General features: G+C 65.7%; 48 protein-coding genes and 1 pseudogene (2 of these 49 running past the window's edge). 41 read left to right on the top strand and 8 right to left on the bottom strand.

Going from position 1 to position 57,671, the window contains the following annotated elements; translation table 11 throughout:
- On the top strand, nucleotides 1-1,431 hold the 3' portion of the coding sequence (locus ACJ5H2_RS22995; RefSeq protein WP_408899774.1) for a CoA transferase. 1,023 nt of this gene lie to the left of the window's left edge; only the last 1,431 of its 2,454 coding nucleotides appear in the window; its start codon lies off the left edge, out of view; the stop codon is at nucleotides 1,429-1,431.
- Between the two features lie 19 nt (nucleotides 1,432-1,450).
- Entirely contained in the window at nucleotides 1,451-2,215 is a 765-nt protein-coding gene (locus ACJ5H2_RS22990; RefSeq protein ID WP_408899944.1) for an SDR family NAD(P)-dependent oxidoreductase, read from the top strand.
- A gap of 238 nt (nucleotides 2,216-2,453) precedes the next feature.
- Here the strand turns inward: ACJ5H2_RS22990 and ACJ5H2_RS22985 are convergent, their stop codons facing one another.
- Nucleotides 2,454-3,104 carry a TetR/AcrR family transcriptional regulator gene (locus ACJ5H2_RS22985; protein ID WP_408899773.1) on the bottom strand — a complete coding sequence of 217 codons (651 nt, stop codon included), beginning with the start codon at nucleotides 3,102-3,104 and terminating at the stop codon, nucleotides 2,454-2,456.
- Between the two features lie 166 nt (nucleotides 3,105-3,270).
- Between ACJ5H2_RS22985 and ACJ5H2_RS22980 the strand changes: the two genes are divergently transcribed.
- From ACJ5H2_RS22980 to ACJ5H2_RS22960, 5 genes are all read left to right on the top strand, one after another.
- On the top strand, nucleotides 3,271-4,029 hold the full coding sequence (locus ACJ5H2_RS22980; protein WP_408899772.1) for an enoyl-CoA hydratase/isomerase family protein: 759 nt from the start codon (nucleotides 3,271-3,273) through the stop codon (nucleotides 4,027-4,029).
- Nucleotides 4,030-4,042: 13 nt separating this feature from the next.
- Nucleotides 4,043-4,822 (top strand): NADPH-dependent F420 reductase, encoded by a 780-nt coding sequence (locus ACJ5H2_RS22975; protein ID WP_408899771.1) that lies wholly within the window; start codon nucleotides 4,043-4,045, stop codon nucleotides 4,820-4,822.
- 126 nt (nucleotides 4,823-4,948) lie between these two features.
- On the top strand, nucleotides 4,949-5,539 hold the full coding sequence (locus ACJ5H2_RS22970; RefSeq protein ID WP_408899770.1) for a TetR/AcrR family transcriptional regulator: 591 nt from the start codon (nucleotides 4,949-4,951) through the stop codon (nucleotides 5,537-5,539).
- Nucleotides 5,540-5,765: 226 nt separating this feature from the next.
- Nucleotides 5,766-6,875, top strand: coding sequence for an acyl-CoA dehydrogenase family protein (locus ACJ5H2_RS22965; RefSeq protein WP_408899769.1), 1,110 nt, complete (start codon nucleotides 5,766-5,768; stop codon nucleotides 6,873-6,875).
- A 52-nt stretch (nucleotides 6,876-6,927) separates the two neighbouring features.
- Entirely contained in the window at nucleotides 6,928-8,178 is a 1,251-nt protein-coding gene (locus tag ACJ5H2_RS22960; protein ID WP_408899768.1) for a flavin reductase family protein, read from the top strand.
- Here ACJ5H2_RS22960 and ACJ5H2_RS22955 read toward each other — a convergent pair.
- Nucleotides 8,160-8,717: a nuclear transport factor 2 family protein gene (locus ACJ5H2_RS22955; protein WP_408899767.1), complete on the bottom strand. Its 558-nt coding sequence runs from the start codon at nucleotides 8,715-8,717 to the stop codon at nucleotides 8,160-8,162. The genes ACJ5H2_RS22960 and ACJ5H2_RS22955 overlap by 19 nt on opposite strands.
- 188 nt (nucleotides 8,718-8,905) lie before the next feature.
- Here ACJ5H2_RS22955 and ACJ5H2_RS22950 point away from each other — a divergent pair, with 188 nt between their 5' ends.
- From ACJ5H2_RS22950 to ACJ5H2_RS22855, 20 genes and pseudogenes are all read left to right on the top strand, one after another.
- On the top strand, nucleotides 8,906-9,712 hold the full coding sequence (locus ACJ5H2_RS22950) for an enoyl-CoA hydratase/isomerase family protein (protein WP_408899766.1): 807 nt from the start codon (nucleotides 8,906-8,908) through the stop codon (nucleotides 9,710-9,712).
- Between the two features lie 145 nt (nucleotides 9,713-9,857).
- A complete protein-coding gene (locus ACJ5H2_RS22945; RefSeq protein ID WP_408899765.1) occupies nucleotides 9,858-10,967 on the top strand; it encodes an acyl-CoA dehydrogenase family protein in 1,110 nt (369 codons plus the stop codon).
- 89 nt (nucleotides 10,968-11,056) lie between these two features.
- A complete protein-coding gene (locus ACJ5H2_RS22940) occupies nucleotides 11,057-11,956 on the top strand; it encodes a TIGR03620 family F420-dependent LLM class oxidoreductase (RefSeq protein WP_408899764.1) in 900 nt (299 codons plus the stop codon).
- Between the two features lie 183 nt (nucleotides 11,957-12,139).
- Complete coding sequence (locus ACJ5H2_RS22935) at nucleotides 12,140-13,219, top strand: sugar ABC transporter substrate-binding protein (protein WP_408899763.1); 1,080 nt, start codon at nucleotides 12,140-12,142, stop codon at nucleotides 13,217-13,219.
- A gap of 135 nt (nucleotides 13,220-13,354) precedes the next feature.
- Nucleotides 13,355-14,143 (top strand): SDR family NAD(P)-dependent oxidoreductase, encoded by a 789-nt coding sequence (locus tag ACJ5H2_RS22930; protein ID WP_408899762.1) that lies wholly within the window; start codon nucleotides 13,355-13,357, stop codon nucleotides 14,141-14,143.
- 73 nt (nucleotides 14,144-14,216) lie between these two features.
- Nucleotides 14,217-15,341: a phosphotransferase family protein gene (locus tag ACJ5H2_RS22925; RefSeq protein WP_408899761.1), complete on the top strand. Its 1,125-nt coding sequence runs from the start codon at nucleotides 14,217-14,219 to the stop codon at nucleotides 15,339-15,341.
- Nucleotides 15,342-15,400: 59 nt separating this feature from the next.
- On the top strand, nucleotides 15,401-16,306 hold the full coding sequence (locus ACJ5H2_RS22920; RefSeq protein WP_408899760.1) for a hypothetical protein: 906 nt from the start codon (nucleotides 15,401-15,403) through the stop codon (nucleotides 16,304-16,306).
- Between the two features lie 53 nt (nucleotides 16,307-16,359).
- Entirely contained in the window at nucleotides 16,360-17,478 is a 1,119-nt protein-coding gene (locus tag ACJ5H2_RS22915) for an acyl-CoA dehydrogenase family protein (RefSeq protein WP_408899759.1), read from the top strand.
- 53 nt (nucleotides 17,479-17,531) lie between these two features.
- Entirely contained in the window at nucleotides 17,532-18,794 is a 1,263-nt protein-coding gene (locus tag ACJ5H2_RS22910) for an acyl-CoA dehydrogenase family protein (protein WP_408899758.1), read from the top strand.
- A gap of 334 nt (nucleotides 18,795-19,128) precedes the next feature.
- A complete protein-coding gene (locus ACJ5H2_RS22905) occupies nucleotides 19,129-20,244 on the top strand; it encodes a hypothetical protein (protein WP_408899757.1) in 1,116 nt (371 codons plus the stop codon).
- Between the two features lie 37 nt (nucleotides 20,245-20,281).
- Nucleotides 20,282-21,835, top strand: a complete 1,554-nt coding sequence (locus tag ACJ5H2_RS22900; RefSeq protein WP_408899943.1) for a sugar ABC transporter ATP-binding protein — start codon at nucleotides 20,282-20,284, stop codon at nucleotides 21,833-21,835.
- 131 nt (nucleotides 21,836-21,966) lie between these two features.
- A complete protein-coding gene (locus ACJ5H2_RS22895) occupies nucleotides 21,967-22,890 on the top strand; it encodes an ABC transporter permease (RefSeq protein WP_408899756.1) in 924 nt (307 codons plus the stop codon).
- A 46-nt stretch (nucleotides 22,891-22,936) separates the two neighbouring features.
- Nucleotides 22,937-23,836: an alpha/beta hydrolase gene (locus tag ACJ5H2_RS22890; RefSeq protein ID WP_408899755.1), complete on the top strand. Its 900-nt coding sequence runs from the start codon at nucleotides 22,937-22,939 to the stop codon at nucleotides 23,834-23,836.
- Between the two features lie 95 nt (nucleotides 23,837-23,931).
- Nucleotides 23,932-24,399 (top strand): hypothetical protein, encoded by a 468-nt coding sequence (locus ACJ5H2_RS22885; protein WP_408899754.1) that lies wholly within the window; start codon nucleotides 23,932-23,934, stop codon nucleotides 24,397-24,399.
- A 111-nt stretch (nucleotides 24,400-24,510) separates the two neighbouring features.
- Nucleotides 24,511-25,752, top strand: a complete 1,242-nt coding sequence (locus tag ACJ5H2_RS22880) for a cytochrome P450 (RefSeq protein ID WP_408899753.1) — start codon at nucleotides 24,511-24,513, stop codon at nucleotides 25,750-25,752.
- A 28-nt stretch (nucleotides 25,753-25,780) separates the two neighbouring features.
- Nucleotides 25,781-26,107 carry a 2Fe-2S iron-sulfur cluster-binding protein gene (locus ACJ5H2_RS22875; RefSeq protein WP_408899752.1) on the top strand — a complete coding sequence of 109 codons (327 nt, stop codon included), beginning with the start codon at nucleotides 25,781-25,783 and terminating at the stop codon, nucleotides 26,105-26,107.
- Between the two features lie 59 nt (nucleotides 26,108-26,166).
- Complete coding sequence (locus ACJ5H2_RS22870) at nucleotides 26,167-27,387, top strand: NAD(P)/FAD-dependent oxidoreductase (RefSeq protein WP_408899751.1); 1,221 nt, start codon at nucleotides 26,167-26,169, stop codon at nucleotides 27,385-27,387.
- A gap of 135 nt (nucleotides 27,388-27,522) precedes the next feature.
- Entirely contained in the window at nucleotides 27,523-28,347 is an 825-nt protein-coding gene (locus ACJ5H2_RS22865) for a glucose 1-dehydrogenase (protein ID WP_408899942.1), read from the top strand.
- A 13-nt stretch (nucleotides 28,348-28,360) separates the two neighbouring features.
- Nucleotides 28,361-28,939 (top strand): carboxymuconolactone decarboxylase family protein, encoded by a 579-nt coding sequence (locus ACJ5H2_RS22860; RefSeq protein ID WP_408899750.1) that lies wholly within the window; start codon nucleotides 28,361-28,363, stop codon nucleotides 28,937-28,939.
- Nucleotides 28,940-29,026: 87 nt separating this feature from the next.
- Nucleotides 29,027-29,350: pseudogene (locus ACJ5H2_RS22855) on the top strand (aldo/keto reductase); the annotation flags it as partial.
- 167 nt (nucleotides 29,351-29,517) lie between these two features.
- Here ACJ5H2_RS22855 and ACJ5H2_RS22850 read toward each other — a convergent pair.
- From ACJ5H2_RS22850 to ACJ5H2_RS22835, 4 genes are all read right to left on the bottom strand, one after another.
- Nucleotides 29,518-31,686: a molybdopterin-dependent oxidoreductase gene (locus tag ACJ5H2_RS22850; protein ID WP_408899749.1), complete on the bottom strand. Its 2,169-nt coding sequence runs from the start codon at nucleotides 31,684-31,686 to the stop codon at nucleotides 29,518-29,520.
- A gap of 73 nt (nucleotides 31,687-31,759) precedes the next feature.
- Nucleotides 31,760-33,151, bottom strand: a complete 1,392-nt coding sequence (locus ACJ5H2_RS22845) for an aldehyde dehydrogenase family protein (protein WP_408899748.1) — start codon at nucleotides 33,149-33,151, stop codon at nucleotides 31,760-31,762.
- A 140-nt stretch (nucleotides 33,152-33,291) separates the two neighbouring features.
- Entirely contained in the window at nucleotides 33,292-34,140 is an 849-nt protein-coding gene (locus ACJ5H2_RS22840) for a CoA transferase (protein ID WP_408899747.1), read from the bottom strand.
- Between the two features lie 103 nt (nucleotides 34,141-34,243).
- Nucleotides 34,244-35,038, bottom strand: a complete 795-nt coding sequence (locus tag ACJ5H2_RS22835; RefSeq protein WP_408899746.1) for an SDR family NAD(P)-dependent oxidoreductase — start codon at nucleotides 35,036-35,038, stop codon at nucleotides 34,244-34,246.
- Between the two features lie 306 nt (nucleotides 35,039-35,344).
- Between ACJ5H2_RS22835 and ACJ5H2_RS22830 the strand changes: the two genes are divergently transcribed.
- Nucleotides 35,345-36,982 carry a CocE/NonD family hydrolase gene (locus tag ACJ5H2_RS22830; protein WP_408899745.1) on the top strand — a complete coding sequence of 546 codons (1,638 nt, stop codon included), beginning with the start codon at nucleotides 35,345-35,347 and terminating at the stop codon, nucleotides 36,980-36,982.
- A 680-nt stretch (nucleotides 36,983-37,662) separates the two neighbouring features.
- On the opposite strand, the gene ACJ5H2_RS22825 is transcribed toward ACJ5H2_RS22830, so the two are convergent.
- Nucleotides 37,663-39,150 (bottom strand): APC family permease, encoded by a 1,488-nt coding sequence (locus ACJ5H2_RS22825; protein ID WP_408899744.1) that lies wholly within the window; start codon nucleotides 39,148-39,150, stop codon nucleotides 37,663-37,665.
- Between the two features lie 682 nt (nucleotides 39,151-39,832).
- Between ACJ5H2_RS22825 and ACJ5H2_RS22820 the strand changes: the two genes are divergently transcribed.
- On the top strand, nucleotides 39,833-41,755 hold the full coding sequence (locus tag ACJ5H2_RS22820) for a CocE/NonD family hydrolase (RefSeq protein WP_408899743.1): 1,923 nt from the start codon (nucleotides 39,833-39,835) through the stop codon (nucleotides 41,753-41,755).
- A gap of 200 nt (nucleotides 41,756-41,955) precedes the next feature.
- Here ACJ5H2_RS22820 and ACJ5H2_RS22815 read toward each other — a convergent pair whose 3' ends face one another.
- Entirely contained in the window at nucleotides 41,956-42,843 is an 888-nt protein-coding gene (locus ACJ5H2_RS22815) for an alpha/beta fold hydrolase (protein WP_408899742.1), read from the bottom strand.
- Between the two features lie 497 nt (nucleotides 42,844-43,340).
- Between ACJ5H2_RS22815 and ACJ5H2_RS22810 the strand changes: the two genes are divergently transcribed.
- The 12 genes from ACJ5H2_RS22810 to ACJ5H2_RS22755 all read left to right on the top strand — a co-directional run.
- Entirely contained in the window at nucleotides 43,341-44,663 is a 1,323-nt protein-coding gene (locus tag ACJ5H2_RS22810; protein WP_408899741.1) for a flavin monoamine oxidase family protein, read from the top strand.
- Nucleotides 44,664-44,709: 46 nt separating this feature from the next.
- Nucleotides 44,710-45,732 carry an ABC transporter permease gene (locus ACJ5H2_RS22805; RefSeq protein ID WP_408899740.1) on the top strand — a complete coding sequence of 341 codons (1,023 nt, stop codon included), beginning with the start codon at nucleotides 44,710-44,712 and terminating at the stop codon, nucleotides 45,730-45,732.
- A complete protein-coding gene (locus tag ACJ5H2_RS22800; RefSeq protein WP_408899739.1) occupies nucleotides 45,729-46,703 on the top strand; it encodes an ABC transporter permease in 975 nt (324 codons plus the stop codon). Before ACJ5H2_RS22805 ends, ACJ5H2_RS22800 begins: the two co-directional genes overlap by 4 nt.
- Nucleotides 46,704-46,720: 17 nt before the next feature.
- Nucleotides 46,721-48,631 carry a dipeptide ABC transporter ATP-binding protein gene (locus ACJ5H2_RS22795; RefSeq protein WP_408899738.1) on the top strand — a complete coding sequence of 637 codons (1,911 nt, stop codon included), beginning with the start codon at nucleotides 46,721-46,723 and terminating at the stop codon, nucleotides 48,629-48,631.
- Complete coding sequence (locus ACJ5H2_RS22790) at nucleotides 48,624-49,685, top strand: threonine aldolase family protein (protein WP_408899941.1); 1,062 nt, start codon at nucleotides 48,624-48,626, stop codon at nucleotides 49,683-49,685. Before ACJ5H2_RS22795 ends, ACJ5H2_RS22790 begins: the two co-directional genes overlap by 8 nt.
- A 44-nt stretch (nucleotides 49,686-49,729) precedes the next feature.
- Complete coding sequence (locus tag ACJ5H2_RS22785) at nucleotides 49,730-50,647, top strand: dihydrodipicolinate synthase family protein (protein WP_408899737.1); 918 nt, start codon at nucleotides 49,730-49,732, stop codon at nucleotides 50,645-50,647.
- A 50-nt stretch (nucleotides 50,648-50,697) separates the two neighbouring features.
- Complete coding sequence (locus ACJ5H2_RS22780) at nucleotides 50,698-52,266, top strand: ABC transporter substrate-binding protein (protein ID WP_408899736.1); 1,569 nt, start codon at nucleotides 50,698-50,700, stop codon at nucleotides 52,264-52,266.
- On the top strand, nucleotides 52,263-53,441 hold the full coding sequence (locus ACJ5H2_RS22775; RefSeq protein ID WP_408899735.1) for a TetR family transcriptional regulator: 1,179 nt from the start codon (nucleotides 52,263-52,265) through the stop codon (nucleotides 53,439-53,441). The genes ACJ5H2_RS22780 and ACJ5H2_RS22775 overlap by 4 nt, the downstream gene beginning before the upstream one ends.
- On the top strand, nucleotides 53,438-55,090 hold the full coding sequence (locus ACJ5H2_RS22770) for a GMC family oxidoreductase (protein ID WP_408899734.1): 1,653 nt from the start codon (nucleotides 53,438-53,440) through the stop codon (nucleotides 55,088-55,090). Before ACJ5H2_RS22775 ends, ACJ5H2_RS22770 begins: the two co-directional genes overlap by 4 nt.
- Nucleotides 55,090-55,530, top strand: coding sequence for a hypothetical protein (locus tag ACJ5H2_RS22765; RefSeq protein WP_408899733.1), 441 nt, complete (start codon nucleotides 55,090-55,092; stop codon nucleotides 55,528-55,530). Before ACJ5H2_RS22770 ends, ACJ5H2_RS22765 begins: the two co-directional genes overlap by 1 nt.
- 102 nt (nucleotides 55,531-55,632) lie before the next feature.
- Nucleotides 55,633-57,144, top strand: coding sequence for an aldehyde dehydrogenase family protein (locus ACJ5H2_RS22760; protein ID WP_408899732.1), 1,512 nt, complete (start codon nucleotides 55,633-55,635; stop codon nucleotides 57,142-57,144).
- Between the two features lie 49 nt (nucleotides 57,145-57,193).
- Nucleotides 57,194-57,671 carry the start of an aminotransferase class I/II-fold pyridoxal phosphate-dependent enzyme gene (locus ACJ5H2_RS22755; protein ID WP_408899731.1) on the top strand. It continues 680 nt past the right edge of the window, so 478 of the gene's 1,158 nt are visible here — the first part of the coding sequence; its start codon is at nucleotides 57,194-57,196; the stop codon falls past the right edge of the window.

Here is a 57,671-nt window from a genome sequence, read left to right as displayed (position 1 = left end):
GGAGCCTTCGTCGACGCCGAACTCGCCCCGGGCGTCGCTGCCGTGATCCCGTCGGGATTCGTGGAGATCGACGGGGAGCGGATCGGTTTCCGTCACAGGGCTCCGCTCCTGGGTGAGCACAACGACGCGTTGGCTTCGGTGGCCGGGGGAGAGGATTTTCCACCGGAGGTGAAGCGTCCGGGGCACCAGTGCGCCGCCCCGCGCGTGCTGCCGCTCTCTGGGCTGCGCGTGATCGACTTCGGCAGCATCGTGTTCGGGGCGGAGGTCGGACGGCTCTTCGCTGACCTCGGTGCCGACGTGATCAAGGTCGAGAACAGCGCCTTCCCTGATAAGTATCGCGGCGGCGCCGAGGCGGGCTCGTTGATTGCGAAGAACTTCGCCCTCGGCAACCGCGGCCGGCGCAGCTTCGGCGTCGACACCCGCACGGTCGAGGGGCGTGGCCTGGTGGAGCGCTTGGTCAAGTCGGCTGACGTAGTGGTCTCCAACTTCAAACCCGGCACGCTCGAGCGTCTCGGGTTGGGATACGCAGAGCTGTCGACAGTGAATCCGAGGATCATTTGGATGTCGTCGAGCGGGTTCGGCGACTCCGGACAGTGGGCGTCGTGGCTGGCCTACGGCCCTGCAGTCCGGAGCGCCGCGGGGTTGACCTCGATCTGGCACTACCCGGACGACCCAGGCGAGTTCGGCGACACCACCACCGTCTACCCCGATCATGCAGCAGCTCGGGTAGCTGGTCTCGCCATCCTTTCGGCGCTGATCCGACGGCGAGTCGACGGGACAGGTGCCAAGATCCAGGTGTCGCAGGCCGAGGTCGTGCTCAACCATCTTTCCGAGCAATTCGGGCGCGAATCCCTCGGGATCTTCGAGACCGAGCGCGACGGTGTTCCCTGGGGTGTCTACCCCTGTTCAGGCGACGACGAGTGGTGCGTGATCTGCGTGCGCGACGACGGTGACTGGGCTCGTTTCTGCGAGGCGCTGGGCAACCCGTCCTGGGCCGAGGACCCTCGCTTCGCCGATCAGGACGCCCGTTCGGTGAATCGGAAGGTCGTCGACGCCGCTGTGCGGGCCTGGACCGAGCAACATACCCCCGCGTTCGTGACGGAGCTCCTGCAGGAGCACGGCGTGCCGGCAGGGTCGATGAACAGACCGATTCAGCTCCTTGCAGACCCGCACCTGGCAGCCAGAGACTATCTGGCAGCGCAGGCCCAGCCCGGCTTCGACGAGCCGCTCACCACGGTGCGGCGTCCTTTCCTCGCTCGCCACATCCAAAGCGCCGCGATCAGCCCGTCGCCCGAGATGGCGCAAGACACCGAGACGATCTGTTCGGAGGTGCTCGGCATCCAAACCTCGGAAGCACAACGTCTCGTCGATGATGGTGTTCTGCAGCTTTCGAAGTCGTCGGCGCCGGCGGCTGGCGTCTCTGCGTCGTGATCGGGAGGTCGCCGTGGAGATGAACGCCTACCTCGAGCGGTTTCGCGCCGACGGGAGGGTTGCCGTCGTGACGGGCGCCAGCTCCGGTTTGGGGGTCGGTTTCACCCACTGCCTGGGTGCAGTGGGGGCATCCGTTGTCGTGGCCGCTCGGCGAGGAGATCGACTGCAGGAGCTCTGTGAGCAGCTGGCCAGCGAGGGCGTCCCCGCTCATCACGTCGTCATGGATGTGACAGACCCTGCGGGGTGCAAGGAGCTCGTGGCCGCGGCGGTGAGCCGGTTCGGCGCACTCGACATCCTTATCAACAATGCCGGCGTCGGTGGCTCGGTCCCGAGTCACAAGGAGGCGCCGGACCACTTCCGGAAGGTCGTCGATGTGAACCTGATGGGCACCTACTGGATGGCCCAAGCGGCGGTCGAGGTGATGCAGCCGGGAGCGGTCATCGTGAACGTCGCCAGCCTCCACGCGGTGACCGCATCACGCTTCCCGCAGGCGGCCTACACGGCGAGCAAGGCCGGCGTCCTCGGGCTCACGCGTGACCTCGCCAGTCAATGGTCGCAACGCCGCGGCATCAGGGTGAATGCGCTCTGCCCCGGCTACGTCGAGACCGAGATGACGAGTGCGGGCATCGAGCCGCTCTCGGCGATGGTCGAGGCAGGCAGCATCATGGGCCGCCTCGGGCGCCAGGACGAGATGGATTCGGCCCTGCTGTTCCTCGCGACCGACGCCTCGTCGTACATGACCGGCGCGGCGCTCATGGTGGACGGGGGCTACAGCGTCGTCTGAGGGCTGCCGACTCTTCTTGCCTGCAGTGGATGACCGACGCGAAGGACATCATGAACAGCACTGATCGCTTCGACGCGGGCATGGCTGTCCGCCGAGCCGTCCTCGGGTCAGAGTATGTCGACCGTGCCACCACTGGTGGTGAAGCTTGACTCAACTGCCGCTCCAGAAGCTCGTCACCGAGTACTGCTGGGGGGAGGTCTCGACGCAAGACGGTGTCAAGAACTGACGGCACGCGACCTTATGCCGGGGTCACGAGGCGGACGGCGTAGTGGGTGTAGCGGCGGGCGATCTCCAACGCTGAGAGCGCGCCGCTTTCGCTGTACCAGTCGTCCGCGGTGGCCCGATTGAGGATCCCGCCGAGCATTCCTAGCAGCACCCGTGCCGAGAAGTGCGGGTCTTCGTTGCTGTCGAAGATGCCCTCGGCGATCCCGTCCTTGATCAGCTCCTCCAGTTTGGCCTCGAATGCCATCCTCCGTTGCACGTACTGCGCCCGGGCCTCGGTGCCGAGGAATCGGAACTCGGAGTGGAGCAGGGCCAAGTCTCTGCGATTCGTGTAGTGCAAGACGACGGCGGTGATGTAGTTCTCGAACCGCTGCAAGACGTCGTCGCCGGCCTCCTCGAGGCACCGGTCGATGTGCATCTGCAGGTCGTCCATGGCGATGTTCAGGAGGGCGACGAGGATGCCTTCCTTGCTGCCGTAGTGGTAGTACAACGTGGGCATCGTCTGTCCGACCCCGGTCGCGATGTTCCGCACTGTCGTGCCGTGATAACCGTGCTCTTGGAAGTGGTCGAGAGCTGCCGCGAGGATCGGGTGCAGGGGGAGATCGGGATAGATGCGCCAGTCGTCCTCTGCATGACTTCCATCTGTCTCGATCGTCGCCTCGGCCATCGAGTTTCCTCCTTCGGGCGGGGGGACTAGCGAGCGGTAATCAGAGTCTATACGTCTGGGCGCCGGTCCTGCGTCAGGTCACGTGTGAAGGCGCCGTGGGCAGACACCGAGTCGGCACTGTGGTACGCTATCGAGCGCTATATACGACGCGGAAGGGCCGCATCCGGTGGGAGACTTCGTACTGAGCAGGGTTGAAGGCCGAGTCGGCTGGCTCGTCCTCAACGATCCTGACCGACTCAACCCCGTCACTTTCGACCGTATCCGCGAGATCAACGCGGCGGCAGAAGCCATGTCATCGCGCGACGACGTCCATGTGGTCGTCATCACCGGAGCGGGTCGCGGGTTCTGCGCCGGAGCGGACCTGTCGAGCAGCGGCACGTTCCTGGAGGAGAAGTCACCGCCGGGGAGCGGATCCATCATCGACGGCCCTGGACTGTGGACCCTCACGGCGATGCGCCAGCCCGTCATTGCGATGCTCAACGGAGCAGCTGTCGGTTACGGTTTCGAGCTCGCACTGCAGGCGGACCTCAGGGTTTCAGCGGCGGGCGCGCGCTTGGGGCATCCAGCGGCGAAGCTCGGGACGATCACAGACACAGGTGCTGCGACGTGGCTGCTCCCGCGTCTCGTCGGCTGGGGGGTGGCCGCCGAAGTGCTCTACACCGGGTCGCTGTACGACGCGTCCGACGCGCTCGCCATGGGCCTGGTGAACTACGTCGTCCCCGACGACGAGCTCACGGAGTTCACGACACAACTGGCCGAGACCATCGCCGCGAATTCGCCCTGGGCGCTGCGTACGACGAAGGGCCTGCTCTTCCGGGGCCTCCAGGAGCCCGCACGTGCGACCGTACTGGACCAGTTTCTGAAGGTGAACCAGGGCGATCCCAGCTACGACCCGTCGAGCCACTATGCGCGCTTCAGAGGCTGAGCTCCGACTCCCGGTGACGACGAACTACAGAAAGGTCTACATGAAGATCGGGATACTCGGCGCCGGATCGATCGGCACCATCCTTGCCAGGCGGCTGAGCGCTCGCGGCCATGAGGTCAGAGTTGCGAACTCCCGGGGTCCCGAGACGATAGGTAGAGACGCACTCATGCATGGTGCTGTGCCCGTCATGGCCACCGAGGCGGCAGTGGACGCCGATGTGGTGATTTGCTCGATCCCCTTCGGTCGCATCCCGAGCCTGGCGCCGTTCCTGGAGCGGACCCCGTCCGACGCTGTCGTCATCGACACCTCGAACTACTTCCCGAAGCGCGACGGGAGGATCGACGCGGTGGAGGCTGGCCAGGTCGAGAGCGTCTGGGTGTCGGAGAAGCTGGGGCGACCCATCGTCAAGGCCTGGAACGCGATCGCCGCCGAGTCCTTCGCGGACAAGGCGGCCGATTCCGGGCAGCGTTCGCGGATCGTTGTCCCCATCGCCGCTGACCGAGAGGCTGATCGCGTCACCGCGGCTCAGCTCGTGGAGGAGACGGGATTCGACCCCTTCGATGCCGGGACGATCGCAGAGTCCTGGCGGCTACAGCCGGCTGCCCCGGCATACTGCACGGAGCTGACGGCCGCCCAGCTGCCGAGAGCTCTGGCGCTCGCCGAGAAGGAACGTCTGCCACGCCGTCGCGAGCTTGTCATGGCGGTCATCGCCGAGCGAACCGACAACCTCGCTCACAGACGCGTGGGGTTCGGCGACTGGATGGTTCAACTGCACCGCGCCATCTGCATGTGACCCATGACTCGGAGGGATGCTAGCCGCGAGCAGAGGCCGGTCGGGAAGCATCAAGCTGATCTACCGCTGGGTGACGACTGGCGCGTGTTCGCTCCGTTGGAGCTTCTGCCGTCTCTCCAAGGAGCGATGGCGGTGTTCCCCCGGATGGGCTATCACGGTGCCACCGTTCGCGATCTCGCCAGCGCAGGCGGCATCACTGTGCCGACGCTGTATTACTACCACGGCGACAAGCAGCGCATCCTGTTCGACCTCCTGAGACTGGGGCTCCGTGAGCTGCTCGATCGTGCTGCTCAGGCGCGAGCCTCGGTCGCGCCCGATGTCGATGCAGAGCTCGACCGCATGGTCGAGGTTGCGGTCCTGCATGTCGTGCACCGACGGCAGCTTGCGACGATCGAGTCGGAGACTCGGTTTCTCGAGCCGCACAACCGGGCGGAGTACCTGGCGATGAGGAGCCAGTTCGATGACCAGTTCCTCGAGATCATCGAGCGAGGGGTCGATGAGGGATTGTTCCGGCTGAGCTACCCGAGAGAGGCGTGCCGAGCGATACTCGGAATGATCCACTCCGTGGCAATGTGGTATCAGCCAGCGGGCAGTCTGTCGCCGCCGGAGGTGGCACATCGGCATGTAAGAGCTGCGCGACGCATCGTCGGAGCGTCGCTGGTCGACGACGGCCGGTCAGCTGGCGGCAGCGGGTCGAGCTGGGGCCCACCCGCGTAGTTGCACCTAGCGCGAATTTTTTCATCCTCACCAGGCGGGAGCCGATGCGGGAATGGAAGAGATATGGCATTCTATCGAGCGTTAGGAACACCGATGTGATGGAGGTCCCGCCAAGATGACGACTTCGATTGATGTGCGGCCGGGTGAAGTGCTCCAGGCAGAGTCCGGTCGGGCGCGGGGGTGGGTCGAGGTTGCTCGGTCTCTTGCTCCGCTGGTGGAGTCTGAGGTGGCGCAGGGCGCTGAGGACAGGATCATCACCGCGAAGGTGGTGCAGGCCTGGAAGGACGCGGGGCTGTACAAGCTGTTGCTGCCGGCTCGGCTGGGTGGTGAGGGGTTGGACAGCGTGAGCTTCCTGCAGGTCGGTGAGGAGGTTTCGCGTCAGGACGCCTCGTCGGGGTGGACGTTCGCGATCCACACGGTGGGCACGTTGTTCCCGGGGCTCATCTTGACCGAGGACGCCTATCTCGACCTCCTCGGGCCCGATCGGGCCGGCATCGCTTGTGGTTTCGCTTTCGGCAAGGTTCCTGGTACGGCGCGGCCGGTCGAGGGTGGCTACTTGGTGCAGTCGGAGCCGATGCCGTTCGGGTCGGGGACGCAGCACGCCGACCGGGTGGCGAGCATGCTGTTCCTGCTCGACGAGAAGGGCGACAACGTCATCGGTGACGACGGGAGCCCGGTCGTGGTGAACTCCTACATCGATCGCAGTCAGATCGAGTGGCTCCACAACTGGAACCCGGCGGGTCTGCACGGGACCGGCTCGGGCCACTACCGGGTCAGGGAGCATGTGCTGGAGAAGAAGTGGCTCTCCTTGGCTGAGGGGGACAGGGCCGGCGACCCGGTGTATGCGCAAGGGTTCTTCGCGATCGTGCACATGCATCACTGCAGCGTCGCGCTCGGTGTGGCCAAGCGCGCGGTGGAGGAGATGGCGAAGTCGGCCAAGGGCCGGCGCCGGGGCGAGATCCCGGCTCTGGACGAGCACCCGCTGTTCCAGGCCGAGTTCGTCCGGGTCGACGCGGAGTATCGGTCTGCTCGGGCTTTGGTGCTCGAGGCGTACGGGAGCATCTGGGAGGCCGCTACCGAGGGGCGGGTGACCGAGCTGCACACCGCGCGTGTGGAGCAGGCAGCGTTGCACCTGCACCGCGTCCTGCGCGATATCGTCTCGACGGCATCGTTGTGGGCTGGGTCCGACGCCATCCCCCATGACAGCGCCATCGCCCGGCTCAACGCCGACACGGCCGTCGCGGTCAACCACCTCCTTCTCAGCCCCCACCAGGCCACCAAAGCCGCCCCCCACCTCCTCGAAGCGACCCTCACCGACCCCCAGACCCCCGCCTGATCCCGCGGCCGTGACGCACGGCTGAGGGGGAGAGCCGATTGCGAGCCGCCTCGTGAGTGAAGAGTTCACTAGTCAGCAGTTCCGACAGGTACTAGGGCAGTACCCCACGGGGGTTGTAGTCGTCAGCGCCCTGATCCCGGGGGAGCCGCCGGCTGCGCTGACGATCGGATCGTTCAACTCTGTGTCGCTAGAGCCGCCGCTGGTGGCCTTCTACCCCAGTGCGACCTCCAGCACTTGGCCGAGGATCCAGGCGCAGGGGCGCTTCTGCATCAACGTGCTTAGTGCTGAGCAGGAGGTCCTCTGTCGCGCGTTCGCTCAGAAGGGTGCCAACAAGTTCGACGGTGTCTCATGGCGGCCCGCGCCCGGTGGAGCCCCGATCATCGACGGGGCTGTTGCCTGGATCGATTGCGAGATGGAGTCGGTCCAGGTGCTGGGCGACCATCATCTGGTCGTCGGACGAGTCACCGCCCTCGACACCCAGTCTCGCGACCTGCCGCTGTTGTTCTTCCGCGGCGGCTATGGGCGATTCTTGCCGTCGTCCTTGGCGGCGTCTGATGCCTCGGTCGCCGAATTCTTGCCCGTCATCAACGTGATACGGCCAGAGCTCGAGCGGGTGGCGGCCGCGTCTGCGTCAGAGTGCCTCCTCGCGACTCGGGTGCGCGACGAGTTCGTGGTGCTCGCTGGCGCGGGAAGCAGCACCTCCAGGTATCGGAACCCTCCTTGGATGGAGGAGTCGACGTTGCGCGGCGGCGGTCCTACGCGCGTCGGTCGTCGGTTGCCCTACTTGGCTCCCATGGGAGCGGTCATGGCTGCTTGGGGGAGCGCCGCCGATGTGCCGCGGTGGATCTCTCCAGACGCCGGCATCGATCCGGCCGTGATGGATCGCTGGGGCGACTTCCTTACCACCGTCCGCTCACGCGGCTACGCGCTAGGTCGGGGCGACATCCCCTATGCCGCCTTGGAGAACGCCATCGACAATCGCACCGGTGGGGTGTGGGACGCGAACCTCCTGAGGGCCCTCGACGATGTGCGTGAGGCCGTCCTCGAGCAACCGCCCCTCGACGGTTCGCGGTCCAGCTACGACGTGCGATCTCTGTCCGTCCCCATCTTCGCCCCGCGCGGGAGCGTCCTGCAGATGGGTCTGTACGGCCTTGGGGACGACATGTCCCTCTTCAAGATCCGTCGCTGCATCGATCGACTCCTGAAGGCCAGCTGGAGCTGCACGCAACTGCTCGGAGGCGCAATGCCCGAAGGCTTTCCCCGACCCGAGTCCCAAGATGACGGCTACCAGTCGGACTCGTAGGTGGCGTCGAGCGGCTCGATTGCGCCTCGGTTGACCCCCACGGGGATTTTGAAGAAGTTCCACGCTGGTTCGTACGGTCTGGCCTCGGCCCAGTCGTAGATCGTCACGCGTCTTAGCACCTTCCAGATACCGTCGCGCTTCTCGAAGAGATCGCGATACCGGCCTCCGCTGAATCCGATTGTCGGCTCATCGATCATGCCGAGGTTGACGTTCGGCCCGGCTCCGAAGGCGCCGACGAAGAAGAAGTACGTCTCGACCGAGGCGCGGTCGCCCGCCCATGCCAGCACCTGCGGGATGCCGAGCAGATGATGCCGAGCCCGGCCATCGTCGTCACGCGATCTCAGCGCCCGCTCGAAGAGACCGGCTACATCGCCGTCATACATGCCGTGGTTGTCCGTGCCTCCCGGCCAGAAGACCGATCCCATCAGCTGCTGATCGGCGCGATCCACGGCCCTGGCGTAGCGGAGCATCACCGCTTGAATGGCGTCCACGTCGAGCAGGCGTCGTACTTGGGCGAGCTCCGTCTCGCTGAGATCCACGGCAACACTTTAGGACATCGCTTGATGATGCCCTGGCTAGACCGAGTGTCGATGGTGGGATCGCTGAAGCGCGTCGCATACTCAGCACTGCTTGACGTTGCCGCGATCGGGAGGCACTATATCCGTATAGCGAGCGCTAGTACCGGTGGTGGGCGCTTCCATCCGCCGCTTTCGAGAGCAGGTCTGAAGTGAACCACAAGGATGCGTTGGACACGTTGCACGTCACGAGGGCGGGTCCGGTCGTCACCATCACGCTTTGCCGCCCGGATCTGCAGAACAGGTTCGACTTTGCGCAGCATGCGGAGTTCCTGGATGCGCTGAAGCATCTCCGGAAGAGCGGCAGCGACGGTGTGCGCGTCGTGATCCTGGCTGCCGAGGGCCGGATCTTCTCCGCTGGGGGGGACGTCGGCACGGTGCGCGGGATGGTCGGCGACTCCGCCGCACGCAGGCGTTCGGTGGAGGAAGGCCTGGAGCTCATGAACGAGCTGTTGACCTTCCCGCTGCCGATCGTCACGGCCATTCAGGGCGCGGCGATGGGTCTCGGTGCCAACATCGCGCTGGCCACGGACGCGGTGGTGGCTTGGCGTGAGGCCCGCTTGGCCGACCCGCATGTGCGCATCGGGCTCGTGGCCGGCGACGGAGGCGCCGTTCTGTGGCCGATGTCGGCAGGCATCCTGCGCGCGAAGAGACATCTGCTGACTGGCGACCCGATCACTGCAGAAGAGGGCTACGCATACGGGCTGGTGACCGACCTGGTGGACCAGCCCGAGGACGTCCTGCCTCGAGCGCGTGAGATCGCAGACAGGATCGCGTCACTGCCGCCCCTGGGCGTGCAAGGGACGAAGGCTGCGCTGAACCGGCTTCTCGGGCAACGGGCCGGAGAGGTCTTGGAGCTGAGCCTGCAGCTCGAAGCCATGACCATGGCGACTGGGGATGTGCTGGAAGCGGCCGACGCTTTCATCGAGAAGCGTCCCGGCGTCTACAAGGGTTCGTGACGCCCGAGCAACTCTGTTCCACCGATGTGATGGAGGTCCCGCCAAGATGACGACTTCGATTGATGTGCGGCCGGGTGAAGTGCTCCAGGCAGAGTCCGGTCGGGCGCGGGGGTGGGTCGAGGTTGCTCGGTCTCTTGCTCCGCTGGTGGAGTCTGAGGTGGCGCAGGGCGCTGAGGACAGGATCATCACCGCGAAGGTGGTGCAGGCCTGGAAGGACGCGGGGCTGTACAAGCTGTTGCTGCCGGCTCGGCTGGGTGGTGAGGGGTTGGACAGCGTGAGCTTCCTGCAGGTCGGTGAGGAGGTTTCGCGTCAGGACGCCTCGTCGGGGTGGACGTTCGCGATCCACACGGTGGGCACGTTGTTCCCGGGGCTCATCTTGACCGAGGACGCCTATCTCGACCTCCTCGGGCCCGATCGGGCCGGCATCGCTTGTGGTTTCGCTTTCGGCAAGGTTCCTGGTACGGCGCGGCCGGTCGAGGGTGGCTACTTGGTGCAGTCGGAGCCGATGCCGTTCGGGTCGGGGACGCAGCACGCCGACCGGGTGGCGAGCATGCTGTTCCTGCTCGACGAGAAGGGCGACAACGTCATCGGTGACGACGGGAGCCCGGTCGTGGTGAACTCCTACATCGATCGCAGTCAGATCGAGTGGCTCCACAACTGGAACCCGGCGGGTCTGCACGGGACCGGCTCGGGCCACTACCGGGTCAGGGAGCATGTGCTGGAGAAGAAGTGGCTCTCCTTGGCTGAGGGGGACAGGGCCGGCGACCCGGTGTATGCGCAAGGGTTCTTCGCGATCGTGCACATGCATCACTGCAGCGTCGCGCTCGGTGTGGCCAAGCGCGCGGTGGAGGAGATGGCGAAGTCGGCCAAGGGCCGGCGCCGGGGCGAGATCCCGGCTCTGGACGAGCACCCGCTGTTCCAGGCCGAGTTCGTCCGGGTCGACGCGGAGTATCGGTCTGCTCGGGCTTTGGTGCTCGAGGCGTACGGGAGCATCTGGGAGGCCGCTACCGAGGGGCGGGTGACCGAGCTGCACACCGCGCGAGTGGAGCAGGCAGCGTTGCACCTGCACCGCGTCCTGAGCGATATCGTCTCGACGGCATCGTTGTGGGCTGGGTCCGACGCCATCCCCCATGACAGCGCCATCGCCCGGCTCAACGCCGACACGGCCGTCGCGGTCAACCACCTCCTCCTCAGCCCCCACCAGGCCACCAAAGCCGCCCCCCACCTCCTCGAAGCGACCCTCACCGACCAATGACCCGGTGACCGATCGGTGCTCCAGCGCGCCGGCGGCCGGGTCTGCGCCGACATCAAAATCCCCAACCGACGACGAGGAACGAGCCTTCGATGAGGAACAACACGGCGCACATCGAGTTCCCGAGCCGGATCGGGGTGTGGCTGAACCTCGAACCTTGGCCGATCCGCGAGGCACAGGCCATCGCCCGCGACATCGAAGCGCTGGGGTTCGGCTCGCTCTTCATTCCCGAAGGCGGCGGCAAGGACGTGTTGGTCGAATCGGCTGCTTTCCTCGCGGCGACGGACCGGCTCGTGGTCGGCACCGGCATCGCCAACATCCACTTCCGGTTGCCGATGCCCGCGGAAGCCGGCGCCCGAACGCTGGCCGCGCTGCACCCTGGACGGTTTGTGCTGGGCCTTGGCGTCAGCCACGCACCCTTCGTCGAGGAGCTTCTCGGAGGTGCCTACGGCCGTCCGTTGCGGACTATGCGCACCTACTTGGAGCGGATGGACTCCGTGCCCGGCGAGATCGAACAAGGCGCCGGGTTCGCCCGTCTCCTGGCCGCCCTCGGACCCAAGATGATCGAACTCTCCGGTGAGCTCGCCGACGGAGCCGTGCCCTACCTCGTCACCCCCGAGAGGACCGCCGTCACCCGCGCGATCCTCGGTCCCACGAAGTGGATCGTCTCCGAGCAGGCGGTGGCGATTGCAAGGGACCCAGACGACCAGCTCCGGCGGGCGCATCGCCACGTGGGGGGCTACATGGCGATGCAGAATTATCGAGACTCGTGGTTGCGCCAGGGGTTCGACGAGTCTGACCTGGTGCCAGGCGGATCGGACCGGTTGGTACGCGCTCTGGTCGGGCTGGGAAGTGCCGGTGAAGCCGCGGCATCTGTGAGCGCGCACCTCGACGCCGGTGCCGATCATGTCCTCGTGCAGGTTCTCGGCGGCGACCCGAGCGCCGACCCGCGGCCAGCGCTGCGGGAGATCGCTGGAGCGCTGCAGATCTAACGGAGGTTGCCGCCGACATCGAGTGAGCGCCGACCGACCCCGGGACGAAGCGAGATCGTGGCGTCCATGTTCTAATCTAGCGTTGACTAACTTATCTAGCGAACGCTAACGTAGCGCAGTACAGCAGACCGGCTCGGGGCGATTGAAGGAGAAATGGTGGAGATTCGGCTCAGGCGTAAGCGCGTGACCCTCGCCGCAACGGCAGCCGCGTTGGCAGTCGTCAGTGCAGGCTGCGGCAGCGATCCCTCGGAGGCGGGCTCGACGGATGGGTCGTCGTCTCGCGGGATCACTCGGGCCCAAGCAGAGGTTGAGGAGTTTGCCGCGAACCCCCCGCTCGAGATCAGCGCGCTTCCGAAGCGGCCAGACGAAGCCTTCGCCATCAACATCAACTGCACCCTCCCGGTGTGCGCCCCAGGTGCACTCCAGCCGGCGATGGATGCTCTGGGTTGGAGGTTCGAGGAGATGACCTTCGACATCACCGAGGGTCCAGCCGCTGTCCAGCCAGTTCTGACGCAGGCAATCGCTGCCGAACCGGACGTCATCGTGCTGCCCGGGGCGCTGCCGCTTGAGGGGTTCCAGTCCGAGGTCGACGCCGCAGCGGAGCAGGGAATCAAGTTCATCAATCTCGGCGGAGACGAGCTGCCGCCGAACTACGTCGCGTGCATCCAGTGCAAACCAGCGTCTGTGGTTCTTGGCTCTTTGGCAGCGAACATCGTGCTCGCGGACGCGGGCGGCTCGACCGATATCGCCGTGGCACTCGACAAGACCGTCGCCTCGCAGCTCAATGAGGCGAACGGGGTCGAGCAGGAGGTGGAGAGAAACGGCGAGGGGTCCGAGGTTCTCGAGATCGAACAGTCCATCAACGCGACGCCGGCGGACAATGCCGCGAGGGTCGTGAGCTTCCTACAGCGCAACCCGAACGTCGAGTATCTGGTCCTTGCCAGTCCCCAGTTCAATCCGGCGACGGCGCTCAACAGTGCAGGTCTGGGATCGCGGGTGAAGATCGTCGGCATCTACCCCGTCAGCGAAGCCGATGTCGCCGCGGTCGAGGACGGCCAGGTCCTGGCGTGGGCTGCGATGGAGCTGACGTCGATGTACTGGCGGATCGCCGATGCCGCTGCGCGAGTGGTGTCGGGTGTCGAACTCGACTCGGCAGAACCGGTTGGAAACATGCGCGTAATCAACGAGTCCAACGCCGACGTCAGCCTTCTGGACCCTCCGAACTATCAAGAGATCTACAAGGCGGCTTGGCAGGTCGACTAATGGGTTCGCCATCGGTGATCACGCGATCAGACCCGTCGACCGTGCCAGTTCGGCGCTGGTCGGAGTCTGACGCGGGTTGGATCGACGCAGGCCAGACGCCCGTCATCGAACCCCTACAAGGAGAGTGGGACCCACGTGCCAGTGCGGTTGGACGACAAAGCGATCTTCGTCACCGGCGGAGCTAACGGGATCGGCGAGGCGGTAGCCGTTGCTTGCATCGAGTCCGGCGCATCTGTGGTGGCGGTCGACGTCGATGTGGACGGTCTCGAGCGCCTCGCCGCATCGCTCGACGCGGGCGAGCGGTTCAAGCCCTACGCGGCCGACGTCACCGACGAGGATGCCGTGCGAAAGGCGGTCGACTTCAGCCGCAGCACCTATGGCCGCATCGATGGCTGCTTCAACAATGCCGGAGTCGCCGGCGTGCCGTCACCCTTGCCGGACACCTCTCGCGAAGAGTTCAACCGGATCATGCAGATCAACGTGTACGGCTTCTTCTACGTGCTGAAGCACGCGATGGGCGCGATGCGCGAGCAGAGGAGCGGCTCCATCGTGAACACCGCCTCCACCGCCGGGCTCGGCGGAATCGGCAACGTGTCGCCTTACGTAGCTTCGAAGCACGCCGCGGTCGGGTTGACATTGTCAGCCGGACTTGAGGCCGGCTACTACGGCGTCCGCGTCAATGCGGTCTGCCCGGGTTGGATCTGGACGCCGATCCAGAAGTGGGTCGGTGAGGAGATCTACAACGATCCGATCCGCGCGGCAGAGATCCAGAAGCAGCTCGCCGCCAACGTGCCGCTGCAGAGGTTCGCACAACCAGAGGAGGTCGCGCGGGCTGTCACCTTTCTGTTGTCGGATGAGTCGAGCTATATCGCCGGCGAGACGCTGCGAATCGACGGCGCGATGCTGAGCGGCTACATGGCGTGAGGTCCAGGAACGGTCGGAGAGGCGAGTTGCGGCGCCTCCAGAACACAGAGTCCCCCACGCAGCAGGAGGCACCATGGCAATCATCAACGACCTGAACAGTCCCGAAGTCCGACGCAAGCTGGAGCATCGGCTGCGCGCTGCGTTTCCCGGCGGGGACATGCTGAGGATCACCGATCTGGAGGTTCCGCCTAGCGGTCTGTCGTTCCAGACGCTCAAGCTCACCGTCGAGCGGGAGATCGACGGTCGCACGAGCCGCCAGAAGCTCGTCGCCCGTGTTGAGCCGCTGCCAGGCGCTGGCATCTTCAGGGAGTACGACCTCGAGCGTGAGGTCCGTGTGCTCCAAGCGTTGCAGGGGTCGCGAGTCCCGGTACCGCGCATTCACTTCTACGAGGCGGAGCCCACCGTTCTCGGCGCGCCCTTCGCGGTGATGGAGCACCTGCCGGGCAGGGCGCCAGCCGACAGTCCGTCCTACATGAGACAGGGATGGGTCCTCGACCTCTCGCCGGATCAGCGAAGGTGCATCTGGACGAATGCTCTGAGGGTCGTGGCTGACCTTCACGCGGTCGACTGGGAAGGTCTCGGTCTCGACTGGCTTGCACGTCCGGAGCTGGGTCTCACACCTGTCGACCAACAGATCGCATACTACGAGTGGACCCAGGCGTGGGGTTCGGCCGGGCACGCGAATCCGACAGTGGACGCGACATTCGTTTGGCTCAAGGCGAACCGTCCGAGCGACCCGGAGCCCGTCGTTCTGGCATGGGGCGATGCGAAACCAGGGAACATGCTGTACGCCGATAACTTGACCGTGGCCGGCGCCCTCGACTTCGAGATGGCCGCGCTGGCGAGCCCGGAACTCGACCTCGGCTGGTGGTTGTTCGCTCATCGCTACCACGCCGCGACGCTTGAGGGCGGCACCGTGCCCAGCGGCATCCTCAGCCGCGAGGAAGTCATTGACGGATATCAGGAGATGAGCGGCCACGAGGTTCGTCACGCCTTCTTCTACGAGGTCCTCGGCGGTCTTCGAGTCGCCGTTCTGGCTGATCGTGGCTACCGGATGATGATGGCGGCCGGCTTGCTGCCGCCCGACCATGCCGCGCCTGCGAACAACGCGGCGACTCAGGCGCTCGCCGCAATGCTCGACCTCCCCGCTCCGGACGGGATCAACGACATCCACGAGTTCGAAGCGCCGTCGAGCTGAACAGCCCCGATCCAACCCCGGGTGACGCCCGTGCCGATGAATGCTCAGGAAGGTTCTCCATGCCCATAGCCACACCTGCTGACGACCTGTTCCACGAGGTCGAGAGCGACGACCCCTTCTGGACGGAGACAGCGTGGTTCGCGTTCTCGGTTCCGGAACGCCGGTTGACCGGCATGTCCCATCCGCTCTTTCGCCTCAACCAGGGGATCTGCTCCTCCGGTGTCTACGTCTGGGACGACACCGGGGAGTCGGATCACGAAGTCCTCTACTCGCAGAACTTCTGGCACCTTCCGCTGCCGACGGACGACAAGCACATCAAGCTGCTCAACGGCCTTGAGTACGACGTGCTCGAGCCTCTCCGGCGCTACCGTGTGCGGTATGACGGCGGCCTGGTGAAGTTCGACCTCGAGTACGAGGGCATCTGTGAGCCCGTGATGAACGAGGCCGGAAACCACCTCGATCAGCCATGTCGAGTGACGGGCACGCTCGAGCTGAGGGGTGAGAGCATCAAGGTCGACTGCTTCGACATTCGTGACAAGACGTGGCACGTCCGCTCTGACGTGAACATGAACGCGGCGCTGGCTCAAGGGTCCTACACCTACGCCATCACGGCCGACTCGGCGGTGATGACCTGGATGTCGGGCGACCCCACCGCGGAGCAGAAGCTCCTCAGCGGCTGGTTGCTCCGAGACGGTAAGGTCTCGGAGTTCTCAACTATCTCGCGACGGACCACCCGCGACTCCCGCCGTCTCCTCAGCGGCATCGAGCTGGAAGGCAGGGACGGCCTCGGGAGGGAGTTCCGCCTGTCAGGGAAGACGCTGAACCGGTATGCATTCCGTGCGGCGCCCTCGTTGCCATGCTGGATCAGTGCCGTCGACTACAGCCTCGACGGCGTCCCGGCGCAGGGACAGACCCAGGAGTGGTCGATGCAGCTGTTCAACAGCACGCGTTCCGAGAACGGGTAGCGAGTCACGCGCCGCGCCGCCCGACCGCGATCTCATCACCGCCAGGAGGAACCATGGTCTCGATCTTCAACGAAGAACACCGAAGCCTGCGCATGTCGCTTCGAGGGTTCTTCGCCGATCGGTCGTCCGAGGCCGAGGTGCGCCGCCTCATGGCGACCGACAAGGGATACGACACCCAGGTGTGGCGCCAACTCGCTTCGGAGATGGGCCTGCAGGGCCTGCTGATCCCGGAGGAGTACGGCGGCAGCGGATACACCTGGGTGGAGCTCGGCGTCGTCCTGGAGGAGATGGGGAGATCGCTCTTCTGCGGCCCCTTCTTCTCGACAGTAGTACTCGCCGGCAGCTGTCTGCTGGAGAGCGGCGACGAGTGGGCCAAGAAGGAGTACCTCGAGGGTATCGCGCTCGGGGACACGTTAGGCACGCTTGCCTTCGTGGAGACCGCTGGGCGATGGGACGAGTCCGGGATCGAGATGGTCGCCCGTGGTGAGGGAGACATTCACCATCTGACGGGTGAGAAGCTCTACGTGCTGGACGGCCACGTCGCCGACTTCATGGTGGTCGCTGCCCGGACCGGCGAGTCGATCTCGTTGTTCACCGTGGAGAGTGACGCTCCTGGTTTGACGTCCCGACTGGAGGAGACGCTCGACCAGACCCGGAAGTTCGCGACGGTCGCGTTCGAGGACACTCCGGCGCGGCTTCTGGGCCGCGAGGGCGACGGTTGGGAGACTTTGCGGCGGGTGCTCGACCTTGCGGCCGTCGCCTTGAGCGCCGAGCAGGTCGGTGGGGCTCAGGCGGCTCTGGAGATGGGCGTCGAGTACGCCAAGACGAGGGTCCAGTTCGGCCAGCCGATCGGCGCGTTCCAGGCGATCAAGCACATGCTCGCCGACGTCATGGTGGAGGTGGAATCAGCCAGGTCCGCCATGCACGTGGGACTCGCGGCAGCAAGTGGACACGATGGTCCTGAACTTCCGGTGGTCGCATCCCTGGCCAAGGCGTACTGCTCCGACGTCTTCGAGTTCGCTTCACACGAGAACATTCAGATCCATGGCGGGATGGGCTTCACATGGGAGGTGCCAGCGCATCTGTACTTCAAGCGGGCCAAGGCGATGGCGCTGTTCCTCGGGGACTCAGACGAACACCGCGAGCGGCTCGCTCACTGTCTCGGCGTCTGATCTGCAACCTGCAATCAGGGCTTCGGCCCACCAGGGTCTCGAGGAGGTCCAACATGGTCAACACGGTGAACGACATTGATCCGGGTCGGCTTCGTCTGGAAGTGCGCGAGTGGCTCGAGGAGCACTGGCAAGGAGTCGACGATCGAGAATGGCGCGAGACGGTGCTGCATGCTGGCTGGGCTATCCCAACGTTCCCGGCCGATGCCTACGGGCGGGGCCTCAGCAGGCCGCAGGCGACAGTCGTGGGTGCGGAGTTCGGAGCGGTCGGCGCACCGGGGTCATGTCGCGAGCTCGGGCACGATGTCGTCGCCGGCTGGATCCGAATGGCGGCGATGGCGGTGGCGCGATTCGGGGGTGCCCGGCTTCGGGACAGCTTCATCCGCGACCTGGTGCTCGGGGATGCTGAGCACGGAGTGGCGCTGTACAGCGAACCGAACGCAGGTTCGGACCTAGCAGGTCTGCAGACCCGCGCTGTCCTCGAGGGCGATCAGTGGGTCGTCAACGGCCAGAAGGTGTGGTCGTCGGGTGCCGAGACCGCAACGTGGGGTCTTCTCCTGGCGCGGACCAACGAGGACGTCCCCAAGCACCAAGGCATCAGCTTCTTCGTCCTGCCGATGCAGCAGCCTGGCATCGAGATCCGACCTATCAAGCAGATCACGGGCGACTCGGAGTTCAGCGAGGTCTTCCTGACGGACGCCAAGGTCCCCGCTGAGAACCTGGTGGGAGACCTCAACGACGGATGGCGCGTATTGCAGGTCGTCCTAGCAGCCGAGCGCGAGTGGCTCGGCGACTTCCTGGAGGCGGGAGGTCGTCCCGGTGGGGCTGTCTCAAGTCGGGAGGATGCGCTGACGACAGAGGGCGCAGCTGATCTGATTGACGCTGCGCGTGCCGCAGGCAAGGCCACCGACTCGGCGGTGCGTCAGGTGATCGCCCAACTGCACACGTGGCGACTTGTCCACCAGTGGACCAACGCTCGGCTGTCGTCCGCCAGCGCCGGCGAGGAGTCTGGTGGCCCGGTCGCCGCGGCCGCTATCGGCAAGCTCGCCAGCTCTCGGATTCTGCACTCCACGGGTCGGTTCAAGGCGCGAATGCTGGGGCCCGAAGCCATGCTCTACGGACCGGACAACGGTGCCGCAGACGACGTGAACCGCGAGATCATGAACGCCTTCGTCAACTCGGTCGGAGGCGGATCCGACCAGATCCAGCGCAACATCATCAGTGAGCGCCTCCTCGGCCTTCCCAGGGGCTATGCGCCCGACCGCGGTGTGCCGTTCCGGGAGATCAGGAAGGGCAGCGCACGGCCGTCTCGGACCTGACCGGGCGGCGCCGGTGCGTGTCGCCTGTTGCAGCAGCCGGTGGCGCCGGTCTACCTGCCTGACTCGTAGCCCGGGCTACCGGGTGCCGGCATGTCCGTCGCGTCCGTCGGTCGACGCTGCGATGCGGTCTTCCGGGGCGGTACGCCCTGGTCTCTGTGGTCGCCTGGCAACTCGTTGTCACGAGTTCGGGTAATCGCTTGCCCAGTTGTGTAACGAGCGCTAGTGTAACTGTCGTCTCGGTCACCCAGAAGGCTCGCGAGGACCTCGTCGCCTCGGGTGGGCGCATTCATCCATCGGAGCCAGCGCCCGGAGTGGCGTGGGAGGAGCAGGCACAATGAAAACTTGGCACAGGCGCAACCGCGCCATGTACTTCGCTGGGGCGGCAGTCGCCTTGGCGATGGTCGGCGCAGGTTGCAGTAACGACTCCGACGCTGCGAACTCATCCGGCGGGGCCGGCACCGGTGACTTCGCCCAGGCCCAGGCCGAGGTCGACAAGTTCGCAGCCAACCCGCCTCTGAAGGTCGAACCTCTTCCTGAGCGGCCCGCCACGTCGACAACCGCGATCCAGCTCAACTGCACCCTGCCGTCGTGTGCGCCCGGTGCGATGCAGCCGGCGATGGAAGTTCTCGGCTGGAGCTTCGAGGAACAGACCTTCGACATCACGGAGGGTCCAGCCGCCCTTCAGCAGGCGCTCACCCAGGCGATCGCCGAAGATCCGGACGTCATCTTCATCCCCGGCACGTTCCCGCCCGAGACCCTCCAGGCACAGGTCGACAGTGGCGTCGAGCAGGGGATCAAGTTCGTGACCATCGGAGGCACCGAGGAGGTGCCGCCCGGTTACAGCGCTTGCATCCAGTGCACGCCGTCGGCGGCGGCACTTGGCGCGCTCGCAGCGAATATCGCCCTTGCGGACGCGGGGGATGACATCAACATCGCCGTCGCGTTCGACAAGACCATCACGCCGCTCGTGGCTGAGGCCGACGGCGTCAAGCAGCAGATCGAGGCGATCGGCGGAGGGTCCGAGGTACTGGATCTCGAGCAGAGCGTCGTAGCGACGCCGGCAGACAACGCCGCGAAGGTCGTCAGCTTCCTGCAGCGCAACCCGGACGTGGAGTACCTCATTCTCACGAGCCCCCAGTTCAACCCGGCGACCGCGCTCGCCAGTGCCGGTCTCAGCTCGCGGGTCAAGATCGTGGGTATGTACCCGCTCAGCGACGCGGACGTGGCGGCAGTGACCGACGGGCAGGTCATCGCCTACGCGGCGGGCGAGGTCGCGTCGATGTACTGGCGAGCTGCGGACGCCGCTGCTCGGGCGGTCTCCGACCTCGAGGTCGACCCTATCTCGCCCCTCCAGAGCATGCGCGTCATGGACTCGAGCAACGCTGACATCAGCCTGATCGACCCTGCCGACTTCCAGGACGTCTACGAGGCTGCCTGGCAGGTGCAGTGAGCCGGGCTTCGGACTGCAGGAGTCTGAGGTGAGTGCCATGACGATGTCGTCGACGACCAGCGCCAAGCTGGTCCTGGAGGGTCTTACCAAGACCTTCCAGGGCCAGCGAGCCCTCAGCGAGGTGTCTCTGGAGCTGCGGGCTGGTGAGATCCACTGCCTGCTCGGCCAGAACGGATCGGGAAAGTCCACGCTGATCAAGATCCTTGCGGGCTACCACTCACCCGACCATGGATCCGCACTCATCGATGGGCGGCCGATGGATCTGGGCTCGCCCGCCGAGGCGCATTCTCATGGGCTGCGGTTCATCCATCAGGACTTGGCGCTGATCGATTCCCTGTCGGTCGTCGACAACTTGGCGCTCGGGGAGTCCTACGGTGGGAGGTACTGGCTCTCCGACCGACGCGAACGCCGAATCGCCCAGGATATCTTCGCCGAGTACGGCGTCGACATCCAGGTCGGAAGACCATTGGGCGCGCTCGGGTCGGCAAGCCAGGCGATGACGGCGATCGTGCGAGCTCTTCACCACGGTGACGCCGCACGGGGGATCCTGGTGCTTGACGAGCCGACAGCATCGCTGTCAGAGCCGGACAAGGAGCACCTCTTCGAGCTGTTGCGAGCCGTGAAGGCACGTGGCGGGACGATGCTGTACGTCACGCACCGCCTCCACGAGGTGTTCGAGCTGGCCGACCGGGTGACCGTGCTCCGTGACGGACGCAACGTCGCCACCAGGGAAGTCGGCGAGCTGAACCCGGACAGCTTGATCGAGCTGATCCTCGGGCGTCCCATGGATGCCGTCTACCCAGAGCCGCCGCACCCGGGTTCGGACCGCGTGCTGGAGATGACCGACTTGGGTGGTGGCGCGCTGACCAGCTTCTCCGGGACGGTGCGCGCGGGCGAGATTGTCGGCGTCGTCGGTCTGGCCGGGTCGGGCGCAGACGAGATTCCCCAGCTGATCTTTGGCGCGACGCCCCGCAGAGCCGGAGAAATCAGGCTCAACGGCAAGCCGATCGCCCCGGGGTCGCCGTGGGAGGCCATCCGGAGCGGAATCGCACTCGTTCCTGCCGACCGCAAGCGTCTGGGCGTGATCGCGGATTGGACGTTGCGAGAGAACGTCACCCTACCGAAGGTCCGCGGGCGAGGGCCGTTGCGGTGGCTGAGCCGGCGGCGGGAGGCAGGTGACGTCGCCTCGTACATGACCCAATGCGAGGTCAAGCCGAACGACCCTGAGGCGACGATCTCGTCCCTGAGTGGTGGTAACCAGCAGAAGATCATGATCGCCCGTTGGCTGCGGGCCGGTGCGAAGGTCCTCCTTCTGCAGGAGCCGACTGCCGGCGTGGACGTCGGCAGCAGGAGCGCGATCTACCGACATCTCAACCAAGCTGCGAGCGAGGGCGCGTCGGTCCTGATCACCACGACAGACCTGGAGGAGGCGTGCGCGGTCTGCGACCGCGTCTACGTCGTACGAGGTGGCCGGCTTGGTGCCGAGCTCGATGCTAGCCAACTGACACCAGACACGTTGCTAGGCGAGGTGCTCCGCCCCTCGCACGACTCGACCGCACTCGATGGTCAACCCAGAAAGAGTCCAGCATGAGCACACAAACCGAACGTCCGGCAACAGATGCCCCCCGAGCGCGGGCGGTAGAGCCGAGCTCGGTCTCCGGACTGCTGCAGCATCTGCAGCTGGGGCGGTTCTCCGCCGTCTTCTTCTTCGCCGCGATCTTCTTGATCTTCGCTGTCTGGGTCCCCGACACCTTCCTGACGACGGTCACGTGGAAGTCGATCCTCATCAGTCAGGCGATCACAGGGATCCTCGCTCTGGCCCTGCTGGCGCCTCTCGCCACTGGCATGTTCGACCTGTCCGTCGCCCAGACCATGGGGTTCTGCGCCGTCGTGTGCGGCTACCTGACGACCCAAGGTCCGCAGCTGGGATTGGGATCTGCGATCCTCGTGACCCTGGCCGTCGGCGCCTGCATCGGGATGTTCAACGGGTGCCTCTGCGGCATCCTCGGGCTCGACAGCTTCATCGCGACCCTCGGGACCACCTCCCTTCTGACGGGTCTGGCGGCGGTCCTCGCCGACGGCGCCTACTTCGGCCCCTTCCCGGCTGAGATGACCGAGCTGACCTCGGGGTCGCTTCTCGGCGTGCCCATCATCGCGGTGTACACGCTGATCCTCGGGGTGATCGTGTGGTACGCGCTGGAGCACACGCCCGTCGGTCGGCGCGCGTACGCAGTGGGAGCGAACCCGGACGCGGCTCGGCTCTCGGGGGTCCGCATTCGGCGATTCAGGTTCTGGAGCATGGTCAGCTGCAGCACAATCGCTGCCTTGGCCGGCGTTCTGCTCGCCTCCACACTCAACAGCGTGAACCAGTCGCTCGGCCCGCAGTACCTGCTTCCGGCGTTCGCGTCCGCCTTCCTTGGCACGACACAGATCAAGCCCGGACGCTTCAACGTTTGGGGCACATTGCTCGCGATCGTGCTGCTGGGCACCGGTATACAGGGCCTGCAGCTGGTCGGGGCAGACATCTGGATCACCGACATCTTCTTCGGCGCAGCATTGATCTTCGCCATCTCGACCTCGCTTATCGTGCAGCGAACGCGGGGCCGTCGAGAGGCCAAGGAGTCTGCGGCGAAGGCGGGTCGCTGACCGTCGCACCGTCAGTTCCGGTTACCACGGCAAGAGGAGATGTGAGATGGCGAGTGCTGCAGCGCAGAAGCTCGACGCCGAGCTGCGGGCGTGGTCGAGCACCATGGGGGAGCAGAGCCCCTCTCTCGAGGAGCTTCGCGCGGGTGGTGAGACCATGGCGACGTTCGGCACAGAGCGCGACGACGTCAAGGTCGATCAGGCCGACATGGGCGGACGACGCGCGTTGGTCCACACGCCGGATCCGGCTCGCAGCGGCGCCATCGTGCACTTGCACGGCGGCGGATTGACCCTGGGTTCGCCCGAGTCCCATAGCCGGCTGGCGGCCCACCTTGCCGCTCGAAGTGGACTTCCGGTTTACAATCTGGACTACCGGTTGGCACCGGAGAACCCGTTCCCAGCGGCGATCGACGACAGCGCAGCCGCGATTCGGTGGCTGATGAAGCAGGGCGTGCCAGCCGAGCGGATCATCCTCAGCGGTGACAGCGGCGGCGCAGCGCTGGCCCTGACGACGCTGATGGACCTGCGCCGGGATGGGGTAGGTCTCGGGGGCGGCATCGTCATGTCCCCGTGGGTGGACTTCCGGCTCACAGCCGGCTCCTTCGACACCAACGCCGAGACCGACGTGATGTGCTCGAAGCCAATGATGGTCCCGCTCCGGCAGAACTACTGTCCGGATGGCGACTTCGAGAACCCGCGCGTGTCGCCCGCTGCGGCGGGGGACTTCACGGGCCTCCCTCCGCTCATGATCCAGGTGAGCACGGCAGAGGTCCTGCTCGACGACGCGAGGCTGATTGACACGCGCGCCAGGGAGGCAGGGGTCGATGTGACGCTTCAGGAGTACGACGTCGTCCCGCATGTGTTCCAGCTGTTCGCCGGCAACCTGCCCGAGGCTGACGACGCCCTGCAGTCGATCGCCGACTGGACGGTTCGGGTGCTCACCGATTAGCGCTGCCGCTCGTGACGGCACCGCCGCAGTGCTGCCAGTTTCCGGAGTCTGCCGGGCCACATCTAGCGGAGGAGACCGGTGTGAGATTTGAACGGATGGAGTACCTCGGGATCGTCGTGGACGATCTCGAGGCTGGCGTGCAGCGGTTCTCCGACCTGTTCGACCTGGAGTTCGAGATCTTGAATATCGACGACCTCGAGGTTCGAACCACGGACGGGGCGATACCGGATGCGCAGGCGCCGCAATCACGGATGCGTGTCGCGGTCGACTCGTCCGGTTTCTTCGAGCTCGTCGAGGTCGCCGGAGCGGACGAGGGTTTCCGCAATATTCACTTCCGGGTCGACAGCGTCGAGGACGCGATTGCTGAGCTGTCCGGCAGAGGCCTGCACCTCGTTCGGCACTTCGTGGTTGGACAAATGAGAGAAGCGATCTTCGCTTCCGATGACCTCTTCGGCCTCCGGGTGTGCTTGTTGGAGTACGCCGGCCCAAGCCTGTCCGCCGCCATGCGCGCGAAGGGGCCCGAAGTGGCGAAGGGTGGCGGCGGGGTGGACGCCATAAGATAGCGAGCGACTCTATATCTAGCGCACGCTTGACACTGCGGAACGGCCAATGTCACAGTTTCTGATGCGCGGCGCGGGCGTCGCAGATCGGTGTGGAGGAGAGCAGCAATGACAATGACCACTGAGCTGACCGGAGTTCCGGACCTAGCCGATCCCGAGACCTTCCGCGCGGGTGTTCCCCACATGGCGTATGACCTGATTCGCGAGCTGCCTGGGCTCGCGTGGCAGCCCGCCGATGCCGGAACCCTCACTGGGGGCTTTTGGGTCGTCACTCGCTACGACGAAGCGGTACAGGTCCTCCAGGACGCGGATCGCTTCCAATCCGGGTACGGGGCTGTTTACCCCCTGCCGAACCCCACTCGGATGGAGCCCCTCAGCAAGTCGATCCAGTTCATGGATTCCCCTGACCATAGTCGGGTGCGCCGATCCGCGGCCAAGTCCTTCGGTCCCCGGGTCGTTGCCAACTTCGAGTCGTGGATTCGAGAGGTCATCGTGGAGACCCTCGACGACGCGCTGCCGAGACAACGATTCGACTGGATCGAGAAGGTCTGCCAGGTGATCCCGCCGCTGGTGATCGCACAGATCCTGGGCGTCCCGCGGGAGCGGTGGGGATTCGTCGTGGACTCCAGCCATCGGATCTTCGTGGCTCAGAGCGCGAAGGACGGCGGCATCAGTTTGGCCGACGAGTTCACGAAGATCGGGGGGTATCTGACCGAGTTGGGTGAGGAGAAGCTCAAGAACCCGGCTGATGACATGACCACCCTCCTCGCGCAGTCACATGCTGCTGGAGAGGTTGACTTCGTCGAGTACCAGATGTACCTGGTGTCGCTGCTCATCGCAGGCGCCGAGACCACCAACACGACCATGGCGCACATCGGTCACCTTCTCGCCACGGACCCGCAGATCAGGGATGTGGCCGCCCGTGCACTCGATGAGGGGAAGTCCGGCGAGCTGGTGGAGGAGTTCCTCAGGTACATCACACCTGCCATGAACTTCGCGCGGGTCGCCTCGCGCGAGACCGAGTTGAACGGGCAGCTCATCAACAAGGACGACCTGGTCGTGGTGAGCCTCATCGCCGCCAATCGTGATCCGGCCGCGTTCCCCCATCCGAACACCTTCGACCCGTTTCGTGAGGGCACGAAGCCGCTGGGAGGCACAGGCGGTGCCGGGATGTCCTTCGGAGCGGGGCCGCATCGGTGCATCGGACACATGCTCGCGAAGCTCGAGCTCCGGATCTTTCTCGAAGAGCTTCACGCGCGCGGGGTCGCCGTCTCCATGGACGGCGATCCCGAACGAGGCGCCAGCGGAGTAGTGAACCAGCTGCTGACGCTGCCGGTGGCCGTGTCGGTGGGATGACGCTCGGTACGGGCAGCGGGAGATCGATATGACTGATAAGGCGAAAGTGGTTTTCGTCAAGGACGGGCGACGGACCGAGGTTGAGGTCCTGGTCGGGTCGACGATGATGCGCGCGGCCACGGACAACCTCGTAAGCGGGGTGGTGGGTGAGTGCGGTGGTGATCTCTCCTGTGCGACGTGCCACGTGTACGTCGAACCGCGGTGGTCAGTTCGGCTTCCGCCGCCGAGCGCTGAGGAGCTGGACATGCTCGAGGCCACCGCGGAGGAGCCCACCGAGCACAGCCGATTGAGCTGCCAGCTGGTGTGCACGGCAGAGACGGATGGAATCGTCCTCGAGTTGCCCGACAGCCAATGACTATCCCTTCCCCTGGGGACGAAGGCTTGAGTGAGCCGGATGCCTCATCTCTTGGGCACGTGGTGATCGTTGGGGCCGGGCAGGCGGGCGGGGATCTTGCTGCGGATCTGCGCGAGCTCGGCTACGGCGGCGCCATCACGCTGATCGGCAAGGAGACGGCCTATCCCTACTCCCGCCATCCACTGTCGAAGGCGTTCCTGCTCGGCCAGAGGGCGGAGGACGATCTCGTCACCCGTGCCGAGGAGACGTACCGGCGTTTCGACGTCGACGTGCGACTCGGCGTCGAGGTGGAGAGCATCGACCGTCGGAGCAAGATGGTCGCGCTCGCCGACGGCGACCATCTCACCTACGACACCTTGGTCCTCGCCACCGGCGGATCGCCACGACAGCTGCCCCAGGGCACTTTGGAGACGAGCCCGAACGTCCTGTCTTTGCGTTCTGTCGCGCACGCCAAGCAGCTGCGTGTGATGCTCCGCCCGGGCCAGCGCCTGACCGTGATCGGTGGGGGATACATCGGACTCGAGGTTGCATCGGCCGCACGAGCCCTTGGCCTCGAGGTGGCGATCGTGGAGCAGGAGGAGCGTCTCCTGTCACGAGTCACCTCCCAGGTGACGTCGTCGTACTTCGCCCGGCTTCACTGCGAGAAGGGGGTCGCGCTCCATCTCGGTCGTTCGGTCACCTCGTCGAAGCACAACGGCAGCGGCGAGCTGGCTGCGCTGGTGCTGGATGACGGGACCGTGGTGGAGACCGACGTCTGCCTCATTGGTATCGGGATCGAACCGAACGTCGCGCTCGCCGAGGACGCAGGACTGGAGGTCGCCGACGGTGTCATCGTGGACTCCTGGTTCCGGACCAACGACCAGGCGATCTTCGCGATCGGTGATGTCGCTCGCTTTCCGTCGAGTAGTGGCCGGAGCACCCACCGGCTCGAATCGATCCCTAACAGCAGCGCCCATGCTCGCGCGCTTGCGCACACGCTGGTCGGCGAATCACATCCGTATGACGCGGTGCCGTGGTTCTGGTCCGACCAGTACGACGTCAAGTTCCAAGCCGTCGGACTCATCAGACCGGACGACACAGTCGTGGTCCGCGGAGATGCCCAGGGCGGCCGGGGCCACTCGGTGTTCTACCTTAGGCAGGGGACGGTCCACGCCGCAGAGGTCTTCTCCTGCCCACGGGACTTCGCGATCGCGAAGAAGTTGGTGGCGCAGAGAGTCACCGTTGACCAATCCAACCTCGCGGACGAGGCGACCCCGCTGAGAGCGCTGCTCGGCCAGTGACCCCACGGAGGCGCGCGATGCTGCGTTCCGTCTGGAAGCACGAGCGCAAGAAGCGACTGCGGTTTCAAGCCTGTGACCCTTCAGTGACTCGAGGATCAACGTCCGGACAGCCGGACCAACGTGAAAGGTGTGGAGATGGGAACTCGCTTGGAGGGCAAGGTCGCCCTCGTCACCGGCGGAGCTCGTGGCATGGGCGAGGCCGAGGCAAGACGGTTCTGCGCTGAGGGTGCCAAGGTGGTGATTGCCGACGTCCTCGACGACATCGGGCAGACAGTCGCGGCCGATCTCGGCGCAGACGCCGCGTACGTGCACCTCGACGTCTCCAGCGAGGACGACTGGGCGACTGCGGTCGCCGCCACGGTGGAGCGCTTCGGCGCTCCGACAGTGCTTGTGAACAACGCAGGTATCGCGCGGTACGAGACCATCGACCGGATGCCCAAAGAGGAGGTGGTCGCGCACCTCTCGGTGAACGTCGTCGGGCCGTGGCTGGGCATCAAGAGCGTCTTCGAGCCGATGCGCCGGGCAGGAGGCGGTTCCATCATCAACATCGGGTCGACCAACAGCGTGCGCGGGGCGGCCGGCGCCACCGCGTACGCCACCTCCAAGCATGCGGTGGCAGGGCTCACGAAGAGTGCTGCGGTCGAGCTGGGCCCGTTCGGCATCCGCGTCAACATGGTGCTGCCCGGCGGCGTCGCCACGCCGATGATCGCCGACGCCGCCCCATGGTTCGGCCCCGCGCCGCTGGACAACTCGCCCACGGAGTGGTCGCTCCCGCTGAAGCGTTGGGGCATGCCGGAGGACATCGCTGCGATGGTGTTGTTCCTGGCATCGGACGAGAGCGCCTACTCGACCGGCGCGGAGTTCGTCGTGGACGGGGGCATGACTGCCGACCATCCGTTCAAACCCGCTGCGGCCTGGGTGGAGCATCGCGAGGCGCTCCTCGCCGAGTCGAGAGATTGAAGGAGAGACAACCATGACCCGTATCCGACCCGCGTCGACTAATGTTCACGGACGCGCCGGCGACGACCGAGCTGCGCGCATCGCCGACTCGATCGGGGCCGTCTTCGCTCATCGACCGCAGGCCTATCGTGCCTACATCGAGGCGGAGCAGGCGCTGCAGGCTTCCGGCACGCTGAGCCCCCGATTGGTCGAGCTGGTCCGCCTGCGGATCGCCTTCCACAACCAGTGCCGCACGTGCATGGCGACGAGGCGCGCACCGGACGTGGTGTCCGAGGACCTTGTCTGTTCCCTCGAGCGTCCCTATGAGGCGCCGGATCTCTCCGAGGAGGAGCGCGCGGCGCTGCGCTTCGCTGACCTCTTCGCAGCGGATCATCTGTCGATCGACGACGCGGAGTACGACAAGCTTCGTGCGTTCTTCAGCGAGGCTGAACTGGTCGAGCTCGGCATGAGGTGCGCCTTCTTCGTAGGCTTCGGTCGCCTCACAGCGACCTGGGACGTCGTCGAGGACCTGCCGAGCAGCTTCAGCCAGCAAGACTTCACTGCGCCGTGGGGACACCAGGAGGTCGTCGAGTTCGCACCGTTCGTCGAGTAGGTGGTGGCCATCTCTGACAGGAGGCCTTGACGGAGAACCGTTGCCTTGGTCAGCAGGGACTGGTGAGTTCTGCGATCGGTTACGGGGCACATCCGAGAGGTTGTGGAGAACAGTCTCCGTCGCCTTCAGGTCGAGACCATCGACCTCCTCTACCAGCACTTCCCCGACCCGAGTGTCCCTATCGAGGAAGTGGTCGGGGTGATGGCCGAGTTCGTCGATGCTGGGGAGGTCCGCTACCTGGGTCTCTCCAATGCCGCCGCTGAGGATGTCCGGCGCGCCCACGCGGTGCACCCCATCTCGGTGCTCCAGTCGGAATACTCCATGTTTGCCCGCGGCGTCGAGGCCGTCCTACCTGTGTTGGAGGAACTGGGAATCGGCTTCATCGCCTACTCCCCGCTTGCAAGAGGATTCAGCTCAGCACGACCGAGTTGACCCGCATCGCCCAGCTAGTGCCATCCGGCTCGGGCGTGGTGACTCTCGAGGAAGGCCGCACCCACTAATGCGCTTAGCCTCCTCGGGACAGACTTGCCCCGCGCACCGCCTCAGAGCGAGCGGCGCTGGGTTGCTCCGCGGAACTGTCACTCCGGCGTCATGGCGACGGCCACCGGCACACCGGTCATACGGGGCTGGCCGGTGAAGGGGTCATACACCTCCGCGGTGTCCATCAGGCGGCCGGAGTTGGCTCCCGTACCCAACGGATCGTCCTCGTCGGGCAAACCGCCGAATCCGTGCGTCATCGACACGGTTCCGGGTCGCAGCGTCGCATCTGAGGCCGCGACAACTCGGACCGTGGCACGGGACGAGCGGACCTCGACAAGGTCGCCGTCGACAACGCCGATCTGCTCGAGGTCGTCGGGGTGCATCTGCACGAAGTTGTGCGAGGGCTTGTTGACCGGGTATCCGAGCCCGGGGGTGTTCATGACGTGCGGCACTCGTCGGCAGATGAGCGTGAACGGGTAAGCGGGATCGTCGTCGAGCGGCCGATCGAACTCGTTGGAGAGTGCGATCAGCATCTCGGCATTGCCGACATCGAGCCGTGCCCCGCTGGAGGGATCCCCGGGTACTACGCGAGCCGGCGGATCGTCGTACAGCGCCCCACCCTCGTGCTGGCGGACCGTCGCCAGCGGGATGCGCGATCCGCGATGGGTGACCTCGAGAATCTCCTCCGAGGTGGGCATGTTGACCATGTCGAGCGCGAACGGAGGCGCAGCGTCCGCGAACCCGTGAGGCTTGACTGCGAGCTGAAGGTCCAGTCGCTGCGCAAGGCGGTAGGTCACCTCCCACTGCGGGATCACCTCGGAGTCCTCCGGCGGCTCGACGATCGCCGGGGTGTACTGACCGTAGCTTCGGCGATAACCCCACCCGTTCGTGAACTGGCCGATGAAGTCGCCGTTGAGAGAAGTGGCCGGGAGCTCGAACGGCAGTCGGCACGGAAGCACATAGTCCGCCAGCTTCGCCGTGGGCGACATGGAGATGTCCACCGAGACGAGCAGGTCCAGAGACTTGAGCGCTTCGATCATCCGGAGCTGGTCCGGGAAAGCCGTGGCCGGGCTTCCGCCGAAGTTCAGCAGACCACGGATTCTGCCCCCGCCGTCGGTCAACATCTCCTCCGCCATGCCGCCGGCGGGTGGGCCCACGACGCTGAAAGGCAGGTCGCGCGTCCGGAGCCGGCGCCCCGTCAGCATGGAGGCCGGCGGGATCGCCTGCTCGACGGGTTCCAGGAAGGCCCACGGAAGAAGTGTCGCCGGATGCCGGACCATGTCTCCAGCGCGCGACCACTGCCCGCAGATCGTGGTCAGGCAGAGCGCCAGGTACTCGCACAACGTGCCCCGCCCCGTCATGTTGGGCCCGACGCCCGATGTCACGTATGCGTTCGTAGCGCGCCCGAACATGCGGGCTGCTTCGACAAGCATTCCTGCGTGAACCCCGGACCGTTTCGCCGCATGCTCGGGCGTGAACGGCTCCACCGTCCGCCGCAGCCCCTCCACGCCTGTGACGTGCCGGCTCAGGAAGTCGTGATCGACGAGGTCCTCGGTGAGGAGAATGCGGAGCATGCCAGCCAGCAGGGCGGCATCCTCCCCGGGTCGCAGCTGCAGGTGCAGGTCGGCCTTGCGTGCGAGCTCTGTGCGGCGCGGGTCAATGACGATCAGCTTGGTACCCCACTCCGCGAAGTCACGGAGCAGTTGGGCCGGCGGGTCGATCCGGCCCTGATGGCTGACGATCGGGTTCGCGCCGATCACCACCGCCACCTCGGGTCGGGCGAGGCTGCGATCGGTAGCCATCCACGAGCCGTGCAGGCCCTTGGCGAGGATCTTCCCCGGGGAGTCAAGGCTGAATGGGGAGAACACCATCTCCGAGCCCAGTGCGTGCATGAACGCATCGTTGACAGGGCCGTGCGGAAACTCCTGGAGCACATAGGTGCCCTGGTACATGGCGAGTGCATCAGGTCCGAACTCGTCAACGAGGCCACGCACCCGGTCCGCGATCTCGCCGATTGCGTCGTCCATGGGCAGCCGTCTGAACGCCCCGTCGGGCTGGCGCTTGACGGGATGGTGCAGGCGGGCCGGGTTCTCGTAGGCCAGCCGTTGATTCCGACCCTTGGCGCACCGGTATCCGGCATAGATCGGATTCTCGGTGTCGCCGTCGATGCGGACGATGCGGTTGTCCTCGGTCTGCACCTTCAAGCTGCAGAAATTCACGCACACTCGGCAGATCGTCGTATGCGCCTTCGCGTCTGTGCTCTCCACCGAGTCCTCCGGGTCGCGCTGGATGGCTAACGCTAGTTAGAACTCGTGTGTCTGTCTAGTGCGACCGTTCGGATCACCGGAGGACGAACGGGTCGCCGACGGGGGATTCGTCGGTGTTGACCCAGATGGACTTGGGCTGGGTGAACTCCGCGAATCCATCCATGCCGTTCACCCGACCGGAGCCCGATGCCTTGGTGCCGCCGAACGGCATCGCGAAGCTGAGGGCGCGATAGGTGTTGATCCAGGCCGTTCCCGCGACAACACTTCGCGCTACCCGGTGGGCCCTGCCAAGGTCGCGCGTCCAGATCCCGGCAGCCAGACCGAACTCGGTGCCGTTGGCGATCGCGATCGCCTCGTCCTCGTCCGTGAAGGTTGTGACGGCCAGCACCGGGCCGAAGAACTCGGTGCCGAATGCGTCCATCTTCGAGGTCACGCCGCCGAGCACGGTGGGCGAGTAGAACCAGCCGGCGTCGGGGCGTTCGCCAGCGGGACCTCCGGACAGCAGCTCGGCGCCCTGTTCGAGTGCGCGTTCCACGCCGACGCGGACGCCCGTCAGAATCTTCTCCTGCGAGATGGGCCCCATCTCCGTCGTGGGATCGGTCGGGTCGCCGAGCACGATCTGCTGGGCGCGGGCGGCCACTGCGGAAACGAGCTCGTCAGCAATGTCCTTGTGCACCAGCAGCCGCGAGCCGGCCACACAGGTCTGGCCAGCAGCCGCGAAGATGCCGGCGATCACGCCGTTCACCACGTCGGGAACGTGAACGTCGGGGAAGAAGATGTTCGCGGACTTGCCGCCGAGCTCGGTGACGATGGGCTTCAGGTGCTCGGCCGCGCGGGCGCCGACGATCTTCGCGGAGTCGGGTCCACCGGTGAAGAAGATCTTGCGCACCAGTGGATGGACCACTAGCGCGTCACCGGCTTCGGCGCCGTAGCCGTGCACGACGTTGAGACAGCCGTCGGGCAGGCCGGCGGCCTTCGAGAGCTCGGCCACCATCGCCAAGGAGAGTGCGTTCACCTCGGGTGTCTTGACGACGACGGTGTTGCCGGCCGCGAGCGCGGGAGCGATGCTCATCGCGCCCAGGAGCACGGGCGAGTTGAAGGCGGGGATGACGCCCACGACGCCGTAGGGATCGCGGGTGGTGAACGCCTGGATGCGGGGGGAGTCGAGCTGGACCTGGCGACCTTCGTTGTGCAGTGCCAGGCTCGCGTAGTAGTGGAACCAGGCCTTCATCGACGAGTGTTGTCCCCTGACCTCGCGGACGACCTTTCCGGCGTCCCGTGACTCCAGCGCCGCCATCTCGTCCGCGTGCTCGGCGATGAGGTCCCCGAGACGCCAGAGCACCTCGGCGCGGCGGGACGGACCCGCGTCAGCCCATGCAGGGAAGGCGTCCCGCGCTGCTTGGGCCGCGGCGTCGACGTCGGCCGCGGTTCCTCGAGCCACCTCCGCCCACGGGCGGGTCGTCATGGGGTCGATGGTGGGAAGGTAGTCGCCGCTCGAGGGTGCCGAGTGCCGGCCGTTGATCCAGTGGTCCTTGCGCACGTGAGGGCCTTTCGGTTGCGCGCAGACCTCGGCAGGGTGTCGGGGAGGACCGCGCTGGTGGGCGATTAATAGCTGCTTCGGTGGCTCATGGGTTGTGGGTGACGATGCCGATCTCGGCAAGGACGGCGGCGGTGTGCTCGCCCGAGGCAGGCACGTCGACCAGCGCCCATTCGACGTCGGTCATGGTGACCGGCGGGACGAGCGCCTCGGTGGTGGCTCCTGCCGGCAGCCCGATGGTTCGCCACCGTCCGCCGGGCGGTGAGCTGAGGGTGCGTGGTGAACTCGAGCATGTCGCGCATCCGTGCGTTGGCGATCCCTGCGCCGTCGAGCAGCTCGCCCCCGGCGGCAACGCTCGACTGGCAGGTGATAGCAGCGATGATCCGGTCGAGCTCGGAGCGGTTGGTCACCCGCTCCACGTTGTGGGCGAAGTGAGGATCGTCAGCGAGCTCTGCGTCGCCCAGAACCTCCGAGCGCAACAGCGCCCACTCTCGGTTGTTCTGGATCGCGAGGAAGATCGTCCCATCAGTGGTGATGTACGGCCCGTACGGCGCGATCGACGCGTGCCGAGGTCCCGAGCGTAGCGGCTGGGAGCCGCTGCCGACGGCGTAGTGCAGCGCCTGCGACATCCACTCACCCGGCGCTTCGAGCATCGAGACCTCGAGCGTGGCCCCCTCGCCGCTGTGACCCCTGCGGAGGAGTGCGGTGAAGACTCCGGGATACAGGTACATGCCAGCGCAGATGCTGGCCACCGAGATCCCCACTCTTGCAGGCTCGGCGTCTCCGGTCACGCTCCGGAGACCTGCCTCGTACTGCAGGACGCGAGCGCCGAGGTCGGCCAGCTGGCGGGTCGCGAAGGGAGCGGGCGCCGCCTGCCTGAAGGAGACGACAGTGACGCCGTACAGCGGAAGGGTCATCGAGTTCCTCGATCGGACGATTGTGCTAGCGCTCGCTACACTAGCAAACCCTTGAGGCTGCCGTTGCCCAAGCGAGAAGTTGCTGACGTCAGTGAGGAACGAGCTACCAGGTCTGGTCCGCCGCGCGGACGAGGACCTCGTTGACAGCGACGCGTCGTGGACTCGTGACGACAAAGCAGATCGTGCGGGCGATGTCCTCTGGCGCCATGCGTTCGATCCCGCCGACTTGGGCTTCGAGGCCCTCCCTCAGCTCCTCGCGGGTGTGGTGCACGAGCTCGGTGGCGACGTTGCCGGGCTCGACGACGCTGACCCGCACCCGTAGTGGTTGCATCTCCTGGCGCAAGGACTCGGACAGGGCGACGACAGCTGCCTTGGTCATGCTGTAGACCGCGGACCCTGGCCGTGCCACACGACCGGCAGTTGAGCTGATGTTCACGATGTCGGACACGTGACGCGGCTCCGAGGCGGCAGCCCTCACCAAGTGCGGCTGGGCGCGCTGCGTGACATAGAGGCAGCCGAGCTGGTTCACCGCGACCATCCGCTCCCACTCACCTTCAGGCGCATCAGCCACCGGCCCGAGAAGCATGACGCCGGCGTTGTTGACGACGGTGTCCAAGCGGCTGAAGTGGGAGACCACGCTGTCCACCGCAGCGAACGCCTCACTCCTGTCAGCGACGTCAGCCTCGACGCAAAGCGCGCGACCACCACGACCGATGATCTGCTCGGCCACCTGCTGGAGGCGATCGCTCCGACGGGCGACCAGGGCGACGGCCGCACCTTGCGCGGCCAGCGCGAGCGCCGTCGCTGCACCGATGCCGCTGCTAGCACCGGTCACCAGCGCTACCGTCCCCTCCAACGCTGAATTCCCGTGCTCCGCTGGTCGTTCCGTCGCTGCCATGCGGTGTCCCTTCGATGCAGTTGACCTCCCCTGCCGGTCTAGGGCGAGCTCTACCATGGCTCGGTCCTCATCGACGACTGCGGCCACGGACTCGTTGACGCGCTTGTCTAACGTTCGTTAGTGTAGCGAAGGTCGCCACGCTGCGGGATCCCACAGGGCATGCACCAACCTCAGAATCTCCCGCGGTTTCCACCACGCCGGCCACCCATCAGGGGCTCGGGCGGCCGCGCACCCGTGATGCAGGAGATCAAGAGAATGCTGACTTCCCACTATCTCTTCGGACACAGGGGAGGAAGTCGCAATGTCTTGACGATCATCGCGCTCCTCGTCCTCGGATCGACCGGCTTCATTGCGCCGGCAACGGCGACTCAAGCCGGACTTGCAGATGCAAGCACAGACGTCCTGGCGGCGCGCGTCCACGACGCCACCGCAGAGGCGTCCACCTTTCTGAGTTACACCCGACCTGACGAGTTCGGCATTCACGTGGCGGCCGACGTCCTCGTGCCGATGCGGGATGGCTTCAATCTGACCTGTGACATCTATCGGCCTGCAACGCCGGATGGCACTCCCGCGGAGGGGAAGTTCCCCAGCATCGTGATGAACTACACGCCGTACGGTAGGACCTTCCCTGACTGGCAGACCGACCTTCGCCCGTTTGCTGCGAAGGGCTACAACTTGATCTGGTGCAACACCCGCGGCTCGCAGGGGTTCAACGGCGTGAGCCCCGCCCCCGAGAGCATCGCCCCTGTCCGGCCGTACCAGGAGCGCGAGCATCTGGACAACTATGATCTGATCGAGTGGTTCGCGGCTCGGCCGTGGTCGACCGGGGAGGTCGGTCAGGTCGGCATCAGCTACGGCGGGACCTCCTCCATGCTGGTCGCGGGGCGCGAGCAACCGCCGAGCCTCGAAGCGATCATCCCCATCGAAGGCCGCCCCAGCATCTACGACGGTAGGTATCCGGGCGGGATCTATGCAGACACATTCGCTGTTCAATGCGGCCTTGTCACCGGCGAGCCGACATGCACTGAGCGACTTTCGGCAGAGTACGCCGCACACAAGACGTTCGATGCCTACTGGGCCGAGCAAGCTGTCGACCCTGCGGACATCGACGTGCCCACCCTCTACGTCAATGGCTTCCTCGACATCAACATCTCTGAGCTCGACAGGGTTTACGGGGCGCTGGGAGATCGGGACGACTTCGCGATGATCCTCGGGCCCTGGGTCCACGGCGCACCCGAGCGAGGTGGCCCCCCGTCCTACAACAAGAACACGATCAGCACGGGGGTGTACTTGGCTTGGTTCGACCGCTGGCTGGGAAATGACCGGTCGGTCCCGAAGCCGCCGAAGGTGATTGCGTACGAGATGCCCGCGAGCGGTGACAGCTCCGACCAGTGGCGCGGCCTCCGCGCATGGCCGCCTGCCGATGCCACGCCTGTGCGGTTCAACCTGCTTCCTGAAGGCCAGCTCGCGCGTGGACGCAACGGTCACCGAGGCGCGGACACCTTCGTGGTCTCACCGGATGGTTCTAGCGGTTCCTTGAGTTACACCACCGAACCCTTCAAACACAGCGAAGTCGTCACCGGTAGCGTCAAGGTGACCCTCACGACCACATTTTCCGCTCACGACGGCAACGTTATTGTCGATCTTCACGACGTGGCAGAAGACGGGTCGGTCACAGACCTGGGCCCCGCGGGATACCTGAAGGCCAGCCATCGCTCCTCCCACTCCGACCCAGAGTCCGTCACGCCTGGGACGCCTTACCACTTGACCATCAGGGTCCCCAGCAAGTACTGGGCTGTCCAAGAAGGGCATCGGCTCCGGCTCACCGTCACGAGCAAGGACAGCGTCGTGAGAGAGAATGCCCCAGCCGGCACGGTCAAGATCAGCACGGGCGGCGGCGTCTCGTACGTCGACCTCCATCTGACCAAGCCTCAGCATCACTGACCACCCAGGCAGGAACACCGGGGCGCGGTGTATCGCCGCCGCCCGGTGTTTGTGCGCAGAAGCGCTCCAACTCGTACCGCGGTGCAAACCGCAGGGCGTGAAGTCTCGCAACTGTCAGAGAGCGCGGGCACCCCAGCCTGCCGGACGGGAACTGTCCCCGACCACGCTGTGGTCGCTCTTCCACGGCGGTAGCGCCGGTTCGAATCCGGCCGGGTGTGCGGTGCCGAAAAGCGGCTCTGAGCAAGGGGTCGAGACGTCATGGTCGCGGAGCCGTGCCCGAGCCATCTGCTGGACGCCTTGATGTCGGCGCGGGACGCGGTGGCGAGGCTGACCGGCGGTGTAGCGCAGCTCGCGGGGGTGCAGGTCCGCAACGTTTGTCTCCGCTGCGGTGGTGAAGGCGGTCCGGTAGGTGCTGACCTGTAGCGGCTGCCCGTTGCGGGTTCCGAATACAGATTCTCGGGCTGCTTGCCGGCGACGTGGTGGGGCAGCTCCATCGACTAGGAACCGCGGGACAGGGACCTGTTGCCGCTGGTGGGTCTTCGTCGTGCCCCAGACCAGGCCCACCCGGGGTGACGGCGATGACGGCCCGGTTGCGCTTGAGATCGAGCCGCCCGACGCGCAAGGACGGCCATCTCTCGACCCGGACTCCGGTATTTGAGAAGAACAGCACGACGAGCTGTTCACTCGATGAATACGTTCTCGGTGTCGCGGATCCGCTGCGGGTCCGTCTTCCACACGTACGCCAGGTACGTGACGCCGACGGCAAGCCAGACGAGCGCGATGGGCGCGGCCAGGTCCAACGGGGCCGGAAGCGGCGAGATGAACGCGAACACACCCGAGCCGAGTCCGAGGCTGGTCAGAAAGACGGGGATCATCGTGAGGCACGCCCCCAGCGGGACTACACCGTTGATCAGCACGCTGAACTCTTCGCGCCGATGACGCAGGACGTAGACAGCGCTGCCAACAGCGACAAGCATGTACAGGAAGACAATCATCGCGGTGAAGTACGTGCCGATGACGGCGAATGCCTCCAAGGGACTGACGGCAAGGAGACCTCCCCCGATCGTGATGACGACGTAGATCACGCCGAGCACAACGGTTGCGACGTGCGGCGTCCTGTGGACAGGGTGTGTCTTCGCCAACACGTCGGGCAGCAGTCTGATGCGCGCCATCGCGTAGACATGACGGGTCCCGCCATTCTGCCCGCCGATGGCGCTTGCGATGCACGAGTTGAGGACCGCGAACAGCACGAGGATCCAACCGATGCCCCACGCGTCCTCGGCCATCCCACTCCAAGGGTCGCCACCATTTGCACCCATGAAGCCGTCATAGCCGTCCGCGCCGAAGTAGACCGCGGAGGCGTACGTGGTCAACACGTAGAAGATCCCGATGATCACGATCGACCAGATCATGGCTCGGACGACATTGCGTCGCGGGTCCCGGGTCTCCTCCGCCAACGGCGCTGCGTTCTCGAAGCCGACAAATCCGAACACGGCGTAGACCAGGCCGCCCACCACTCCAGCCGTCCCGACGAAGCCGTCAACGTTGGCGTGCTGTGTAGAAAAGACGCTGAGCGTATTTGCATCGCCGGCCTTGATGATCAGCCAGACAGCAAGGACCGCAAAGATCAAGATCTCGACGATCCCCAAGACGACACCCGAACGGGTGCTGAACTTGACGCCAACATAGCCAGCAGCGAAAACCGCAGCCGCGCAAATGATGGAGCAGATGACCCAGGTCGGCTCGAACGGCAGTCCCGTTTCGGCGTGAATCGTAGTTCCTAGAAAGTGGCCGAAGGCCAAGTATAGCAGCGGCGGATAAGAGATCCAGACGAGTAAGTACGCCCACGCCACCAGGGCGCCGACCGCTGGGTGGAACGCTCTGGCGGTATAGGTGTAGAACCCTCCGGCGGAGGGGAATCTCCGCGCCATCTGTGCGACACAGACCGCCACCAACAGGCATCCGCAGATAGCAAGAAGCACCGACAAAGGCAGCGCACCGCCCGCGTACGCAGCACCAATCGATATCGAGGCGGCTGCGGACAACGCCGGAGAAGTTGAGGAGACCGATTGGAAGAGAACTTCTGAGAGACCGATCGCGTCGTTCTCGAGAGTTTCGTCCGCTTTCGTCTTCGCGCTGATCATGGGGTCGGTTTCATCGGTGGTCATCGCGGTTCACCTCGGCCCGGAGGAGGATGTAGCTGTAATCTCGAACCTGCACAGTCTTCTCACCAGACGTCCTTTCGAGCCGCGCGGCCGATCCGCGGGAATCTGTTGCATCACGACGTTCCCGTTAGGTGTCAGACCACCGCCGATAACCGCCCGGTGGGCCGCTCGCATCTCCGGGGTGGCGACTGGATTCGTCGCGAGGGGGTTGACTGATCGTCAATCTGGCGGTCATGACAGTCGTACGTCAATCCCCGTAGACGCAGGTATTTCGACCGCGCATTGCACGTATATACGTGCACAAAGGATTCATCTTTAACGCACCTATGAAAACAGCTGGGGTGAGTCCCCGAGGTGGTGGAAGAAGCGGGACGCCATCACTGCGACGAGATAATCCGCGCCGCGGCGTTACGCGCGCTGGCCGCGGCGCCCGTTGTCGTCGGCTGGGTGCGCCCCGCGGGTATGCTCGCGGAGATTATGCACCCTACCTGCAATAACGGCGGATCGATAAAGCACGTAAGTCTAAGAAAGTGCGGCTTCCTACACGCTTACCGCTTGACAGCGCTGCACAGTTGCCGGTGAAATCCAACTGATCAATCAAATTCGCAGAGGCCGTCAAGCCGCCGCGACGGTATTCACACACCGACGCCAGGGTTGCCGGTCCATCGACGATCGAGGGACGCAGATGATCATTGAGCGGGACGTTCGGATTCCCCTTCGGGACGGCATCACCGTAGCGGCAACGCTGTACCGCCCCGAGACCTCCGAGCCCGTGCCGGCGGCGCTCATTTATGCGCCGTATCGGAAGGACGATCTCAACGCCATCGAAGACGAGTATCAGACTCAGTACTTCGCCGAGCAGGGCTATGCGTCATTGCAGGTCGACATGCGCGGGTGCGGCGGATCCGAAGGAACACGTTGGGAGTCGTTTGCCGGGGAGCTGGAGGGCCAAGACGCGTACGACGTCGTCGAGTGGGTCGCGGCCCAGCCGTGGAGTGACGGCAACGTGGGTATGTACGGCTTCTCGTACCCTGGCTGCACGTCGCTCCAGGCCGCCGCGCTGCGACCGCCCCACCTCAAAGCGATCGCGCCGATCATGCCGCCCGCACACGCGTACGAGCTGTGGTATCCGTCAGACGTACCCGCTCCCTACATCTCAGCGACCTGGGCGGGCTTCATGTTCGCTCTCGAACTCTTGCCTCCTGGTCGTCAGGATGCCGAGGGCAAGTGGCATGAACTGTGGCTGGAACGTATCGAGCGTTTCGCCGAGCGCTCGCGCGAGTTCCGCCGCCACCCCGACCGTGAGGACCCGTACTGGACTACGCGAGCTGTCGACTGGTCGAGCATCGAGGCAGCGACGTTCGTTATAGGCGGGTGGCGCGACCTGTTCCCGCGTGAGGTGACGTGGGGATTCGACGCGCTCAAGGCGCCACGCAAGCTGATCATCGGGCCGTGGGAACACTGTCTTCCGCACGTAGCGCCCCTCGGCACCACCGATCACCTGGCCCTGATCAAGTCCTGGTTCGACCGCTGGCTGCGAAACGACACCTCTGCTCTGGACGATGACGAACCGGAAGTGGCCATTTGGACCTACGGCGCAGATAAGTGGCGCTCCGAGCGCTCGTGGCCGGTCATCGACCGAGCTGGGATGACGACGCTCTTCCTTTCCGACGGGCACCAGCTCGTGACTGCAGTCGGCGACGTCCAGCAGGCCGAGATCGCCTACGCCGGGGACGCTACGGTCGGGGCCTACTCGGTGCTGATGGACGGTCTCGGGGGAGGGCTTGCTGCGGCACTTGATCAGGGGCCGGATGACATCAAGTCGATCACCTTCGACGCCTCACCCTCCGCCGAGCCGATCGAGATCGTAGGCATTCCCGAGGCGACACTCTTCGTGGCGGTCGACTCGGGGAGCGAGGTCGACCTGTCGGTGAAGCTCAGCCACGTCGCTGCTGACGGACGCGCCACGCTCATCACGAGCGGATCCGCCCGACTGACGACAGAGGACGACGGCGAGTCCGTCCCGCACGGCGAGTACGCCGAGGTGAAGGTCGCGTTGGCGCCGATCGCCTACCAGGTCCCGGCAGGACACCGGCTGCGGGTCGCCTTGGCGACGGCCGACTTCCCTCGGCACTGGCCGTCGGTGGTGACACCGGCAATCCGACTAGCCGTCGACGGAGAACGGGCGGCCGCCCTCAGGCTGCCCACCCTCCCCGAGCACGAGTGGGTCGAGCCCACGTTGCCGGCGCCCGATCCGTCGGTGAACGTCATGCCGTTGGCCATCGAGGGCGGATTCGTCGACCGTCGCATCGAAACGAGCGTGGCCACTAAGAGCGTCATCACCCGGATCGACTCTCGCGGATCCACGTACCTCCCGTCGGGCACCGGCGAGGTCATGACGTTCGACCAAACCTTCACCTTCACGGTGACCCCGGACAAGCCGGAAGCGGCGCAGGTCGACACGGACGTGCGCATCTCGATGGGTCTCCAGGGCGGGACTCAGGTGGACGTTCACGCCATGACGTGGCAAACGCGCCGAGCCCATTGGGGAACCGCGGAGATTAGCCTCAACGGCAAGCCGTTCTTCACAAGGAGTTTCCACGAGTGACCCTCCTCCCCGCCGCGACGGTGGGATCCCACATCACCTACACCGACAAGATCAGCTGAAGTGCCCTGGGTGCCGCCGGGCACTCAGGGCACACGCGCACGCCGACCGTGATCAAGGCGGGGTAGCAGTGTGGCTGTCGAGGTCCGAACGCATTATTTGCGCAGGGGCCGCAGACAATGACTGGCGCCACGGCGATGAGCTCAGTTCGGCAGGCTCTGGAGGAACTGCGTCAGAACCTGGGCGGTCCGCTCCGGCTGCTCCTCGGCTACGAAGTGCCCCGCATCGAGGACCTCGCCGCGAACGTCGGCGGCATAGTTGCTCCAGACCTTCAAAGGATCTGCCTGCTGGCCGACGACCCCGCGGGAGCCCCAGATCAGTAGCATGGGGCACTCGATCCTCTTGTCGCGACTTTCCCGGTCGTGCTCGAGATCAATGGACGCTGCGGCCCGATAGTCCTCGCACATCGCGTGGATCATGGCTGGATCGGCGAAGCAGCGCTCGTATTCTGCCATTGCCTCCGGCGCGAAAATGGAGCGTGTGCTTCCAAACGAGTTCAATACGTGGCGCAGAAATGTCACGGGGTCTGGTGTGATCAGGTCCTCGGGCAGAGGCTCCGGCTGGATGAAGGCGAACCAGTGCCAGTACGCGGTGGCCAGCTCCCGCGTCACGTGCGTGTAGTTGTACTCCGTCGGGAGGATGTCGATGAGAGCCGCTGCGGACACCCGGTCGGGGTGGTCGAGGAGCAGGCGGTGTGCCACCCGGGCGCCGCGGTCGTGCGCTACGACCGCGAACCGCTCGTGTCCCAGTTGCTCCATGAGCTGGACCTGGTCGAGTGCCATTGTGCGGAACGAGTAAGTCGAGTGGTCGGCGCTCGAGCGCGGCTTCGAACTGTCCCCGTATCCCCGAAGATCGGCGGCGACGACGGTGTGCTCGGCCGCCAGATGGGGGGCGACCAGGTGCCACATCGTGTGGGTCTGTGGCGCACCGTGAAGGAGCAGGACCGCTGGTCCTGTCCCGCCCTGGACGAAGGAGATCTCAACGCTGTCGTTGTCGACGCGAACGGTCCGTCTCTCGAAGTCTTCGAACACGCGATGATCATTGCCAGGCGGAGAGCCGGGGTCAACGGCCCTTCGTACCCGGGCAAGCTCGGTGTTCCGCACGACGGCATGAGCGCGCGCTGGCAACTGCCGTGCCACATCGTGGAATTCCTATCCGGAAAAGTTACGTGCATGAACGATCGCCGTTCCAGCAGGTACGTGCACAGTCGTGGAGCAGGCGTCGAGGGAGACCCGACGCGGTACCGCCCGCGGCACGCGGCGCCACCGAGAGCATGGCGTGGTGAGGCTGGTACGTGTCAAGTCTGCGGTGCGTTGAAACAGGTACCGCCAGCCCTTGAATGTGCGATTGGCGTCACGTTTGACCCTTGACAGCGCATCTCGAGCAGTCGTTGTCTATTGACCAGTAGGTTCACTGGTCAGTCTGTGAGCCAAGGGAGCGGGGAGCTCTAGAGCACGGCGGTCGCTCCGTCAGGGGCGGTTTCGCGCGGTTCGATTCAGCGACTAACGCGATTCAGAGGAGAGAAGTGATGGCGCACTCAGAGCAGACAGACGTGGTAGTCGTTGGCGGCGGCTTTGCCGGACTGACCGCGGCGCGGAACCTCAATGATCGTGGAATTTCGGCGATCGTCGTCGAGTCACGTGACCGGCTCGGGGGGCGGACCTGGTACCGCAACTTCGCAGACACCGACCAGCTGATCGAGATGGGTGGCAACTGGTTGACGATGAACTACCAGCCGTTGATGCGGGCGGAACTCGACCGGTACGAAATTCCGATCGAGCTCAGTCCGGAGATGACCACGTCGGAGTGGCTGATCAACGGCGTGCGCAGCAGCGGATTTCCCGTGCCGCTGGAGGAGATCCCCGCACTGGAGAAGGCCGTCCTCCATTGCGTGCGCGCGGCCGACCGGATCGATCCCTACGCACCGCTCGACGGCCAGGGTCTGCACGACCTCGACGTGTCCTGGGATGAGTTTCTTTCGCCCCTCGACCTTCCGGCGGCGACTTGGGACTTTCTCTCGATGTTCCCCGTCTTCTACGCGGCTCGGGACACGTCGACGATCTCGGCGCTGATGCTTCTCCAACAGCTCGCCCTGGTCGGAAACAGTCCGTGGAGCTTCTTCGCCATCGGCCACCACCGTTTCACCCGCGGCACGAAGTCCATGATCGACGCACTCGCCTCCGACTGCGCCGACATCCGGCTCGACACTCACATCACCCGGGTCACGCAGACCGAGAACGGTGTCGAGGTCACCACTGCGTCGGGCGAAACGATCACGGCCCGTTATGCCATCTGGACCACTCCTCTGAACTGCTGGAACGACGTCGAGTTCTCCCCAGCTCTGAGCAGCGGCAAGCGCGGCGCCGCGGCCGGCGCGCACTGCTCGAACACCACAGTGAAGTTCTGGGCGCTCGTGGAGAACAACACCGTCGACGCCCTCATGGCGGGCCCCAGCACCAATCGAGGGCTGGCCGTGCTGAGCCGGGAGTACGATGTCGAGGGTCACGCGCTCAAGGTCGGGTTCTCGTGCGACCCCACGGCATACGACTTCGACACGGTCGCTGGCACAGATCAGGCCGTCGAGGCACTCACGCCGGGCGCGCACGTGATCAAGAGCGACTGGCACGACTGGAACAACGACCCGCTGGCAAAGGGCTCCTGGTTCGGTGCTCAGCCGGGAATGCTGTCCAAGTCCCACTCGGAGCTCTCCCGACGTGAAGGGCGGGTGCTCTTCGCCAGCAGCGACGTCGCGGTGTCGTTCATGGGGTGGATGGAAGGCGCCCTGGAGACCGCTCACAAGGCGTCCACCGAGGTTGCGGCCCTGCTGGACACCGAGAGCGCGAAGGCCTGATCATGCGTCGGCTCGCTGCACCGGTGCTGGACGGGACCGTCCGACCATGACGTCCTCGATCAGTGCGGAACCGGTGGTCTCGCCGGTCGCGACGGAGGCGCCGCGACGGGCCCATCCCCTTCGCTCGCTCCTGATGCAGCGCGTCCCGCTCGGCCTGGTGACCATCTGGGTCGTCACCGTCATCGTGTTCGCGGCGACCCAGCTGCTGCCCGGTAACGCAGCACGCGCGGTCCTCGGCAAGAACGCCACTCCTGAGCGTCTGGCAGCTCTCGAACGACAGATGGGCCTCGATCAGTCGGCATTGAGTCAGTACTGGAACTGGGTCACCGGGCTGCTTCAGGGTGACCTCGGTACGAGCCTCGTCAACCAGCAGCCCCTTTCCACACTCATCGTTCCTCAGATCGTCAACTCCGCAGCCCTCGTCGTGACAGCAGGCGTCGTTGGAACGGCCCTCGGTGTCGTGCTCGGTCTGGTAGCCGCGGTACGTCGTGATCGGCTGGCTGACCACGCGATGTCGGCCACCTCGTTGGCAGTGCTCGCGCTGCCGGAATTCGTGGTGGCGATCTTCGTCACGGTCCTTCTGTCCACTAACGTCTTCCACTGGTTCCCCGCGGTCTCGGCACTCTCGCCCGGGCAGCGGCCCTGGGATGACATCGCCATGCTGGTCCTTCCCACCGTCGTGCTGGTCATCGTGATCGCTCCTTACGTCTTTCGCATGATGCGCGCCGCCACTATCGACGCTCTCGAGAGCGAGTACGTCGAAATGGCGCGGCTGAAGGGACTGAGCAAGCGCCAGGTGCTGCTTCGTCACGCCTTGCCGAACGCGGTCGCCCCCACCGTCCAGGCGATCGGGCTGAACCTGCTCTACCTGGCCGGCGGCATCGTGGTGGTCGAGACTGTCTTCAACTATCCCGGCATCGGACAAGCGCTGTACCAGGCAGTGCTGAGCAAGGACATCCCGACCATCCAGCTCCTCGTCACGTTGCTGGCCGCCTTCTACGTGGTGGTCAACATCGTCACCGACCTGCTCGCGCTGATGGCGACGCCGAGGAAGAGGATGCCGCGATGACGGGGAAGCACCTGACCGAGGCGCCTGGACTCAACGCACCTTCGGTGCGTCGGTGGGAGTGGGCCTACGTGCTCGGACGAGCATGTCGGACGCGTAGTGGCACCGTCGGTTTGGCGCTGACCATGGTCGTCCTGGCTCTGGCATTCGTGGGCCCCTTCTTCGCACCTCACGAGCCGAACCAGGTAGGTGTCGTCCGTGCTTTCGCAGGGCCCTCGTCCGAGGCCGTCTTCGGTGGGGACTCGTTGGGCCGGGACGTGCTCAGCCGGGTCTTCAGCGGGGGCTGGCAGATCATCATCCTGGCTGCCCTGGCCACCCTGCTCGGTGTGGTCGTCGGTGCACTGGCCGGGGTGGCAGCCGCCTACCTCGGAGGCTTGGTGGATCACGCCATCATGCGCACGGTCGACGTCGTCCTCGCCTTCCCCCAACTGGTCTTCGCACTCCTCCTTGTCTCCGTCCTGGGTAGTCACCTGTGGCTCTTGGTCGTCGCCGTCGGCGTCTCCCACTCTCCCCAGGTCGCCCGGGTGATCCGGGCCGCTGCACTCGACGTCGCCGAACGCGACTTCGTCAAGGCCGTCGCCATCACGGGGGTGCGCCCGGGGCGCGTCATGCGCAGAGAGATCCTGCCCAACCTCACGACGCCGCTGCTCGTCGAGGCGGGGCTGCGGATGAGCTTCTCCATCATCGTGATGGCGGGCCTCGCGTTCCTCGGCTTCGGGTTTCAACCGCCCGACGCCAACTGGGGCTACATGATCAACGAGAACCGCATCGGCGTCTCGATCAACCCATGGGCGACCCTCGTTCCGGCCTTCCTCCTCGCCGTTCTCGCCGTCGGCATCAACACTTTCGCCGATGCTGTGACGCGAGTGGCTCTGGGCGCCGACAGGACGACCAGGAAGGCCCTCACCACGGACCCCAGCGCGGTCGCCGACGAGACGGTGATCGCGCGCGGCCAGAGCGCTGCGACGGAATGACGGGGGAGGGGCCGCACGTGTTCACCACACAGGTCACCGGGGACGAAGCGCTTTCGGCAACGACAGACGCGCACATCCCTTCAGTCGCCGCACAAGGGACCCAGGTCACGCCGGCGAGAGTGTCGGTCGAGGGCCTCACCGTCTGCCTCCGCGATGGCGTGGAAGTCGTCAGGGACGTCACCCTGCAGGTCGACGCCGGAGAGATCCTCGGCGTGGTCGGTGAGTCGGGGTCAGGCAAGACCACGCTCGGTCTCGCCATGATCGGGCACACCCGGCGGGGGCTGAAGGTCACGCGAGGGACGGTGCGCATCGACGGCCGTGACCTCAACGCTCTCGGTGAGAAGGAGCGCACCGCCCTGCGCGGAAGCGCCATGACCTACGTACCCCAGGATCCGGGCACAGCGCTGAATCCCGCCCGGAGGATCGGGTCGCAGTTGCGCGAGATACTGACAGTGCACGGCCGCAGCAGGTCAGCCGCCCAGAGCCGGGTCGCCGAGGTTCTGGAAGAAGTGGGACTGGGAGACGTAACGCACGTGCTGGACGCGTACCCGCACCAGCTTTCGGGCGGACAGCAGCAGCGCGTCGCAATCGCCATGGCCTTCGCCTGCCGTCCCGGACTCATCGTCATGGATGAGCCGACCACCGGGCTCGATGTCACCACACAACGCACCGTGCTGAACACCGTGCGACGCTTGTGTGGCAAGTACGGCGTTGCGGCGGTCTACGTCACCCACGATGTCGCCGTCGTTGCCGAGCTTGCTGACAAGGTAGCTGTGGTCTACGCCGGCGAGGTCGTGGAGATGGGCACCTCAGGGGAGGTCCTGTTCAAGCCCGCACATCCCTACACCCGCGGTCTACTGCGCGCGGTGCCCTCGTCTGGTGAGCGCGCCCGCTTGGTTGCTATGGGTGGGGTGCGGCCCGAGCTCGGCTCCCTGCCGCCAGGGTGCGCCTTCGCTCCACGCTGCCCGGCGAGCGATGCGACCTGTCGAGAGCGCCACCCTGTTCTCGTCCCGGTGTCCGGCGGCAGCGATCACGACGCCCGATGCCTCATCGTCGAAGCGGTCCCCCATCGTGAGCAGGCGCACCTAGCGGTTGTGGAACCGGAGGTAGCCCCTACGGATGCCGCATCCGGTGCTGACAATGGCAGCCGCGCTGTCCTGCAGGTGACCTCGCTCGACGCGAGCTACGGCCACAAGCGCGTCCTCCGGGGCATCGACCTGTCGATCGCGCCCAACGAGTGTGTCGCTCTGGTGGGCGAGTCCGGATCCGGAAAGACCACCCTCTCCCGTTGCCTGGTCGGCCTGCACGAGTCGTGGACCGGCACTGTTCGACTGGGAGACGAGCAGCTCCGTCAGGGTGTCAGGACGAGGTCGCGAGACGCTCTCATGCGGATGCAGTACGTCTTCCAGAACCCCTACGCTTCGCTGAATCCTCGGCGGACCATCGGCGGTCTGCTCCTCCAGCCGTTGGAACACTTCACAACCCTCGACAGGGGTGCTCGGAACACCCGCGTCGTGGAGGCGCTCGACGCCGTCTCACTCTCCCGCAACTACCTCGACAAGTATCCCGATCAACTATCCGGAGGCGAACGCCAGCGAGCTGCCATCGCACGCGCCCTCGTCGTCAAGCCACAAGTCCTCGTCTGCGACGAGGTCACGTCAGCCCTCGACGTGTCGGTCCAAGCCTCAGTCATCGAGATGCTGCGCCAACTGCAGCACGAGCAGGAGCTCTCGCTCCTCTTCGTCACCCACAACCTCCCGCTGGTGCGGTCGATCGCGCAGCAGGTCGCCGTCATGTCGGCTGGACGCATCATCGAGCGCGGCGCGACCGAGGACGTTCTTGATCGTCCGCAGGCCGAGTACACCCGAAGGCTGATCGAGCACCTGCCGAGGTTCGACGCCGCGAGCGGTGGCGCTGAGGATGAATAACTCGACAGGGCGCGCGCTCCGGCACCACGGCTTCGCCAGTGACACCTGCGCCGGGGCTCACCCTGAGGTGCTGGCCGCTATCGCGGCGGCCAGCGAGGGCTACGAGGCCAGCTACGGGGGCGACGGTCACACCGCGGCTCTGCAGCACCAGGTCAGGCACCACTTCGGTGAAGCCGCACAGGCTCTGCCGGTCTTCAACGGCACGGGAGCGAACGTCGTCGCACTCCGATCCATGACGGCGGGGGGCGGGTCGGTGATCTGCGCAGCAACCGCGCACATCAACGTGGACGAGTGTGGAGCACCGGAGTGGGTCAGCGGGGCCAAGCTCCTTCCGATCGCGACGACGGACGGCAAGCTCACGCCAGATCTGGTCGACAGCGAAGCTCACGGCTTCGATGACGTGCACCGCGTGCGCCCGCGGGTACTCAGCGTGTCTCAGGCGACCGAGCACGGGACCGTCTACGACCCCGACGAGCTCATCGCGCTGTGCGAGCATGCGCACAGCCGCGGCCTGACCGTGCACATGGACGGCGCCCGGCTGGCGAACGCGGCGGCGACTCTCGGGGTCCCTCTCAGTGCCCTGACGACCGAAGCAGGCGTGGACGTCCTCTCCTTCGGCGGCACCAAGAACGGCTTGATCGTCGGCGACGCCGTGATCGTGCTGCACCCCGGAGCCGTGCACGCCCCGGAGTACGCACGCATGGGTTCCGCCCAGCTGGGGTCGAAGCTGCGCTTCGTGTCCGCTCAGTTGAACGTCCTCCTCCACGAAGGACTTTGGCTACGCAACGCGCAGCGCGCCAACGCGATGGCCCGCCGGTTGGCGAGTGCGGTCCGTGGGCTGCCCGGGGTCGATATCACACGCCCGGTCCAGGCGAACTCCGTGTTCGCGACCCTTCCCCGAGCGGCGACGGTGACTCTTCACGAGAAGTACGACTTCCACGTCTGGGACGACCGGCGCGGCGAAGTTCGCTGGATGACGTCCTTCGCCACCACCGAACACGAGGTCGACGAGCTCGCCGGCGACATCCGTGCCGCCGTCGCTCAGGCCGCGTGAGACCTAGATCCGATCATCGACCGTCCCGACGAAAGGGCCAACCCATGACTCCGACCCTCGAACTGCGAGGAATCCTTCCCGCGGTCATCACCCCCTTCACCGAGGACGGCTTGCGCATCGACGTAGAAGCGCTCCGCACCCACGTCCGCCGGCTGGTCGATGCCGGGTGCGGCGGCTTGATCCCCGGCGGCACGACGGGCGAGTTCGCAGCCCTGACCATCGATGAGCGCAAGCTGCTGCACGAGACCGTCATCTCAGCGGCCGGGGGTGAGGTGCCGGTGCTGCCTCAGACGGGAGCACTCACGGCTGTGGAGGCGATCGAGCTGACGCAGCACGCACAGCGGTCCGGCGCTGCCGGGGTGATGGTCATCCCCCCCTTCTTCGACGAGCTGACCTTTGCCGAGATCCGCTCCTACTACGTGGCTGTCGCCGATGCCGTCGAGGTTCCGGTGATGCTCTACAACATCCCGGGAGCCACGGGACAGCACCTGTCGCCCGGGCAGCTCGCCGAGCTCGCGTCCGTGCCCGGCGTCACATCGATCAAGGACAGTGGTGCTGACGCCACAGCGCTCACCGCGCTCCTGCTGGAGCACGGCGACGACGTCCAGGTCGTCAACGGATGGGACACCTTCACCTTCCTCGGCCTGGCGTCCGGCGCGCAGGCATCAGTGTGGGGAGCCGCGAACATCTTCCCCGAGCTCGCCGTTGAGCTCTTCGAAACGATTGTCGACCGGGAAGATCTGAAGGCTGGGCGGGCTTTGTGGCGCCGGCTGTTCCCGGTTGTCGAGTTCCTGGAGAAGCAGTCCTACGCCACCCGGGTCAAGACCGCCTGTGCGCTCCAGGGCAAGCGGGTCGGCCCGGTACGCGCTCCGCTACTGCCGCTTCCGGCTGAGGATGAGGCGTTGCTCGTCGAGCTACTCGAGGCGGCCGACCTTCTGCCCGCCGACGCGCTCGTCCGCTGACCCGATCAACCTCTCGGGCTCAAATTTCAATCCCGTGAATAGGAGTGACCATGTCAAAGTCGTCGAACCCGAGCATCTCCCGGCGCAGCCTTCTCCAGTCCGCCGGCCTAGGTCTAGCGGCGGTCGCGGTGACCGGCGTTGCCGCGGGATGCAGCTCCTCCTCCCCTGGCTCTGGGAGCACCTCCGGGAAGCCTGTGAGAGGAGGCACCCTACGGGCCGGTCTCACCGGCGGAAGCACCAGTGACACGCTCGACGCTGCGCAAGCCCTCAACAACGTCGACTTCGCCCGCAGTGCGGCGCTCTACGAGCCACTCATCGGCATGAACAACGACGCCCACGGTGTCAACGTGCTGGCCGAGTCGATCGAACCGAGTTCGGACGCGACCTCGTGGACGATTCGCCTCAAGCCCGGAATCACCTTCCACAACGGCAAGCCGGTCACAGCCGACGACGTGCTCTTCACGCTGCGTCGCGTCATCGACAACGGCTACGCCGGATCGGCGGCGCTGGTGCCAGTTGACATCGAGAATGCCCGCAAACTCGACCCGCGCACGCTCAAGCTCCCCTGCCACCGCCCGTACTCGGTCCTGGACGAGGCTATGTACGCCAACTCGTTCTACCTCGGCATCGTGCCCACCGACTACGATCCGATGAAGCCCGTGGGTACCGGCGCTTTCACGTACAAGTCCTTCACCCCCGGCCAGGAGAGCGTATTTGCGCCGTATTCAGACTATTGGGGAGACGCGGCTTACGTGGACTCCTTGGTCATCAGCAACTATGACGACGAGACCGCGCAGCTGAATGCACTCCAGTCCGGGCAGATCGACCTCATCAACCAGCTCTCGTCGACCTCCATCGAGGTCGCGAAGGCATCCGGCCAGGTGCTCGTCTCCCAGGGCGGCGGCTCCACGCCGTTCGTCATGCGCTGCGACAAGCCACCGTTCAACGACGTGCGCGTTCGCCAGGCACTTCGCCTAGTGATCGACAGACCTGCTCTCAATGACGTGGTCTTCAACGGCGAGGCAACCATAGGCAATGATGTCTTCAGTCCCTGGGACCCCAACTACGACAGCTCGATCCCGCAGCGTGAGCAGGACATCGACCAGGCGAAGTCTCTGCTTGCCTCGGCTGGACAATCCGATCTCACCGTCACGCTCGTCGTCGCCGACATCTCGTACGGCGCGGTACAGGCGGCGCAGGTCTTCGCCGACCAGGCCAAGGCCGCCGGAATCACCGTCGAGATCCAGAAGGTCACGGTCGCCGAGTTCTTCGGAAGCAACTTCCTGTCCTGGGACTTCTCCGTGGACGCGTGGTACTACGCCCCCTACCTCAGCATGGCGGGGTACACGACGACGCCGAACGCACCGTACCCTGAGACCCACTTCAGCAACGAGAAGTACAACAGCCTCTACGAGCAGGCCATTTCGACCGTCGACGCCGATGCGCGGCGAGAGTTGTCCCACGAGATGCAGCAGATCGACTATGACGAGGGCGGCTACATCATCCCGCAGTTCTCTGCGTCGATCGATGCCGCGAGCAAGAAGGTGCACGGTATGGCAACAGCGAAGACCGGACTGTCCTTCGGGAACTTCGACTTCAAGTCGATGTGGATCTCATGACAGCCGCCCCTGCTGCCGGCGGGGTCCGGCCGACGGTCGCCAAGTCCACCGATCCGTTCGAGGCTTTCACCGACGAGGACTGCATCCACTGGCTGTGGTCGGCGCGGTACAGCGACGACGGCTCGCACGCCCAATGCACCAACTGTGGCAAGATGCGTCGGTTCCATCCTGTGCGTCGCCGCGGCTGCTACAGCTGCGACAGCTGCGGGCACCACGTCTTCCCGCGCGTCGGGACGATGTTCGAGCGCTCGCGGGTTCCGCTACGCACGTGGTTCGCCGCCATCTACGAGCTCGAGAGGCACCCGGACACGGACACCTTCGCGCTCGGTGCACGCCTGGGGATGACTACGGCACAAGCAAAACGCGTCTGCAGCCGCGTCGCTCAAGCTGCGACCGACAGCGGCGAGGCAGCAGAGCTCGCCCGCATCGCGAGCGCTGTCGAGTCATGGAACGAGCAGTGGCACAGTCAAGGCAAGACCAGGCAGTCGCGTCGCAACGAGACGGACCTCACCCGCATCAAGATCTTGGACGCCACGGTGCAGGTGATCGTCGACCGCGGCTACTCGGACGTTCGCGTGAGCGACGTGGCGCAGCGCGCCGGGCTGTCCACGGCGACCGTCCACTACCACTTCGAGACGAAGTACGAGCTCCTCTTCGCAGCGCTCAGCAATGCCATGCGTTTGTGGTTCGAAGAGGGCGACGTGGACGAGGAAGGCGACCCGGTGACGCGCCTGGGTGCAGCGCTGCGACACGCGGTCGTGGCCTCGCCCGACAGGACGGATCAGATCGTCTGGATGGACTTCTCTCGCCTCGCCCTCCGCGACTCCCGATGGGCGGCGCGTCTCGAGGAGCTCTGCCTCACCTGGGACGCGCGGATGAGAAGCATCATCCAGGACGGCGTGGACCGCGGCGTGTTCCGGTGCGTCGGGACCGTGGACGACGCGGTGATGCGGATCCAAGGGCTCATCGACGGTCTCGCAGAGCGAGTCATGCTCGCCTACAGCGACTCCCCAGCCCCGCGAGTCTACCGGCTCGTAGCAGAGGCAGCAGCCATGGAGCTGAGGATAGACGCCCAAGAGCTCATCGAGGCGATCGACGCCGAGCTCCCCGAACCGGCGGTCGCGCCGCCTCTGGCCTCCGAGACCGTATCTCCGTTCCGAAGGAACAGGCCGTGACCATCAAGCGCGGCACCTACCCCGCCACTCAGTTCGACTCGACGCCCGGAGATCGCGCAGACGTAGTGGTTGTCGGCTCTGGTCCGTCGGGCGCAACCCTCGCCAAGGAACTGTCGGCCATGGGATTCCACGTGGTGTGCCTCGAGCAGGGCCGGTGGATCGACACCCACGAGTACACCGGCAACCGCGACGAGTACGAGCTGTCGACGTACGGACGTTGGCACAGCAGCTCGAACGTGCGCGCCATGCCGGAGGACTACCCGCTCAACCTTGCGGACAGCGACGTCAGCCCGGTCATGTACAACGCAGTCGGCGGCGGCAGCATTCACTTCGGGGCCTACTGGCACCGCTATATGCCGAGCGATTTCAAGCTCCGCACGCTCTACGGCGTCGCGGACGACTGGCCGATCTCCTGGGACGACCTTGCCCCGCACTACGACGCGGTCGACCGTGACTTCGCCGCGGCGGCGATGCCAGGGGACACCGCCTTCCCGCAGACGCCGGGGGTGACACTGCCGGCTCACCCGATCAACGACTACGGTCGCCTGTTCGCGCAGGGGATGAACAAGATGGGGTGGCACTGGTGGCCAGCCTCGAACGCGATCGCCAACACTAACCGGAACGGTCTCGTGCCGTGCGTCCGCTACGGCGTCTGCGAGGCCGGGTGCCCCAACGGCTCCAAGGCCAGCGTCGACATCACCCACTGGCCGGTGGCGCTGAAGCACGGTGCCACGCTGGTGACGGGGGCGAGGGTTCGCCAGCTCGTCATCGACGAGCGCAGCACCGTGGACAGCGCGGTCTTCCTCGACGACGAAGGACGAGAGCACCGGATCAAGGCGGACCTGTTCGTCCTCGCCGCCAACGGCATCGGCACCAGCCGACTTCTCCAGCTCTCGACCTCGTCGCGCTTTCCCAGCGGGCTCGCGAATTCGAGTGGGCTGGTCGGCAAGCGGTTGATGCTCAACCCGACAGCGATGGCGGTCGGCATCTTCGACGAGGAGCTCGCCAGCTGGTACGGCCCTGCGGGCAATACTGCCCACTCCTTCGAGTTCGTCGAGACGGACGCTACGCGGGGCCATGTCCTGGGGGCATCGTGGGGCACAACTCCTGCTGGCGGACCGATCGCGGCGTACGCGCTCTCGACCGCCGCAGGTGGTGTGCGCGCAGGCGCCGGGATGCTGGACGGTGTCCGCGACATCCTGGGGCGATCCGTGCTGATGTCGATCTGTTCCAGCGACCTGCCCAATGAGAACAACAGGGTCACGCTTGACCGTGAGCTCACGGACTCCCACGGGATCCCGGCGCCTCGAGTCGAGTACACCAAGGACCAGAACAGCCGGGACCTGATCGAGTTCCACCTCGACCGCGCCACGGAAGCGCTCGAGGCGGCCGGTGCCGTACGGGTCCTGCGCTACCCGGAGATGCCCGACCAGCCCGGACACATCCTCGGCACCGCTCGGATGGGGACCGATCCCGAGACCTCGGTCGTCGATCCCTATGGCCGCGCTCACGATGTGCCGAACCTGTTCATCGTCGACGGCAGCGTCTTCCCGTCAGCGGGGACCGTGGGGCCCACGAACACGATCAGCGCGTTCGCCCATCGCACGGCGCACCACATCATCAACCGCGCCATGGAGCAGGAGGACTGATGCCAGCCGCCAACTCCGATCTCCCGCAGGTACAGATCGATGCCTTGGAGGAGCTCGCCGAGATCATCACGCCAGCCACACCGGGCTTCCCGTCGTGTGCCGACGCCGACCCCGACGGCGAGGTTCTGGCGCTGGCGCTGCGGGAGTTCGTACGCGACATCCCACGGATCACGCGATACCTCAGCCAGGTTGCGCAGCTGACTGCGCCGGAGAGATCAGACCTGTCCGCGCTCGAGGCACTGGACCCCGACGGGTTCGGGATCGTGTGTGACCTTCTCGTCGGCCGCTACCTCACCTGCCGCCCGGTCTGGAAGCTGCTGGGATACCCGGGGCGCGTCCCGGCCCAGCCAGCACCGGACGAGGCGGAGTTCTTCCTGCGAGATGACCTGCTGCTCCCCGTCGTCGAGCGAGGTCCGATCTACACCGTCCCGCCTGCCTGACGCGCGAGCCGTGCCGCGGCCGCCTGAGACGGCGGCGACATCAAACGACAGTCGATCAAAAATCAGTCAGGTCGACAATAAGAGAGCCCTGGAGACCCGCCCATGACCCTGAACACGCCTCCCGTCGCTGGTCCCGGCGCCGTCCGCACCGCGCCTGAGCCGACAGTGAGAAGGACACAGGCGTTCATCGGCGGTGCCTTCGTCGACGCCCAGTCGGGCCGCACGTTCCCCACCTTCGCGCCGGCGACGGGCCGTGCGCTGGCCGAGGTGGCCGACGGCGGAGCTGAGGACGTCGACCGCGCCGCGGCCGCCGGACGCGCGGCCTTCGACTCGGGGCTTTGGGCATCGCCGAGCGTTCGGCGTGACGCGCTGATGCGCCTGGCCGACCTCGTCGAAATCCACGCGTCTGAGCTCGCCGTGCTGGATGCGATCGACGCAGGGAAGCCGATCACGGACTGCGAGACGCAGGACATCCCCGAGGTCGCCCATCTGTTTCGCTGGTACGCCGAGGCGATCGACAAGGTCTTCGGCAAGGTCTCACCCAGCGTGGACGGTGCTCTCGGTGTCATCTCGCGTGAGCCCGTGGGCGTCGTGGGCATCGTCGTGCCATGGAATTACCCCGCCGTCATGCTCTCGTTCAAGGCGGCCCCAGCTCTCGCGGCCGGAAACTGCGTGGTCGCCAAGCCGGCGGAGCAGGCGCCGTTGAGCGCGTTGCGTCTCGCTGAGCTGGCTGCCGAGGCGGGCGTCCCGTCCGGTGTGTTCAACGTGGTTCCCGGCAATGGACCGACGACCGGTCGCGCGGTTGGTGAGCACCCGCTGATCGACGCCGTCGCCTTCACGGGTTCGACGGAGGTCGGTCGGGCGTTCCTCCGCTATTCCGCCGACAGCAACCTCAAGAACGTTGTCCTCGAGCTGGGCGGGAAGAGTCCTCAGATCGTCATGTCCGACATGAAGGACGACCTTGAAGCTATCGCTGCGGACCTCGCGGGTGCAGCATTCGGGAATGCCGGCCAGAACTGCACCGCTGGGTCGCGTGTACTCGTAGCGAACTCCTTGCGTGAAGAGCTCACTGAGCGACTCGCTCACGCTGCGGCTCGGATCCGAGTGGGGGACCCGCTCGACTACGCCACGCAGATGGGCCCGCTCATCGAGCCGGCATCGCTTGCGCGTGTCTCGCGATATGTGGGGGAGGCGGCTGGCAGCGGAGCCACGGTGCGCGTTGGAGGCCAGGCGGTGCTGGAGGAGACGGGCGGCTACTTCTACCCGCCCACGGTGGTGGCAGACGTAACCCCTGACCTTCCGATCGCTCGCGACGAGATCTTCGGTCCCGTCGTGTCAGTTCTCGGATTCGACGCAGAGGAGCAGGCGGTCGCTATTGCGAACGACAGCAGCTACGGACTGGCTGCAACCCTCTGGACACACGATGTCGACGTGGCGATCCGAGTGTCCCGCCGGGTGCGGGCCGGGACGGTCGCTGTGAACGGCTACAGCGAAGGCGACATCACCACGCCCTTCGGAGGACATCGGATGTCCGGGTTCGGCGGACGGGACAGCGGCGTCGAGGCGCTGGAACAGTACACCGAGCTCAAGACGACGTGGTTCACGCTGCGATGACTCGGGGCGTGGGTCCGGGAGTAGGTCCCGGGTGACACTGCACACCACCATGCCGAGCTTCCGGCTGGAACAGTACTTCGCAGCGTGGGAGTTCACCGCCAAGTTCAACCTGGCAGCGTCCGACCTGGAGACACGTCGCATCAGCGACCTCCTCGCGGTAGCGACCGACGAGGACCGTGAGGCGTTCAACGACCTCGCGCTGGGCTACACGCCTACGTGGGGCGGGGACCACTTGCGTGAGGCGATCGCCTCGACGTACGCGACACTGTCAGCTGACGAGGTACTCGTCTTCGCCGGGGCCGAGGAGGCGATCTTCTGGGCGATGCAAGTCCTCTCCGGGCCGAACGACCACGTGATCATGACGGTCCCGAACTATCAGTCGATGGAGACTGTGCCGCTGAGGACGGGGGCGCAGGTGAGCGGCGTGGTCCTCGATTCGGCACAGGGATGGCGACTGGATCTCGATGAGGTACGTCGGGCGTGGCGGCCGAACACGAGTCTTGTCGCCGTCAACTTCCCCAACAATC

Origin of the sequence: Nocardioides pymetrozini (assembly GCF_046058985.1) — a bacterium.
GTDB lineage: Bacteria > Actinomycetota > Actinomycetes > Propionibacteriales > Nocardioidaceae > Nocardioides.
The sequence above is the reverse complement of the archived record's forward strand: the minus strand, read 5'-3'. Positions and strand labels throughout refer to the sequence as shown.

Bases quoted from the DNA above. Each gene is read 5' to 3' on its own strand.
- ACJ5H2_RS22990 (WP_408899944.1), top strand. From the start codon at position 1,451: ATGAACGCCTACCTCGAGCGGTTTCGCGCCGACGGGAGGGTTGCCGTC.
- ACJ5H2_RS22985 (WP_408899773.1), bottom strand. From the start codon at position 3,104: ATGGCCGAGGCGACGATCGAGACAGATGGAAGTCATGCAGAGGACGAC.
- ACJ5H2_RS22970 (WP_408899770.1), top strand. From the start codon at position 4,949: ATGGCGGTGTTCCCCCGGATGGGCTATCACGGTGCCACCGTTCGCGAT.
- ACJ5H2_RS22940 (WP_408899764.1), top strand. From the start codon at position 11,057: ATGAGGAACAACACGGCGCACATCGAGTTCCCGAGCCGGATCGGGGTG.
- ACJ5H2_RS22925 (WP_408899761.1), top strand. From the start codon at position 14,217: ATGGCAATCATCAACGACCTGAACAGTCCCGAAGTCCGACGCAAGCTG.
- ACJ5H2_RS22920 (WP_408899760.1), top strand. From the start codon at position 15,401: ATGCCCATAGCCACACCTGCTGACGACCTGTTCCACGAGGTCGAGAGC.
- ACJ5H2_RS22915 (WP_408899759.1), top strand. From the start codon at position 16,360: ATGGTCTCGATCTTCAACGAAGAACACCGAAGCCTGCGCATGTCGCTT.
- ACJ5H2_RS22910 (WP_408899758.1), top strand. From the start codon at position 17,532: ATGGTCAACACGGTGAACGACATTGATCCGGGTCGGCTTCGTCTGGAA.
- ACJ5H2_RS22905 (WP_408899757.1), top strand. From the start codon at position 19,129: ATGAAAACTTGGCACAGGCGCAACCGCGCCATGTACTTCGCTGGGGCG.
- ACJ5H2_RS22900 (WP_408899943.1), top strand. From the start codon at position 20,282: ATGACGATGTCGTCGACGACCAGCGCCAAGCTGGTCCTGGAGGGTCTT.
- ACJ5H2_RS22890 (WP_408899755.1), top strand. From the start codon at position 22,937: ATGGCGAGTGCTGCAGCGCAGAAGCTCGACGCCGAGCTGCGGGCGTGG.
- ACJ5H2_RS22885 (WP_408899754.1), top strand. From the start codon at position 23,932: ATGGAGTACCTCGGGATCGTCGTGGACGATCTCGAGGCTGGCGTGCAG.
- ACJ5H2_RS22880 (WP_408899753.1), top strand. From the start codon at position 24,511: ATGACCACTGAGCTGACCGGAGTTCCGGACCTAGCCGATCCCGAGACC.
- ACJ5H2_RS22875 (WP_408899752.1), top strand. From the start codon at position 25,781: ATGACTGATAAGGCGAAAGTGGTTTTCGTCAAGGACGGGCGACGGACC.
- ACJ5H2_RS22865 (WP_408899942.1), top strand. From the start codon at position 27,523: ATGGGAACTCGCTTGGAGGGCAAGGTCGCCCTCGTCACCGGCGGAGCT.
- ACJ5H2_RS22860 (WP_408899750.1), top strand. From the start codon at position 28,361: ATGACCCGTATCCGACCCGCGTCGACTAATGTTCACGGACGCGCCGGC.
- ACJ5H2_RS22845 (WP_408899748.1), bottom strand. From the start codon at position 33,151: ATGACGACCCGCCCGTGGGCGGAGGTGGCTCGAGGAACCGCGGCCGAC.
- ACJ5H2_RS22840 (WP_408899747.1), bottom strand. From the start codon at position 34,140: ATGACCCTTCCGCTGTACGGCGTCACTGTCGTCTCCTTCAGGCAGGCG.
- ACJ5H2_RS22835 (WP_408899746.1), bottom strand. From the start codon at position 35,038: ATGGCAGCGACGGAACGACCAGCGGAGCACGGGAATTCAGCGTTGGAG.
- ACJ5H2_RS22825 (WP_408899744.1), bottom strand. From the start codon at position 39,150: ATGACCACCGATGAAACCGACCCCATGATCAGCGCGAAGACGAAAGCG.
- ACJ5H2_RS22820 (WP_408899743.1), top strand. From the start codon at position 39,833: ATGATCATTGAGCGGGACGTTCGGATTCCCCTTCGGGACGGCATCACC.
- ACJ5H2_RS22810 (WP_408899741.1), top strand. From the start codon at position 43,341: ATGGCGCACTCAGAGCAGACAGACGTGGTAGTCGTTGGCGGCGGCTTT.
- ACJ5H2_RS22805 (WP_408899740.1), top strand. From the start codon at position 44,710: ATGACGTCCTCGATCAGTGCGGAACCGGTGGTCTCGCCGGTCGCGACG.
- ACJ5H2_RS22800 (WP_408899739.1), top strand. From the start codon at position 45,729: ATGACGGGGAAGCACCTGACCGAGGCGCCTGGACTCAACGCACCTTCG.
- ACJ5H2_RS22790 (WP_408899941.1), top strand. From the start codon at position 48,624: ATGAATAACTCGACAGGGCGCGCGCTCCGGCACCACGGCTTCGCCAGT.
- ACJ5H2_RS22785 (WP_408899737.1), top strand. From the start codon at position 49,730: ATGACTCCGACCCTCGAACTGCGAGGAATCCTTCCCGCGGTCATCACC.
- ACJ5H2_RS22780 (WP_408899736.1), top strand. From the start codon at position 50,698: ATGTCAAAGTCGTCGAACCCGAGCATCTCCCGGCGCAGCCTTCTCCAG.
- ACJ5H2_RS22775 (WP_408899735.1), top strand. From the start codon at position 52,263: ATGACAGCCGCCCCTGCTGCCGGCGGGGTCCGGCCGACGGTCGCCAAG.
- ACJ5H2_RS22765 (WP_408899733.1), top strand. From the start codon at position 55,090: ATGCCAGCCGCCAACTCCGATCTCCCGCAGGTACAGATCGATGCCTTG.
- ACJ5H2_RS22760 (WP_408899732.1), top strand. From the start codon at position 55,633: ATGACCCTGAACACGCCTCCCGTCGCTGGTCCCGGCGCCGTCCGCACC.